This window comes from Streptococcus suis (assembly GCF_002960625.1).
Classification (GTDB): Bacteria; Bacillota; Bacilli; order Lactobacillales; family Streptococcaceae; genus Streptococcus; species Streptococcus suis_T.
On sequence record NZ_POJH01000016.1, the window covers coordinates 1 to 57,671 of the forward strand.

55 protein-coding genes and 1 other RNA gene are annotated in these 57,671 nt (G+C 42.5%); 10 read left to right on the top strand and 46 right to left on the bottom strand.

Annotation, left to right across the window (positions count from 1 at the left end; all coding sequences use genetic code 11):
- Positions 1-233: 233 nt before the first annotated feature.
- From hpf to C1G49_RS01770, 3 genes are all read right to left on the bottom strand, one after another.
- Positions 234-776 carry a ribosome hibernation-promoting factor, HPF/YfiA family gene (gene hpf / locus C1G49_RS01760; protein WP_105124376.1) on the bottom strand — a complete coding sequence of 181 codons (543 nt, stop codon included), beginning with the start codon at positions 774-776 and terminating at the stop codon, positions 234-236.
- Positions 777-852: 76 nt separating this feature from the next.
- Positions 853-1,518, bottom strand: a complete 666-nt coding sequence (locus C1G49_RS01765) for a ComF family protein (protein WP_105124377.1) — start codon at positions 1,516-1,518, stop codon at positions 853-855.
- The gene (locus C1G49_RS01770) at positions 1,511-2,803 is read right to left on the bottom strand and encodes a DEAD/DEAH box helicase (RefSeq protein ID WP_105124378.1); all 1,293 of its coding nucleotides are present in this window, start codon (positions 2,801-2,803) and stop codon (positions 1,511-1,513) included. The genes C1G49_RS01765 and C1G49_RS01770 overlap by 8 nt, the downstream gene beginning before the upstream one ends.
- A 56-nt stretch (positions 2,804-2,859) precedes the next feature.
- Here C1G49_RS01770 and C1G49_RS01775 point away from each other — a divergent pair, with 56 nt between their 5' ends.
- Together C1G49_RS01775 and cysK are read left to right on the top strand one after the other, a co-directional pair.
- Positions 2,860-3,492: a YigZ family protein gene (locus tag C1G49_RS01775; protein ID WP_161942067.1), complete on the top strand. Its 633-nt coding sequence runs from the start codon at positions 2,860-2,862 to the stop codon at positions 3,490-3,492.
- 89 nt (positions 3,493-3,581) lie between these two features.
- Complete coding sequence (gene cysK, locus C1G49_RS01780; protein WP_105124380.1) at positions 3,582-4,514, top strand: cysteine synthase A; 933 nt, start codon at positions 3,582-3,584, stop codon at positions 4,512-4,514.
- A gap of 181 nt (positions 4,515-4,695) precedes the next feature.
- On the opposite strand, the gene C1G49_RS01785 is transcribed toward cysK, so the two are convergent.
- The 13 genes from C1G49_RS01785 to C1G49_RS01845 all read right to left on the bottom strand — a co-directional run bounded on the left by C1G49_RS01785 (position 4,696) and on the right by C1G49_RS01845 (position 19,403).
- A complete protein-coding gene (locus C1G49_RS01785; protein WP_105117730.1) occupies positions 4,696-5,067 on the bottom strand; it encodes a S1 RNA-binding domain-containing protein in 372 nt (123 codons plus the stop codon).
- 1 nt (position 5,068) lies between these two features.
- Entirely contained in the window at positions 5,069-6,469 is a 1,401-nt protein-coding gene (locus C1G49_RS01790) for a bifunctional Cof-type HAD-IIB family hydrolase/peptidylprolyl isomerase (RefSeq protein WP_105124381.1), read from the bottom strand.
- A gap of 45 nt (positions 6,470-6,514) precedes the next feature.
- On the bottom strand, positions 6,515-7,156 hold the full coding sequence (locus tag C1G49_RS01795; protein ID WP_105124382.1) for a response regulator transcription factor: 642 nt from the start codon (positions 7,154-7,156) through the stop codon (positions 6,515-6,517).
- On the bottom strand, positions 7,128-8,144 hold the full coding sequence (locus C1G49_RS01800; protein WP_105124383.1) for a sensor histidine kinase: 1,017 nt from the start codon (positions 8,142-8,144) through the stop codon (positions 7,128-7,130). The genes C1G49_RS01795 and C1G49_RS01800 overlap by 29 nt, the downstream gene beginning before the upstream one ends.
- Positions 8,141-8,836 (bottom strand): cell wall-active antibiotics response protein LiaF, encoded by a 696-nt coding sequence (liaF, locus tag C1G49_RS01805; protein WP_105117727.1) that lies wholly within the window; start codon positions 8,834-8,836, stop codon positions 8,141-8,143. Before liaF ends, C1G49_RS01800 begins: the two co-directional genes overlap by 4 nt.
- A 232-nt stretch (positions 8,837-9,068) precedes the next feature.
- A complete protein-coding gene (gene pknB, locus C1G49_RS01810) occupies positions 9,069-11,087 on the bottom strand; it encodes a Stk1 family PASTA domain-containing Ser/Thr kinase (RefSeq protein WP_105124384.1) in 2,019 nt (672 codons plus the stop codon).
- Positions 11,087-11,824 (bottom strand): Stp1/IreP family PP2C-type Ser/Thr phosphatase, encoded by a 738-nt coding sequence (locus tag C1G49_RS01815; RefSeq protein ID WP_105124385.1) that lies wholly within the window; start codon positions 11,822-11,824, stop codon positions 11,087-11,089. Before C1G49_RS01815 ends, pknB begins: the two co-directional genes overlap by 1 nt.
- 38 nt (positions 11,825-11,862) lie before the next feature.
- Positions 11,863-13,176 carry a 16S rRNA (cytosine(967)-C(5))-methyltransferase RsmB gene (gene rsmB / locus C1G49_RS01820; RefSeq protein ID WP_105124386.1) on the bottom strand — a complete coding sequence of 438 codons (1,314 nt, stop codon included), beginning with the start codon at positions 13,174-13,176 and terminating at the stop codon, positions 11,863-11,865.
- On the bottom strand, positions 13,163-14,101 hold the full coding sequence (gene fmt, locus C1G49_RS01825) for a methionyl-tRNA formyltransferase (RefSeq protein WP_105124452.1): 939 nt from the start codon (positions 14,099-14,101) through the stop codon (positions 13,163-13,165). Before fmt ends, rsmB begins: the two co-directional genes overlap by 14 nt.
- Before the next feature lie 141 nt (positions 14,102-14,242).
- Positions 14,243-16,633: a primosomal protein N' gene (locus tag C1G49_RS01830; protein WP_105124387.1), complete on the bottom strand. Its 2,391-nt coding sequence runs from the start codon at positions 16,631-16,633 to the stop codon at positions 14,243-14,245.
- Positions 16,634-16,702: 69 nt separating this feature from the next.
- The gene (gene rpoZ, locus C1G49_RS01835; protein WP_004195201.1) at positions 16,703-17,017 is read right to left on the bottom strand and encodes a DNA-directed RNA polymerase subunit omega; all 315 of its coding nucleotides are present in this window, start codon (positions 17,015-17,017) and stop codon (positions 16,703-16,705) included.
- 32 nt (positions 17,018-17,049) lie between these two features.
- The gene (gene gmk / locus C1G49_RS01840; RefSeq protein WP_043025413.1) at positions 17,050-17,670 is read right to left on the bottom strand and encodes a guanylate kinase; all 621 of its coding nucleotides are present in this window, start codon (positions 17,668-17,670) and stop codon (positions 17,050-17,052) included.
- 119 nt (positions 17,671-17,789) lie between these two features.
- A complete protein-coding gene (locus C1G49_RS01845) occupies positions 17,790-19,403 on the bottom strand; it encodes a ribonuclease Y (protein ID WP_105124388.1) in 1,614 nt (537 codons plus the stop codon).
- 128 nt (positions 19,404-19,531) lie between these two features.
- Here C1G49_RS01845 and C1G49_RS01850 point away from each other — a divergent pair, with 128 nt between their 5' ends.
- Positions 19,532-20,014, top strand: a complete 483-nt coding sequence (locus C1G49_RS01850; protein ID WP_105124389.1) for an S-ribosylhomocysteine lyase — start codon at positions 19,532-19,534, stop codon at positions 20,012-20,014.
- Between the two features lie 45 nt (positions 20,015-20,059).
- Here the strand turns inward: C1G49_RS01850 and C1G49_RS01855 are convergent, their stop codons facing one another.
- The 5 genes from C1G49_RS01855 to C1G49_RS01875 all read right to left on the bottom strand — a co-directional run bounded on the left by C1G49_RS01855 (position 20,060) and on the right by C1G49_RS01875 (position 24,049).
- The gene (locus C1G49_RS01855; RefSeq protein ID WP_238595833.1) at positions 20,060-21,499 is read right to left on the bottom strand and encodes a cell division site-positioning protein MapZ family protein; all 1,440 of its coding nucleotides are present in this window, start codon (positions 21,497-21,499) and stop codon (positions 20,060-20,062) included.
- Between the two features lie 12 nt (positions 21,500-21,511).
- Positions 21,512-22,675, bottom strand: a complete 1,164-nt coding sequence (locus C1G49_RS01860; protein ID WP_105124391.1) for a THUMP domain-containing class I SAM-dependent RNA methyltransferase — start codon at positions 22,673-22,675, stop codon at positions 21,512-21,514.
- Between the two features lie 53 nt (positions 22,676-22,728).
- An RNA gene (gene rnpB, locus C1G49_RS01865) (RNase P RNA component class B) lies at positions 22,729-23,092 on the bottom strand.
- Positions 23,093-23,112: 20 nt separating this feature from the next.
- Positions 23,113-23,439: a cell division regulator GpsB gene (gpsB, locus tag C1G49_RS01870; protein WP_105118551.1), complete on the bottom strand. Its 327-nt coding sequence runs from the start codon at positions 23,437-23,439 to the stop codon at positions 23,113-23,115.
- A 70-nt stretch (positions 23,440-23,509) separates the two neighbouring features.
- Entirely contained in the window at positions 23,510-24,049 is a 540-nt protein-coding gene (locus tag C1G49_RS01875; RefSeq protein ID WP_105124392.1) for a DUF1273 domain-containing protein, read from the bottom strand.
- 65 nt (positions 24,050-24,114) lie between these two features.
- Between C1G49_RS01875 and recU the strand changes: the two genes are divergently transcribed.
- From recU to rsmG, 3 genes are all read left to right on the top strand, one after another.
- A complete protein-coding gene (gene recU / locus C1G49_RS01880) occupies positions 24,115-24,732 on the top strand; it encodes a Holliday junction resolvase RecU (protein WP_105124393.1) in 618 nt (205 codons plus the stop codon).
- Positions 24,713-26,965, top strand: coding sequence for a penicillin-binding protein PBP1A (gene pbp1a / locus C1G49_RS01885; RefSeq protein WP_161942069.1), 2,253 nt, complete (start codon positions 24,713-24,715; stop codon positions 26,963-26,965). Before recU ends, pbp1a begins: the two co-directional genes overlap by 20 nt.
- A gap of 99 nt (positions 26,966-27,064) precedes the next feature.
- Positions 27,065-27,778, top strand: a complete 714-nt coding sequence (rsmG, locus tag C1G49_RS01890; protein ID WP_105124395.1) for a 16S rRNA (guanine(527)-N(7))-methyltransferase RsmG — start codon at positions 27,065-27,067, stop codon at positions 27,776-27,778.
- A 177-nt stretch (positions 27,779-27,955) separates the two neighbouring features.
- Here rsmG and C1G49_RS01895 read toward each other — a convergent pair whose 3' ends face one another.
- The 6 genes from C1G49_RS01895 to C1G49_RS01920 all read right to left on the bottom strand — a co-directional run bounded on the left by C1G49_RS01895 (position 27,956) and on the right by C1G49_RS01920 (position 34,292).
- A complete protein-coding gene (locus C1G49_RS01895; RefSeq protein ID WP_105124396.1) occupies positions 27,956-28,789 on the bottom strand; it encodes an energy-coupling factor transporter transmembrane component T family protein in 834 nt (277 codons plus the stop codon).
- Positions 28,786-30,459, bottom strand: coding sequence for an ABC transporter ATP-binding protein (locus tag C1G49_RS01900; RefSeq protein ID WP_105124397.1), 1,674 nt, complete (start codon positions 30,457-30,459; stop codon positions 28,786-28,788). Before C1G49_RS01900 ends, C1G49_RS01895 begins: the two co-directional genes overlap by 4 nt.
- 239 nt (positions 30,460-30,698) lie before the next feature.
- On the bottom strand, positions 30,699-31,682 hold the full coding sequence (locus C1G49_RS01905) for a rhodanese-related sulfurtransferase (RefSeq protein WP_105124398.1): 984 nt from the start codon (positions 31,680-31,682) through the stop codon (positions 30,699-30,701).
- Positions 31,683-31,794: 112 nt separating this feature from the next.
- On the bottom strand, positions 31,795-32,721 hold the full coding sequence (locus C1G49_RS01910; RefSeq protein WP_105124399.1) for a hypothetical protein: 927 nt from the start codon (positions 32,719-32,721) through the stop codon (positions 31,795-31,797).
- A gap of 156 nt (positions 32,722-32,877) precedes the next feature.
- Complete coding sequence (locus C1G49_RS01915) at positions 32,878-33,423, bottom strand: ECF-type riboflavin transporter substrate-binding protein (RefSeq protein WP_105124400.1); 546 nt, start codon at positions 33,421-33,423, stop codon at positions 32,878-32,880.
- Between the two features lie 20 nt (positions 33,424-33,443).
- Positions 33,444-34,292, bottom strand: coding sequence for an SAM hydrolase/SAM-dependent halogenase family protein (locus C1G49_RS01920; protein WP_105124401.1), 849 nt, complete (start codon positions 34,290-34,292; stop codon positions 33,444-33,446).
- Between the two features lie 323 nt (positions 34,293-34,615).
- Between C1G49_RS01920 and C1G49_RS01925 the strand changes: the two genes are divergently transcribed.
- From C1G49_RS01925 to C1G49_RS01935, 3 genes are read left to right on the top strand one after another with little or no spacing between them, the layout of a single operon-like run.
- Positions 34,616-34,831, top strand: coding sequence for a helix-turn-helix domain-containing protein (locus tag C1G49_RS01925; RefSeq protein ID WP_105124402.1), 216 nt, complete (start codon positions 34,616-34,618; stop codon positions 34,829-34,831).
- A 1-nt stretch (position 34,832) separates the two neighbouring features.
- A complete protein-coding gene (locus tag C1G49_RS01930; RefSeq protein ID WP_105124403.1) occupies positions 34,833-35,339 on the top strand; it encodes a DUF2975 domain-containing protein in 507 nt (168 codons plus the stop codon).
- A gap of 11 nt (positions 35,340-35,350) precedes the next feature.
- Positions 35,351-35,821: a hypothetical protein gene (locus C1G49_RS01935; protein ID WP_105118564.1), complete on the top strand. Its 471-nt coding sequence runs from the start codon at positions 35,351-35,353 to the stop codon at positions 35,819-35,821.
- A gap of 689 nt (positions 35,822-36,510) precedes the next feature.
- On the opposite strand, the gene C1G49_RS01940 is transcribed toward C1G49_RS01935, so the two are convergent.
- From C1G49_RS01940 to C1G49_RS01950, 3 genes are all read right to left on the bottom strand, one after another.
- Positions 36,511-37,227 (bottom strand): YebC/PmpR family DNA-binding transcriptional regulator, encoded by a 717-nt coding sequence (locus C1G49_RS01940; protein WP_105124404.1) that lies wholly within the window; start codon positions 37,225-37,227, stop codon positions 36,511-36,513.
- Positions 37,228-37,334: 107 nt separating this feature from the next.
- Complete coding sequence (locus C1G49_RS01945; protein ID WP_105124405.1) at positions 37,335-39,503, bottom strand: PTS transporter subunit IIBC; 2,169 nt, start codon at positions 39,501-39,503, stop codon at positions 37,335-37,337.
- 35 nt (positions 39,504-39,538) lie between these two features.
- The gene (locus C1G49_RS01950) at positions 39,539-40,330 is read right to left on the bottom strand and encodes an endonuclease/exonuclease/phosphatase family protein (protein WP_105124406.1); all 792 of its coding nucleotides are present in this window, start codon (positions 40,328-40,330) and stop codon (positions 39,539-39,541) included.
- A gap of 196 nt (positions 40,331-40,526) precedes the next feature.
- Between C1G49_RS01950 and C1G49_RS01955 the strand changes: the two genes are divergently transcribed.
- Positions 40,527-41,234: a GntR family transcriptional regulator gene (locus tag C1G49_RS01955; RefSeq protein ID WP_105124407.1), complete on the top strand. Its 708-nt coding sequence runs from the start codon at positions 40,527-40,529 to the stop codon at positions 41,232-41,234.
- Between the two features lie 56 nt (positions 41,235-41,290).
- Here the strand turns inward: C1G49_RS01955 and glgP are convergent, their stop codons facing one another.
- From glgP to C1G49_RS02040, 16 genes are all read right to left on the bottom strand, one after another.
- On the bottom strand, positions 41,291-43,555 hold the full coding sequence (gene glgP, locus C1G49_RS01960; protein ID WP_105124408.1) for a glycogen/starch/alpha-glucan family phosphorylase: 2,265 nt from the start codon (positions 43,553-43,555) through the stop codon (positions 41,291-41,293).
- The gene (malQ, locus tag C1G49_RS01965; protein WP_105124409.1) at positions 43,548-45,056 is read right to left on the bottom strand and encodes a 4-alpha-glucanotransferase; all 1,509 of its coding nucleotides are present in this window, start codon (positions 45,054-45,056) and stop codon (positions 43,548-43,550) included. Before malQ ends, glgP begins: the two co-directional genes overlap by 8 nt.
- A gap of 204 nt (positions 45,057-45,260) precedes the next feature.
- The gene (locus tag C1G49_RS01970) at positions 45,261-47,360 is read right to left on the bottom strand and encodes an AAA family ATPase (protein ID WP_105124410.1); all 2,100 of its coding nucleotides are present in this window, start codon (positions 47,358-47,360) and stop codon (positions 45,261-45,263) included.
- Between the two features lie 517 nt (positions 47,361-47,877).
- Positions 47,878-48,288 (bottom strand): peptide deformylase, encoded by a 411-nt coding sequence (locus C1G49_RS01975; RefSeq protein ID WP_024394801.1) that lies wholly within the window; start codon positions 48,286-48,288, stop codon positions 47,878-47,880.
- A gap of 72 nt (positions 48,289-48,360) precedes the next feature.
- A complete protein-coding gene (locus C1G49_RS01980) occupies positions 48,361-49,089 on the bottom strand; it encodes a MerR family transcriptional regulator (protein WP_105124411.1) in 729 nt (242 codons plus the stop codon).
- 78 nt (positions 49,090-49,167) lie between these two features.
- The gene (locus C1G49_RS01985) at positions 49,168-50,256 is read right to left on the bottom strand and encodes a nucleotidyltransferase (RefSeq protein WP_105124412.1); all 1,089 of its coding nucleotides are present in this window, start codon (positions 50,254-50,256) and stop codon (positions 49,168-49,170) included.
- Positions 50,257-50,299: 43 nt separating this feature from the next.
- Entirely contained in the window at positions 50,300-52,240 is a 1,941-nt protein-coding gene (locus C1G49_RS11265; RefSeq protein ID WP_238595834.1) for a hypothetical protein, read from the bottom strand.
- A gap of 12 nt (positions 52,241-52,252) precedes the next feature.
- Positions 52,253-52,999: a class I SAM-dependent DNA methyltransferase gene (locus tag C1G49_RS02000; RefSeq protein WP_105124413.1), complete on the bottom strand. Its 747-nt coding sequence runs from the start codon at positions 52,997-52,999 to the stop codon at positions 52,253-52,255.
- 49 nt (positions 53,000-53,048) lie between these two features.
- The gene (gene rsfS / locus C1G49_RS02005; protein WP_024401552.1) at positions 53,049-53,408 is read right to left on the bottom strand and encodes a ribosome silencing factor; all 360 of its coding nucleotides are present in this window, start codon (positions 53,406-53,408) and stop codon (positions 53,049-53,051) included.
- Between the two features lies 1 nt (position 53,409).
- Positions 53,410-53,919, bottom strand: a complete 510-nt coding sequence (locus tag C1G49_RS02010; RefSeq protein ID WP_105124414.1) for a cysteine hydrolase family protein — start codon at positions 53,917-53,919, stop codon at positions 53,410-53,412.
- Positions 53,916-54,371, bottom strand: coding sequence for a GNAT family N-acetyltransferase (locus C1G49_RS02015; protein ID WP_105124415.1), 456 nt, complete (start codon positions 54,369-54,371; stop codon positions 53,916-53,918). Before C1G49_RS02015 ends, C1G49_RS02010 begins: the two co-directional genes overlap by 4 nt.
- Before the next feature lie 2 nt (positions 54,372-54,373).
- Positions 54,374-54,961, bottom strand: coding sequence for a bis(5'-nucleosyl)-tetraphosphatase (symmetrical) YqeK (gene yqeK, locus C1G49_RS02020; protein ID WP_105124416.1), 588 nt, complete (start codon positions 54,959-54,961; stop codon positions 54,374-54,376).
- Positions 54,958-55,590, bottom strand: coding sequence for a nicotinate-nucleotide adenylyltransferase (locus tag C1G49_RS02025; protein ID WP_105124417.1), 633 nt, complete (start codon positions 55,588-55,590; stop codon positions 54,958-54,960). Before C1G49_RS02025 ends, yqeK begins: the two co-directional genes overlap by 4 nt.
- 12 nt (positions 55,591-55,602) lie before the next feature.
- Positions 55,603-55,914: a ribosome assembly RNA-binding protein YhbY gene (yhbY, locus tag C1G49_RS02030; protein WP_004195298.1), complete on the bottom strand. Its 312-nt coding sequence runs from the start codon at positions 55,912-55,914 to the stop codon at positions 55,603-55,605.
- Between the two features lie 55 nt (positions 55,915-55,969).
- Positions 55,970-57,076, bottom strand: a complete 1,107-nt coding sequence (gene yqeH, locus C1G49_RS02035) for a ribosome biogenesis GTPase YqeH (RefSeq protein ID WP_105124418.1) — start codon at positions 57,074-57,076, stop codon at positions 55,970-55,972.
- Positions 57,077-57,604, bottom strand: a complete 528-nt coding sequence (locus C1G49_RS02040) for a YqeG family HAD IIIA-type phosphatase (protein ID WP_105118579.1) — start codon at positions 57,602-57,604, stop codon at positions 57,077-57,079. It lies immediately after the preceding gene.
- Between the last annotated feature and the right edge of the window lie 67 nt (positions 57,605-57,671).

A 57,671-nucleotide genomic window follows, 5' to 3' on the forward strand; every position in this document is an offset into this window, starting at 1 on the left:
TGAAACTTTTTTTCATTTCTTTTTTGTGTTGTGCCACTTCAGATTTGACAACTCAATTATTCTATCATCTTCATTTGACCTTGTCAACTACTTTTTGAAACTTTTTTTCAAACGGTTAACAGGTTCTCTAAAAGACAACTCAGTTATTCTATCATCTTCATTTCCTGTTGTCAACTCTTTTTGTAGATTTTTTGGTAACGAAAAACAGCTACAGGTGTAGCTGTTCAGTATGCTTATTGGCGAACTTCTAAAAGTCCCAGATCTCCGTCCTCACGTTTATATAGGACATTGGTTGTTCCGTCGTTGGCATCAGTATAGATAAAGAAGTCATGTCCTAGCAATTCTAATTGAAGGATAGCTTCTTCCATATCCATTGGTTTCAAGTCAACTTGTTTGGTACGAACAACTTTTACTTCTTCTTCAACTTGTTCTACAAGTTCATCAGTAAAGACTTGGCCTGTGGCAACTTTTTGACGGTGTTTTCTTTCAATCTTAGTTTTATTACGGCGAATTTGACGTTCAATCTTATCCACTACAAGGTCGATAGAGCCATACATTTCTTGTGAAATATCTTCTGCACGCAGAGTAACAGTTCCTACTGGAATCGTCACTTCCACTTTGGCACGTTTATCACGGTAAACTTTTAGATTGACCTTCGCATTCAACTCTTGGTCCTCATTGAAGTATTTCTCAATCTTTGCCACTTTCTCTTCTACATAAGTACGAAGTGCTTCTGTAACTTCAAGGTTTTCTCCACGAATACTGAATTTAATCATATTAGTACCTCTTTCTTGGCTTTCGCCTTTCTTCACTATTATTATATCACATTATAAGAATATTGCAACCGTTTTCTTACCTTGCAAGTGAAAATGTTTTGATTTCTTTCTGACTTGTTTTCATGAAAAGCCTTGTGGCAAGCTGGATTGTAGCCCCTGTTGTGTAAATATCATCAACTAATAAAATTTTTTCTGGCAGATTTTTTTCTTCTAATAAGAAAAATGTTTGTTCTGTTTCTAACCTCTCTTCTCGACTTTTCGAAGATTGTTTTTGGCTATCTCGTTTGCCCAGTAATTCTCGATAAGGAATCTTAGCAGCTTCTAATAAACCAGTCACCTGGTTAAAACCTCGTTCTTCCAATCGTTCTTGACTGAGTGGAATGGGAACGATGGTGTAATCGGAAAAATCTGCTAGTGCTTTTTTGAGTTCTGATGCAAAGATTTTTCTGAGAATATAGTCGCCTTGAAATTTGTATCGGCTAAAGTATGCTGCCATGGCTTCATTGTACTGAAAAATGGCCGTGTGGGAAACTGATTTTCCTTGGCTTAGCCAGTAGCGACAATCCTTGCAGCTGCCTTCTTCTCCGCTTTTAAAACAATGCGGACAGTGGTGCTCTGCTATTTTTTCAAAAGTAACAAGACAAGCATGACAAACTCCTGACTGGGGCTTACCAAAGAAAATAAGTTCAGAGAAGGTTTGTCTGGTTTTCAAGTTTTGATCACATAGTAAGCAATTAGACATAGCCGGCCTCCTTGTTCATTTGTTTGATCTCAGCAATGGCCTTTTCAATGGAACGGGTAGACCCCTCGTGGAAAAACTGGAGTAGGCCAGTCGGACGATCCATACTCCTGCCGACTCGACCTGCAATCTGCACAAGACTGGATGAGGTGTAGAGGTAATGATTAGCTTGGACAACGATGACATCAACACCAGGGAAGGTTACCCCACGTTCTAGAATGGTGGTAGAAATTAGGATTGTAACGTCTTTATTGCGAAAGCCTTCTACTATTTCAAGACGATTTTCAGTTTGACTGGATACAAAGCCAATTGTTTCATCTGGAAATGTTTTTTCCATTATCTTAGCAAAATCTTGACCTTTGGAAATTTCTGGTACAAAAATGAGCAAGGGAAAGCCTGATTTTCTCTGTTCTTGGATCGCCTTCGTAAGTTTGGGGACCAGTTTATTTTGCTTTAGGTTGGCATCAAACTTGGAAAACCAAACCTTTTGCGGCACAACAAGTGGATTTCCATGAAAACGTCTGGGTAGGCTGAGGCGTTTTAGTTTGCCTGTTTTGACTTTTTTATCCAATTCATCTGTTGATGTTGCTGTCAAAAATACTTGAACACCGTCTTCCTTGGCCGCATTATCTGCCGCTCGATAAAGCATGGGGTTGTCTGCGTAGGGGAAGGCGTCTACTTCATCAATCAAAACCAAATCAAAGGCCTGATAAAATTTTAACAACTGATGTGTCGTTGCAACAACGAGAGGCGTTCGGAAATAGGGTTCGGACTCTCCGTGTAAGAGACTAATGGGGACTGAAAAGTCATTTTGCAGTCGCTTATAGAGTTCGATGCAGACATCAATTCGTGGACTGGCCAGACAGACTGCCCCACCTTTGTCAATCACAGAAGCAACTGTATGATAAATCATCTCTGTTTTTCCTGCTCCTGTTACAGCATGAACCAAGGTCGCCTGTCTTTGCTCAACATTTGCTAGCAAACCGTCAGAAATCCCTTGTTGCCAGTCCGTTAATTTGCCTCTCCATGTTAAGCAAGAATTTACAGGGAAGTCTTTCTGTGGAAAATGATAGAGTTCTTCATCTGACCGTACTCTGCCTAGAAGCAAACAGGATCGACAGTAGTAGGCATCGTTTGGCAATTTGTTTTCTTCTTCGAAAGTTGTACCACAGCGAAAGCAGGCATTCTTGTCTGTGACACTGGATAGCTTCTCTGCTTTTTCTCGCTCTGCTGGGGTCAATTGATATTTGGTAAATAGTCTTCCATAATAATGTTCTAATTCTTTCATCACTTATTTATTCGGAATTTCTTGTCAGTTTTGAAAAAAATTAGTACAATTTGCTTATGAAAGAATTTAAGACGATTAAAGAAGACGGTATTGTTGAAGAAGAAATTAAGAAATCTCGTTTTATCTGTTTTATGAAGCGAGTAACTAGTGAGGAAGAGGCTCGCGACTTTATCAACAAGATCAAAAAAGAACATTACAAGGCCACCCATAACTGCTCTGCCTTTGTCCTTGGAAAAAATATGGAAATCAAGCGTTCCTCAGATGACGGGGAACCTTCAGGAACTGCTGGCGTCCCCATGCTAACTGTTTTAGAAAATCACGAGCTGACCAATGTCGCAACGGTGGTTACTCGCTATTTTGGTGGTATCAAGTTAGGTGCTGGCGGTCTAATCCGTGCCTACGCTGGTGCAGTTGCTAGTGCTGTCAAAGAAGTTGGGGTTGTGGAAGTCAAGGAACAGGAAGGAATTTCCATCACCATGTCCTATGCTCAGTACCAAGAATTTGCCAATTGGCGTGCGGAGCGAGGTCTGGAAGAGTTTGATACCCAATTCACGACCGAGGTGTCAACCATGATTTTTGTGGATAAGGAACATTTGGAAGAAACTTTGGCTAGCCTGACGGAGTTTTACCATGGAAAAGTTCAGGCGGAAAAGACCGATAGCCGTATCGTTGAGGTGCCTGTCCATTAAAAAAAGACTATCACTTAGATAGTTTTTTTATATTATACTTTTTAGCTATTCTACTATATACTAGTGGTAACATGATTTGGAGGTGCCTTATGGCTATTTATCAAAATATTACGCAATTAGTTGGAAAAACTCCGATTATCAAGCTTAACAATATTGTTCCTGAGGGAGCAGCGGATGTCTATGTTAAGTTAGAAGCCTTTAACCCAGGTTCTTCTGTCAAAGACCGTATCGCCTTGGCTATGATCGAAGATGCTGAAAAGGCTGGTACTATCAAGCCTGGCGACACTATCGTTGAGCCGACAAGTGGAAATACTGGTATCGGACTTGCTTGGGTCGGTGCAGCTAAGGGCTACAAGGTGATTATCGTTATGCCTGAAACCATGAGTATTGAGCGTCGTAAGATCATTCAGGCTTATGGTGCTGAGCTTGTCTTGACACCTGGTAGTGAAGGTATGAAGGGTGCCATTGCCAAGGCAAAAGAAATTGCCGAAGAGAAAAATGGCTGGGTGCCATTCCAGTTTGCCAATCCATCCAACCCAAAAGTTCATGAAGATACAACAGGACAGGAAATTTTGGAAGACTTTGGTGCAACTGGTCTGGATGCCTTTGTATCAGGTGTCGGTACAGGTGGTACCGTATCAGGTGTTTCACATGTATTGAAAGCGGCTAACCCAAACATTGCCATCTATGCCGTAGAAGCTGACGAGTCCGCTGTGCTGTCTGGTGAAGCTCCTGGACCTCACAAAATCCAAGGAATTTCAGCTGGTTTCATCCCTGATACACTCGATACGGCAGCCTACGACGGTATTATCCGTGTCAAATCTGATGATGCTTTGGCTACTGGCCGTGCAATTGGTGGACAGGAAGGTTTCCTAGTTGGGATTTCATCTGGTGCAGCTATCCACGCAGCTATCGAAATTGCGAAAGAATTGGGTGCTGGTAAAAAAGTATTGGCTATCTTGGCAGATAACGGGGAACGTTACTTGTCTACTGCCCTCTACGAATTTGATATAGTCGTTTAGTTTGCTTTTAGTACAAGGCAACGAGCTGCAGGTTGCTTATACAGTCTAATGGCTGTATAAGGTTGGAAATAGCACTTGCGGAGCAAGTCACCCCTACAGAGTACGGCAAAGCGAGTTAACGAAGTAATCAAAGATAAACTAAATGGCTATAACTAGAAAAAAGAAGGTTGGGAGTTCTTCCCTAAACCTTCTTTTCTTTTTGTTCTTTGAGGTATTCTTTAGCTTCCTGGATCCATCTCGGAAGACTTTTAGCCAACGGACTAAAGCCGATTTTATTTCGTTCATTGGTAAATCTGTGGTGTCGAGGAATTTTTTGCTGTTCTTCTTCAAGCGTTCGGATAGATAGGCTGGCTTTTTCTGTGTATTCATCAAAATCAACCACCTGTACCAAGACCTCTTGACCAATCTTGACATGGTCGTAGATGTTATCCACAAAACCTGTCTTGATTTCGGAAATATGGATCAAACCTGTCGTGCCATTTTCTAAATCTACAAAGGCTCCGTAGGGTTGAATTCCCGATACCGTTCCTTTGATCTTATCACCAATCCTCATCTTAATCCTCAATTTCGATGGTTTCAATCACCACATCTTCAAGTGGGCGGTCTGCTGAATCTGTATCAACCTCAGCTATTGCATCAAGTACTGCAAATGATGCCTCATCTACCAAATGACCGAATACGGTATGACGTTGGTCTAAATGTGGAGTCCCCCCATTTTCAACATAGGCAGCTGCAATTTCTTTTGGCCAGCCTCCACGCTCTAATTCTTTGGCATTGTAGGGGAAGTTTTGATTTTGAACGATAAAGAACTGGCTTCCATTGGTGTTCGGTCCTGCATTGGCCATAGACAAGGCGCCACGAAGATTGAAGGCTTCCATTGAAAACTCATCTTCAAATGAAGCGCCATAAATGGACTCACCACCCATACCTGTACCAGTTGGGTCACCACCTTGAATCATGAAATCCTTGATAATACGGTGGAAAATAATGCCGTCATAATAACCATCCTTAGACAGAGCGATAAAGTTAGCGACTGTCTTCGGAGCAATTTCTGGGAAGAGTTTTAGGGTTAACTCACCATGATTGGTCTTAATACGAGCTACCGGTCCTTCAAATTTCTCCAGATCTAGTTGCGGGAAGTATTTTTCTTTTTCTACCAAACCTAATTTCTCCAAGGCATCAAAAATGCCATCTTCTTCTACTTTTTTTGTAATATAATCTGCACGCTTTTGCAGTTCTGGATGGGAATGCCCCATAGCAATGCTAATACCTGCATAGTCAAATAATTCAATGTCATTTAGTCCATCACCAAAAACAAGGACATTTTCAGGTTTCAAACCAAGTTTTTCAACTACTTTAGCCACACCAGCAGCCTTGGAGGAGTCTTTTAGGACAATATCCGATGAGATAGCATCCCAACGAACCGTACGTAAGTCTGCCTGCAAGTCTTCTGGTAATTCAACTTCCTGTCCATCCTTCTCAAAGGTCAACATCTGATAAATGGCATTGTCCTTATAAAATTCTGGGTCTGTTTCCAGGCCTTCGTAAATTAAATCAATCACCTGACTAATTCGTTCTGTACGAGCAGACAAGGTGCCTTTTTGGCTACCCAGTAAACCATATTCAATACCAACTTCCTTGGTCCAGGCAATCACTTTTTCTACTAGGTCCTGAGGAAGCGGTTGGTGATGAACAAGCTTTCCTTTGGCATCTTCAACATAGGAACCGTTAATCATAGCAAAGAAATCTGGCTGGAGGGCCTTAATTTCTGGCACCAAACCATAGGGTGTCCGACCAGATGCTATTCCGGTTAAAATCCCCTTTTCTTTCAAGGATTTAAAAACTTGTTGAATAGAATCAGGAATATAACCCGTATTTTTGACACGCAAGGTATCATCAATATCGAAAAAGACAATCTTTACTTTCTTTGCTTTGTATTTTAATTTTGCATCCACTATATCGACACCCTTTCTAGAAACGAACTTGTTCCCATTATACCATTATTCTTCCTCTTGTGCTACCAGGCCATGTTGAAAAGCGTAGACAACCGCTTGGGTCCTATCGCTGACAGCCAGTTTAGATAGGATATTTGAAACGTGGGTTTTAACTGTTTTTAAGGAAATAAAGGACTCATCCGCAATTCGTTGGTTGTCATATCCCTTGGCTAATAGGGTTAATATTTCACGTTCACGGGCTGTCAAATCATCATGCAAGTCTGGGTGGCGTTTATGGTGTTCTACTTTTTTCTCCACTTCGGTTTCAATGGCAAATTCCCCACGCGCCACCTTGCGAATGGCTGTTAAAATCTCATCAGCACTAGAGGTTTTTAACATATATCCTTTAGCACCTGCTTCTAGAACTGGATAAATTTTCTCATTGTCAAGGTAGGAAGTCAAAATGACAATCTGTGCTTGAGGCCATTCCTTAAGAAGAGCTAAGGTAGCTTCTACACCTGTCATCTTTGGCATAACCAAGTCCATGACCACCACATCTGGCTTGACTTCCAGGGCTTTTCTCAGACCCTCTTCACCATCGCTAGCTTCTGCTACAACTTCCACATCTGCCTGTAAATTTAAATAACTTTTTAAACCTAGACGAACCATTTCATGATCGTCAACTAGCATCACTCGAATCGTATTCATCTTCTTTTCCTTTCAATAATGGGATACGGATATCAATGGCAACACCCTTATTCAAGGCTGAACGGATCTGAATGCTTCCTGCCATATCTTCCACCCGTTCCCGAATATTTTGCAAACCATAACTAAGGTCGCCGCCCTCCTCTTGCTGAAAACCAACTCCGTCATCCGTCATTTTTAGCTGTAACTCAGTTTCTTTTTGGATAAGATAAACATCCAGATGCTTGGCCTTGGCATGACGCAGGGTATTGCTGATAATTTCCTGAGCAATTCGAAAGAGGTGTTCCTCGATCAGCTTTGGTAGCTCGTCTACTTCATGTTGAAAATGGACGATGATATTACTCTTGTCACTGACCTCTCGTAAAATGAGTTCGAAGCCTTCTACCAAGGTCTTGCTCTCTAGCTCACTTGGTCGGAGATGAAGTAGTAAAATCCGCAAATCCCTCTGGGCAGACTCAATCATATCCTTGACCAAAACCAACTGCTCCTGCAAGGTTTCCTGGGGCAGATTAGGTAAACTAGAGGACAGACCAGACAAAATCATACTGGTCGCAAACAATTCTTGGCTGACCGTATCATGCAAATCTCTGGCAATCCGTTTTCGTTCGCCCTCAACAATTTCCTCTCGCTTAACTAAATCTTGATTATCTACCAACTGGACTTGACGGGTCAACGTCCTCACCTTGTCCGACAATTGAAGTAAGAGTTGATCATTTTCACTATCTGTTCGGATACTTTTATTTTTCAAAATAGCCTGTAACTTTGCTCGCATAACCTGAGTCGAAGCCAGACTAACCGTTTGAACCATGACCGCTAAAAAGAGAGTCAGTACGATAACTAAAAGAATAAGAGTAAAAACAAGTTGTTCTGTAGACGTCCATAGATTAACATCTAAGAGCGAATGGTTGAGGAGGGGGAGGGTAGAAGAAATGACCACAAATACAATCAGACTGGCAAACCAAGCCAGGAGGAAATAGGTACGTTTTCTCATACGCGAACTACCTCCACATCTCCGAAAATATTATTTGTCACAACCTTAACGCGTTTATGAGATTCTTGATAGTCGGGGCTATTGATAGCGATACTCTCATTTCGTAAATCCCAAGTCGAATGTTCAAGGAAGGTTACTTTTCCATAAACAGTGGTGGCTGTCAAAGAAACCTCCACATCGATTGGAACGATAATTTTTGTCCTGCCAAAAGTTTTTCGAATGACGACAATATTATCTCGCCCCACCAAGACTGTCTTATCCAAATCGACTACATCATTGCCAAACAAACGGACAATATTGATATCCTCAAAACCAAAACGGTCTTGTGAATGGTCATGATTGCCAAACCACCTATTTTTTTCTTTTTGCACTTGCAGAGCATAGTCGCTAAATACAATCTGAGTGTACTGATTGCGTTTCTCATAACGTGAGAAGAAATTGACAAACATATAAACAACCAGGAGCATAACCCCTATGATGAAATAGGGATTTAAGACAAACACCAGAAATAACAATGACAGCGAGCTGACTAATAAGACACTATTTAAACGCCGTCCTAGAAAATACCAGGCCAGTAAGAGTAAGGCTGAGAAGAGCAACAAGGTCCGACTGGCCTCATTGGCAACGACATCAAAAGCTGCCATAGTAAAAAGCATACTTTCTATCAGCAGGAAAAATTGAACTTTTCTCATAATCGCATCCTTTCTTTACTATTGTAACAAATTTTAGATAAAAGAACTCCGACCAGGGTAGGAAATACTACAAGTTTATCCTACGTTAGCAAAAAGGACCTGAGCCCTTCTTGCTAGAAGAAGAACCCAAGTCCAAGTGGTTTATTAAATGCAAGAATTCAGTCTAACAAAGCCCCTCTGCGCCTTTGAACAAGGCAAAAAACATAATTACAAAGGGATGTGCCCCTATAAACTACTGTCCACTATCTGATGTAGAAGCAGAGGATGAACTAGAAGAAGATATACTACTGATTGTCGAGCTAGTCGAAGAACTCTCTGAGCTAGTAGCAGCTGAGGCTACCGATACATAAAGAGTAACGGTCCCCTCGATAGTACTACCTGCTGCTGGATATTGACCAATAACAATATCACTTGTAGTTGAATAGTAACTCCTATCCTCTTGTTTTTCGATATTGGCAACCTTGACACCCAAGGTTTGCAGTTGGCTGCTGGCCTGTGAATAGGTGAGGTGACCAGAAGTTAAATCAGGCATGATCAATTCCTTGCCTTTGGATACCTCCAAATTGATGACTGATCCTCTTTCAAGTTCAGTATCAGCTACTGGATCTGTACTAATGACTTGACCAGCCTCGACAGATGAACTATAGACCTGTGTAACAGTTCCGATGTAGAAACCTGCATCTTGAAGCATTTGGGCGGCTGATTCCTGGCTTCTTCCAATCACATTTGGTACCACAACTCCTTTAGAAACGTAGAGTGTGATGCTACTACCTTTTTCAGCTGATGCATTGACTTCTGGATCTGTCTTAATGACTAGGCCTCTATCAACTGTTAGGCTATACTCCTCTTTAACAGACACCTGTAATCCGAGCGCTTCCAATTCTTGTTGAGCAGTAGCCTGGTCTTTACCACTGACATCTGGAATAGCGACCATAGCAGCAGTTGCAATAATCAGGTCAATCTTGCTTCCCTGGCGCTTGGAAGAATTAGCGCCTGGAGAAGTCCGAATAACCAAACCTTCAGCCACTTCATTGGTTGCTTCTTTTGTAACATTGCCTACTTCCAATCCAGCAATTTCAATCATCTCTTGTGCCTTCTCAACAGTTTGTCCTGCTACATTCGGCACCGTAACCGTTTTTGGTGAGTTGAAGAACATCAAACCAACTGCCATGAGGGTCAAAAGGAATACACCAAATAAGACTTTGAAACGGGTTCGAACCCCTTGTCTAGCCTTGGCTACTGGTTTAGCAACTGCTTTTTGTTTCGAGTTGTCCTGCTTACCTGTCGGCTGTTTATCAGCCTTAGTTTTGACAGCCTCTGCACTAGCTGCTGGTTTGATATCAACATTTGCCTGCGATAACTTAGGCAAGGTTTTTGTATCAACCTTGTTCTCTTCTAAAACAATTTTTGGTTCATTCCTACGATCCAAGGACAAGGATGAGGCTAGGTCTGTGTACATTTCTGCAACAGACTTATAGCGCTCACCTAATTTTTTAGCTGTCGCTTTTAAGACTACATTTTCCAAGGCCTGAGGGACATTTGCATTCTCTTCCCTAACGGATGGCAGTGGTTTTTGAAAATGCTGGAGAGCAATGGTCACAGCACTATCGCCGTCATAGGGAATGCGTCCTGTTAGCATTTCAAACAAAATAATCCCCATTGCATAGATGTCACTTTGAATAGTTGCTTTAGAACCACGCGCCTGCTCCGGTGAAAGATAGTGGACAGAGCCCAGCATGGAGTTGGTTTGGGTCAAACTGGTTTCCGCAAAGGCTACCGCAATACCAAAGTCCGTTACCTTAGCGACACCACTTGATGTCAAGATAACATTCTGAGGTTTCAGGTCCCTATGGACAATACCACGAGTATGGGCCATTCGCATAGCTAGGAGAATTTGTCCCATGATACGAACTGCTACATCGTTTGAAAGAGGAGCATTCTCCTTGATATAGCGTTTCAAGTCAAGGCCGTTGATGTATTCCATGGCTAGATACTGTTGACCATCTTCCTCACCAATGTCCGAAATACGAACAATATTTGGGTGATCCAGGTCCGCCATCGCACGCGCTTCCCGTTGGAACCGTTGGATGGCAATCTGGTCGGTTTGATAGTTGGTGCGAAGGACCTTAACAGCCACTTCTTCCCCATCCAATATCAAATCCCTAGCCAGATAGACATCCGCCATCCCGCCTCGACCAATTTGCCGGACAATCCGATAGCGTCCAGCAAAGATCTTACCGATTTGAATCATTACCTAGCCTCCTCCGTAATATGAAGCAAGCCTACTGTAATATTATCCAAACCTCCTGCATTATTAGCGAAACGCACCAAGGTTTCTGCCTTACTTTCCAGTGATACACCACTCACTATGATGTCACGGATATCTTCCGTAGATACCATATTGGTCAGTCCATCACTGTTAATCAGAACGTAATCACCAACTTCCAGAGTTTTCAAGGCAATATCTGGCTCAATTGGTTCCGCCTGTCCAATAGACTGGGTCACAATATTTTTCTGCGGATGACGAAGAGCTTCTTCTTCTGTCAATTGACCTGCACGAACCAAGGCACCTACCAATGAATGATCATTGGTTAAGCGAGTATATTCCCCATTTCTGACCAAACCGATACGAGAGTCACCAACGTGGGCATAAATCATCTGATTGTCAATCACCACAACTGCTTCTAGCGTCGTTCCCATTCCACGGTATTCTTCCGTTTGCCCAAGTTCATGGATTTTTTGATTTTCTGCATCGATAATAGCTATCAACCATTCACGGACATCATTCAAGGTTACCAATTGTGTATCGACCCAAGCAGCGCCCAAATCAGTTGCAGCCATCTCACTGGCAATATGACCTGCACGGTGTCCGCCCATGCCATCTGCCAAGACCACCAAGTCGATACCTGCACGGTTCTTATAACAGTTGATATAATCTTGGTTGTTCGAACGTTTTTGTCCAACGTCAGTAAGTAATGCAATTTCCATAATTTTCTCTCGTTGCTATGCAACTTCCTCCTCTTATTCTAGGATTTTCTTCTAAATTGACCAATGAAAAATCCATCCGTCTGGTATTGTTCAGGGGTAATCAACAGGCAGCCATCCACCATAATATCTGCTCGCGGATGTTCTAACAGAACCTGCTCAAAATTGGGATGGGCTTGTAAAAACTCGTCAATAACCTCTTGATTTTCCTTAGCAATAATCGTACAGGTGCTATAGGTAATTATACCACCGATTTTCAGGCTTTGGCAAACGCTGTCCAAAATCTGCAATTGGATTGTTTTTAAATTCTCAAAATCCATAGCCGCCTTGTTGTAACGAATATCAGGCTTCCGTCGAATGAGCCCAATACCTGAACAAGGGGCATCCACTAGGATTTTATCAAAGGTATCTGGACCAAATTCCTCATGAACACAACTGGCATCCAAACGTTTGGTTTCAATCTTATCTACTAGCCCTAATCGTTTGGCATTTTCTTCAATCAAGGCCAGTTTATGCTCATACAAATCAAGGGCCAAGATTTTACCACTTGTCAGGTAGCTAGCCATGTGGCAAGTTTTGCCACCAGGGGCTGCACAGGCATCCAAGATTGTTTCATCTCCTTGAATCTTCAAAGTCGGCGCCACCAATTGACTGGTTTCATCTTGAATGGCAATCAGCCCTTGTTTAAAGTAAGCCGTAGCCGCAAAATGTCCATGGGGCTTAACCAAACCGACAGGGGATAACGGAGAATGATGAGCATCTAGTTCCTCTGCCAGTCTATCTATTTGCTGACTATCTGTCACACGGACGCTGGCCTTATTCCGAATATGCAGACTTTGGAAAATTTTCTCTGCACGCTCATCACCATATTCTGCAATCAAGGTTTGGACCAGCCAAACAGGTACAGAGTACTGGATAGATAATCGCTTATTCTTTCGTTTGATATCAGCAGGATTTGGCAAAGTCGATTGGCTTATTTTTCGCAGTATGGCGTTGACAAACTTGTCCGCTCCACGACCTCTTTTGGCAAGAGTAACCGCTTCGTTGACCACTGCATGAGTTGGGAGTTTATCCAAATAAAGTAGCTGATACAGACTCAACATCAAGAGATAATAAACCCAGGAGTCCAATTTTTCCCTATCTTCGATAAAATGGGCCAAGTACCACTCCAGCGTGATTTTCCGAGAAACCGTTCCATAGACCAGCTCCGTCGCCAATCCCTTGTCCTGTACTGATAAAGTCGAAGCTTCCAAGGCCTTATTGAGTGCAATATTGGAATAAGCTCCTTGTTCAAAGATATCTTCCAATACAGACAAGGCTAGACTTCTGGCTGTTTCGTTTTTATTGACCACCAAATTGATCTCCTACTGCAATCTCTCGACCTGCACCATTCAAGAAGTCTGCAATGGTCATTTTAGGCTTGCCAGCCGGCTGGACCGTTCTCAGTGAAAGGGCTCCCTGTCCTGTCGCAATGACCAATTCTTTCTTGCTTCGAGCAATGACTTGACCAACTGGACCTGAACCTTCTACTTCAACAGCTTCTTGAATTTTAAACCGTTCCCCCTGCCAATAGGTGTGGGCTACAGGCCATGGGTACATACCGCGAATCTGATTGAAGAGTTGACGTGCTGTCTTATTCCAATCAAGTACTTCTTCTTCTGGTTGAATATTGGGCGAGAAGGTCACTTGCTCTGGATTCTGAGCGACTGGTTTCAAATCCCCAGCAATGTAGGCTGGCAAGGTTTGCAATAGCAAATCCCGTCCAACAACAGCCAACTTTTTAAACAAGGTTCCAACATTATCCGTTTCTTCAATGGCAATGCTATCCCTGGAAATCATGTCACCTGCATCCATTTCCTTGACCATTTCCATGATGGTCACACCCGCTCGCTCATCCCCATTGATGAGGGCATAGTGAATAGGGGCTCCACCCCGGTATTTAGGAAGAAGAGAGGCATGGACATTGACCGCAAAGTCAACTGAGTTCAATAATTTGGTTGGTAGGAATTGCCCAAAAGCTGCCGTCACAATTCCGTCTGCATCCAAGTCCATCAGGTCAGCCATTTCTTGACTTCCTGATAACTTTTCCGGTTGATAGACTGGTAAATGGTGCTCCAAAGCCACTTCTTTCACAGGTGTCATTTGAATGACTTTTTTACGACCGACAGCTCGGTCAGGCTGGGTAACAACAGCAAGAATTTCATACTGGTCATTCGCCAAAAGACCTTTTAAGACTGTCGCAGAAAACGCTGGCGTTCCCATAAAAATCAACTTGGTCATCTTCGTATTCTCATCTCCTTTTCCTTTAATCATTGCTACTAATTCCATTATCCTTTAATTATACCATTTTTGCTTATTTTTTCCTTAATTCAAGGTTTATTTGAAGCATATAATCAAAAAAATGCAAGGCCTATCCAGACCTTACATCATATTCTGCGGTTCATTATCAATAATCAAACGCAAATCTTGGTTTTCTCTCTCCTGCGTCCAATCTAAAATCTGATTGAGCACCTCTTCCAAACTGTCTTCGTAACGGTATTTTAAGATAATTTGGTAGTGGTAGAGATTATGGGTTCTAGCAATGGGCTTGGGAGTTGGTCCCAAAATTTGAATAGCCTCCGTTAAGTGTTGACGGAGAAAGGCTACTGTTTCATAGGATTTTTTCACGACAAATTCTTCCGACTTGTGTGAAAAGGTTAAGCCAACCGTAAAATAGTAAGGCGGATAGCCAAGATTTTTCCGAATGCCCATCTCATAACGATAGAAACCTTCATAGTCCTGCTCTTTGGCAAAGGCAATAGCATAGTGGTTGGGGTTGTAGGTCTGAATTAAGACCTCCCCCTCCTTATCAGCTCGACCAGCCCGACCAGCCACCTGAGTTAGCAACTGGAAGGTTCGCTCAGAAGAACGAAAATCAGGCAAATTGAGGGCCGTATCCGCATTGAGCACGCCAACTAGGGTCACATTTGGAAAATCCAAGCCCTTGGCAATCATCTGGGTTCCTAGAAGAATATCCGCTTCCCCCCGACCAAACCGTTCGAGCAAGTCCTCGTGAGCCCCTTTTTTCTTTGTGGTATCTACGTCCATCCGCAAAATTCTAGCCTCTGGCAAGAGCTCCTGTAACTCATCGTAGGCCTTTTGCGTACCAGTTCCATAATAGCGAATGGAACGACTTTGACAGTTTGGACAAGTCTGGGGAATTCCTTTTTGAAAACCACAGTAGTGGCAATTCATGGTTTTTGTATCCATGTGAAGCGTTAGGGAAATATCACAGTTTGGACACTGGTCCACAGTCCCACAATCCCGACACATGACAAAAGAAGAATAGCCACGCCGATTCAACATGAGAACGACCTGCTCCTTACGAGCCAACTTTTCTCTAATCTTCTCAATCAAAACAGGGGTGAAATTGCTAGCCTCCTGCTGACCGATGTATTCTCGGAAATCCACAACTTCCACTTCTGGAATACGAGCCAAGGGATTAGCACGTTGGTTGAGCGTTAACCTACCATAAACACCTCGACTAGCCCGAGCCCGTGTTTCAAGGCTAGGCGTAGCAGAACCCAAAACCAGATTCGCTCGATTATAGTCTGCCCGCAACTTTGCCACATCACGCGCATGATAGCGTGGATTGCTGTCCTGCTTGTAGGTCGCTTCATGCTCCTCATCAATGATGATAACACCCAAATTGGTCAGAGGGGCAAAAATGGCCGAGCGAGCCCCGACAACTACTTGGGCATTGCCTGCCTCAATCTTCCGCCACTCATCATACTTCTCTCCATCAGACAGTCCAGAGTGGAGAATGGCAACCTTCTGACCAAAACGAGAGATGAATCGATTGGTCATCTGAGGGGTCAAGGAAATTTCAGGTACCAGCATAATAGCCGTTTTCTCCATTTTCAACACCTGGTCAATGACCTGGAGATAGACCTCCGTCTTCCCAGAACCTGTCACTCCTTGAAGAAGAAAGGTCTGACTGTCCTGACCGATAGAGGCCACAATCTCCCGAACCGCAATCGCCTGCTCTGGATTCAAATCCAAGGCCTGCGTTTTTTCCACCTTATCAAAAACTCCCTGAGTCCGCGACACTTCCTCTTCCCAAACTTCTATATAGCCCTTTTCTTGGAAATAGCGGAGCGTCTCAGCTGAATAGTCTGCTTTTAAGCTTGAAAGGAGCTGGTCTTCAGGATGAGTCAAAAGAAATTCTCTTAATTGCTGCCGTTTTTTAGCCCGATTGCTGATGTCTGCATCTTGCAATTTATCTAGACAAACTCGGTACCATTTTTCTGTCTTGATTTGCTTTTTATCCTTGGCCACATAGTCAACCAAAATTTTTCCAGACTGGGCCAGACGCATGATTTTTCCTTGCTCTTTCACGTCTAAGTCAGAAAAACGAATCTGGTCCTTATCACCGAACAGACTGACCTGCTCTGCCATTTCCAAACCAAGCCCTGGACGGAGCAATTTGTCATAGGTCGAATTGAGCAAGCTGGGCAACATAGCCTTCAAGAGAGTAATTTTGTAGGAGAAAACCGACTTCCTCATCTGGTCAGCCAACCAAAATTGCTCTTGATTGAGAACAGGCCTATAGTCCAAAACTTCCGCAATCTCTTTCAACTCCTGCAAATCAAGCCTATCATCTTCATCAATCAAGTTAACTACAATCCCTTGAATGAGGCGATTGCCCTTGCCAAAGGGAACATGGACACGTACGCCAACCATGAGTCCCTCTTCCAAGTCAGCTGGAACTCGATAAGAATAAGCTTGATCCGTCTGCATCAAAGGAACGTCTACAATGACCTCTGCTAACATAGAACCTCCTCTCTTTCAATAATTATAAGTGAAAAGAAACCCGGATGGCAAAACCAACCGAGTTTTCTATTAGATCTTTTCGCCTTCTTCTTTTTCTTTTGCGATTTGTTCTTTGATTTTCTTCTCTTCCTCTTCTGCCAAACGCTTCGCTTCTTCCGCACGACGACGAACTGCCTCACGTTTTGCTTCTGGATCTGGGTGAATAACCACATTGCCTGATTCAATTTCTTCCAAGGCACGAAGGGTTGACTTTACGGAAGTAAATTCTTGAGTTGGTTTTGCGCCAGCTTCTAATTCATGGGCACGTTTTGCCTCAAGAATGACCAAGGAATACTTAGATGGTACCTTGTCCAACAAGGTATCGATAGATGGTTTCAACATCATAGTTCTATTCTCTACTTTCTGTTAAGGTTCTGTTACTTGTTCACATCACGAATCATTTCATCATAACGACCGATTACGCGATCGACACGGAAATGCTCTGCTTCGATAATTCGCTTGACACGTTCTGCTGCCAAAGGAACTTCATCATTGACAACCGCATAGTCATACTCGCGCATGAGGGCAATCTCTTCCTTGGCACGTTCGATACGTTGCGCAATGACTTCCTCACTATCTGTCCCACGACCAACCAAGCGGTCTTGCAATTCTTCTAAATCTGGTGGCGTCAAGAAGATGAAAACTCCATCTGGAACTTTTTTCTTGACTTGAAGAGCTCCCTGTACTTCAATTTCCAAGAAAACATCGATGCCCTTATCAAGTGTTTGATTGACATAGGTCAAAGGAGTTCCATAGTAGTTGCCAACATACTCAGCATATTCCAACATCTGACCCTGACGAATCAAATCTTCAAACTCCTCACGGCTACGGAAGAAATAATCTACCCCATCAACCTCTCCAGGTCTTTGTGGACGTGTCGTCATGGACACAGAATATTCAAATTTATTATCCGAACTCTCGAAAATTTCCTTTCGAACAGTTCCCTTCCCAACTCCCGACGGGCCGGAAAATACGATGAGTAAGCCTCGCTCTTTCATGATATCTCCTTTAAAATCTTTCATTCTAGTGTAACAAAATTCCCTAGGAATTTCAACTGATTTTAAATGAGCAGGATATTTTTTCAAACAGAAAGGGAGCTGATCGGGCTCCCTCTGCACTATTTAGCAATATCTGTCGCTCTTGTTTCTCGAATGACAGTGATCTTGATATTTCCTGGGTAATCCAAGTTATTCTCAATTTTTTCACGAACATCGTGGGCCAAGATAGTAATTTGATCATCTGAAATTTTATTTGGATGAACAATAATCCGTACTTCACGGCCTGCTTGAATAGCATAAGATTGTTTAATTCCATCGAAGCTATTGGCAATCTCTTCCAAGTCTTGTAGGCGCTTGATATAGGCCTCCATAGACTCACGGCGAGAACCTGGGCGAGCTGCACTCAAGGCATCCGCTGCTGCTACAATAACTGCGATAGTACTTGTAGCCTCGACATCACCATGGTGACTGGCGATAGTGTTGACCACAATCGGGTGTTCCTTGTACTTCTTAGCCAATTCAGTACCAATTTCAACGTGGCTACCATCTACCTCACGGTCAATGGCCTTACCAACATCATGGAGGAAACCTGCACGGCGAGCCAGGTTGACATTTTCACCCAACTCAGCAGCAAGGACACCTGCCAATTTAGCCACCTCAATCGAGTGACGGAGGACATTTTGACCATAAGATGTACGGAAGTGCAAACGTCCCATAATCTTAATCAAATCTGGGTGAAGGTTAGGTGCACCAACTTCATAGGCAGCTGCCTCACCATACTCACGGATGCGATTGTCCATTTCCACACGGTGCTTTTCAACCAATTCCTCAATACGAGCCGGATGAATCCGACCATCTTGAAGTAAGGTTTCCATGGTCATACGAGCAATCTCGCGACGAATAGGGTCAAAACCAGATAGGACAACGACTTCCGGCGTATCATCAATGATAACATCGATACCAGTCAAGCTTTCAAAGGTACGAATATTACGACCTTCACGTCCGATAATCCGACCTTTCATGGCATCATCTGGTAGGTGAACAGAGGTAATAGTCTGCTCAGCTACATATTCACCTGAAATCCGTTGCATAGCCTGGGCCAACAAATCCTTGGCCATCTTATCCGAACGTTCTTTGACCTCACGCTCTGCATCTCGAATTTGAGTTGCAATCTCATGTGTCAACTTATCGCGTGTATCTGTCAGGATAATATCTTTCGCTTCTTCCTGACTGAGTGCCGCTACACGTTCTAATTCTAGAGCCTTTTGCTCTTCCAACTTAGCAACTTCTTGCTCACGCTCATCAATGTGTTTAGATTTATCAGTTAGACTTTGTTCTTTTTGCTCCAAAGTCTTTTCTTTAGTCGTCAAATTGTCATCTTTTCGATCCAAATTGCTGGCACGTTCGGTTAAACGTACTTCAATCTGTTTCAATTCCTGACGCTCTGACTTAAATTCTTCTGCGATTTCTTCTCGGTACTTACGAGCCTCCTCCTTAGCTTCCAAGAGTAATTCTTTCTTCAAGGTCTGACGGTCACGTTCAGCTGTTTTTAAAATAGCTTCCGCTTCTTCTTCCGCACGACCACGAACATTACTAGCTTCTTGTTCTGCATTTAAAAGGGTTAATTCTGCAGTTTCTTTTGCAGATTTCATCTTCAAAGAAATGGCAAAGTAGCCAATTACTAAACCAATGAGAGCAGAAACAAGAGCCACTACAAGTGTAATGAGTTCCATATTTCTACCTCTTTTTTAAATTCGATTTTCACAAAATCTGTATCTATTTTATCATATTTGAACCGATTTCACAATTCCAAATTGACAAATATGTTATAATAAATTCATCAAATAGTTTGGAGGAAGACATGAAAAAAGATGTTACCGTTGAAAGTTTTGAATTGGACCACACCATTGTTAAGGCACCCTATGTCCGTTTGATTTCAGAGGAAGTGGGGCCAAAAGGCGATATCATCACAAATTTTGACATTCGTTTAATTCAACCCAACGAAAATGCCATGGATACTGCTGGTTTGCATACTATCGAGCATCTTTTGGCCAAGCTCATTCGTCAACGCATTGACGGTTTGATTGACTGCTCTCCTTTTGGTTGCCGTACAGGTTTCCACATGATTATGTGGGGCAAGCAAGACCCTGCAGAAATCGCTCAAGTCATCAAGGCTAGCTTGCAAGAAATTGCTGATGGCATTACTTGGGAAGACGTCCCAGGGACAACCATTGAATCCTGTGGCAACTACAAGGACCACAGCCTGCATTCGGCTAAAGAGTGGGCAAAATTGATTGTTTCACAAGGTATTTCATGCGACGCCTTTGAAAGAAAGACAATTTAAGATCTAGGGTATAAAAAAAGCGGGTCAACCGCTTTTTTGTTTTGCTTAATAATCCAAGGCATCTGAATGACCTGAGCCATTACCAACAAAGTAACCTGTCTTACAGTTAATCGAGAAGAGATAGCTACCATCCGGTGTAAACATATTGTAATAACCATTTCCGTTAATGATGTTCACTTTTTCCAAGATATATTGGTTGCCTGTGATATAACCACGCTGTTGAGAAATAGCTACAATATTTTCTAGTATACCAGGGTTGAATGTCCAAGCTTCGTTATTAACATCGTCAATCATGGCTTGATTGTAAGGAACACGGCTGCGATCACGCTGTAGAACTACCCCTTCTGGTACAGGGATTCCGTAAATAGTTGCTGCTCCACTAATAGAACCAGCAAGGCCATCACTGACTACCGCACTCTCGGTTGAGGCCGGAGCAGTGGTTTCTGCTGTTGTCGAATCAGCCTGAGAGTTTTCAGCTGGAGCAGCAACTGCTTCGGTAGAGCTAGCAGCAACTTCCTGTTGAGAACGCCCAAAATTGACCACAGAAGCCAACAAGCTATCCACTGAGCTAATCCCCGTGTTAGTGGCAGAAAGACTGGCTTCCGCTTTAACAGTGGCAGTGGTATCAATTTCACCATTTACGATAACTTCTTTATCAAATTGCCCATTGATTGCCTGAATAGCCGCAATGGCTTTTTCAAGGTTATCGTACTGTTCCTTGGCTTTTTTATAACTATCCGAATTTTTGTCCATCTTGTCCAATAGGGTCTTCAGCTCCGCCAATTTACCAAACTCAGAATTCTTCAACTTTGTCAAACTACTATCTGTAAAGAAGCTAGTATAGAGTTGTTCAAAGGCTAGACTGTTAGCATCTGCCGAGCTACTTGCAGTGGTCGATGTCTGACTGCTGCTTGAACTACTAGCTGTTTCTGTGGTCGATTTATTTACTGAGTTCAACCACATGAAAGCCGTTGCTAAGATAGTAACAAAGAGAGCTGCTAAAGCTGACCAAAAATAGATTTTTTTCTTTCTCTCCTTCTCTGCTTCCTCTGCCTGTCCCCAATCATCATCCACTTCTTGTTCTTGGGAAACAGTCGCTATACTGTCAGCCACTGCGGCACCTGCAACAATTGTTTCTTCCAAAGGAGCAGTCGGCACTTCTACTTGCTCAGTCACAGCCTTGCCAACTGCAAGGAGTTCATCGCTCAATGCCGTCGAAAGACTAGCAGCCTGAATGGTATCTTCTTTCTCATCATCTGACGCTTCTACCAGTGGCAAATGATTGACCTTGGTTTCAAATTTCTGCGACTCAATCTCTGTCCGATGTTGCTTGATATAACGATCTAAAAGGCTATCATCCTCCGTCACACCTGCTTCAATTTCCTTATGTTTCTTTACGGCTTCTGCAATGGTTAAATCCTTAGCTACTTCAAAATCCAAAACTTTCTCATTTTCCAAGGGTAGCTTATTCTTATTTTCTTCCACGATATCCTCCTATTATTTCTCTTCTACCATTTGACGCTTGACACGTTGACCAAAAAATTGATACAAATCTACTTTTAAGGTACCATTATATAATTTTCTCTTTTTATCAGCCTGCCTACCAAAACGCTTCTCGAATTGCTCATCACTGGTCAAAATAAACTTAGACCAGGTTTCTAAGGGCTCAAAGGTTTGCCCCATCTCTCGATACAACGTGATGATTGCGTCGTCATCCAACAAACGTTCTCCATAAGGTGGGTTTGAAATGATAACACCATTGATTTTATCCGTCCGCAGATCCTGAACTCGCATCTGTTTGAAAACAATGTCCTGATCTACTCCAGCCGCAAAAGCATTTTTCTTGGCAATTTCAACCATACGAGCATCGATGTCTGAACCCGCAATATCCAAGACCAAATCTGATTTAATAGCAGCCTGAGCCTCTTTTCGTACATCTGCCACTAACTGGTCATCAACCCATGGCCATTCTTCAAAAGCAAAGCTACGTTTCAAGCCAGGAGCCATATTTTTGGCCAGCATGACCGCCTCAATACAAAAGGTTCCTGAACCACAGGTTGGATCAATCAAGGGTTTATCAGGATACCAGTTGGACAGTTGCAAAATCGCCGCTGCCATGTTCTCCTTGATCGGTGCTCCACCTTTTTCCACCCGATAGCCACGCTTGAACAAACTAGAACCAGTCGTATCAATCATGATTGTTGCCACATCCTTCAAGATAGACACTTCAATCTTGAACTCTGCCCCAACTTCTTGGAGCGGCACTCCCTCTGGACGAGAGAAGTGTTTTTGTAATTTCTTAACAACTGCTTTTTTCGAAATAGCCTGTACACTCGGCTCATTGTGTAACTTGGATTTAACACACTTGGCCTTAGAAATTGGAAACTTGCATCCCAAAGGCAGATAATTCTCCCAATCCAAACCAAAGACCCCTTGGAAGAGCTCTTCAAAGGTTCTTGCTGGAAATTGACCAACAATAATTTTTATCCTGTCCGCCGAACGTAGCCAGAGATTGGTTTCGATAATCGCCTTCACATCACCCTCGAATCGTACACGACCATTTTCCACCTGGCACTCATAGCCGAGATTGCGAATTTCACGACCAACAACTGCCTCTAAGCCAGCTGCAGCGGTCGCAATCAATTCAAACTGTTTTTTCATTTTTTTCCTTCTAAAATAAAAGCTAGCAAAGCTAGCTACCTATTTATGCAATTTTCTGTAAGCCATGTTTTGTTCCAGTGGTACTAGGTTCTACCACCTTCGATAATCATCTGTCTACTGTTTTCACAGTCAGGATTTCAGTTCAATTCCATCCATCCCATGCCCCGACCAAAGTTTGGGTTGCTAGCTTGAGGGGTTTACCGCGTTCCATTTTTTACGTTTCCATAAAAACTTCGTCACTGTGGCACTTTCAGGTCTACTTTGGCATATCTGATGACGTAGCCATTTTAACCGCCGTAACGTTACCAACGTCCCTAGGCTTATTGATTCGCCTAGCACAAACACTACCGGCATCGCAGCCAGTGCTAGCATGGACTTTCCTCATGGTAGAAATCTACCACGCGATTATCCAAAAATTGCACGCAATTCCTATATTATTAGTCTTGAACAATTTGTTTGCCGAAGACTTCTTTTTCCAGACGATTTAAGCGACGAAGAATATCAAAGTTTGTAGCCGAAGATGGACGTTCCGTAGGAAGCACATCTTTTACTTCCTCAACAGCAGCAACTTTAGGAGTGTTTGCTACCTGGGCTTTCAAGCGAGCAATCTCGCCTTTCAACTCCTTGATAATAGCTTCGTAGGCATCATAATCCTTCATGATTTCATCTAAAAAGTCATTGACTTCGTCTTGATCGTAGCCACGGAAACCGACTTTAAAATCTTGTTCAAAAATATCTTTAGTTGTAAATTTAATACTTGCCATTTCTCTCTCCCATATCTAAAACATCACTAGTCCTATTATATTAAAAAAAATAGGGAAAAATCAAGTCAAATCACTCAGAATTTGAAAAATTTTCTGCCACCTCATTCAGTTGTTCAAAGGTAAGCGTTTTTCTATCATACTCCTCTTTTTTTAAGACTTGATGATATAAATATTTCAAGTTGGTTTCATTTTCAGGATCGTAAAACAGATAGATTCCGTCAGTATTATCCACTAAAAATTTATTGTAATCTTTAAACTGACCAGAATTCTCATAACGAGGGTAGGCATACTTAATGAAATCAACCTGCTTAAAGCGCTGCAATTTCAGCTGATTGGCTTCATTCCAATGTTCTCCATGGTTTTCAAACATGAAAATAGATGCTATTTGAAACTCATAACCTTCTGAACGCAGTTCCTCTAAAACTTCTAAGGTCCAATATTCAAATCCCAATTGACCTGTCAGGACAAACCAGGTCACTCCATCCTCCAAAAATCGAACAAGATCCTGCTTGATAGCCAACTTTATAATAGCTAACCGTGGATCCTTGTCCGTAAAAATACCTACATCTGTATGCTTGTAACCTGTTATCAAAAGGCTCTTAGTATCCATTCCTTGTACTCTTTTCACTTATTGTGGTATAATATGCTGATATTATTTTATCAAGAAGGAGTTCTATGGTCAATTATCCTCATAAGATAGCTAAAAAAATCAATAGAACCAATTCTGTTTCATCTCAAAAAATTAGCTTCGCAAATCGAGGGATGTCCTTTGAATCTGCTATCAACGATAGCAATCTGTACTACCTAGCTCACGAGATTGCGGTTATCCACAAGAAACCGACTCCTGTGCAGATTGTAAAGGTTGATTATCCGAAGAGAAGCCGTGCGAAAATTGTAGAGGCCTATTTTCGACAGGCATCTACAACGGATTACTCAGGGGTTTTCAGGAAACATTATATTGATTTCGAAGCCAAGGAAACGCGACAAAAAGCATCTATGCCTATGAAGAATTTTCATGAGCATCAGATTGAACACATGAAACAGGTTGTAAAGCAGGGTGGCGTATGCTTTGTTCTTCTTCACTTTTCAACACTAAAAGAAACCTATCTCTTACCGGCTGTCCACTTGATTGAGTTTTATCAAACAGATAAGGGGAGTAAATCTATGCCTCTCTCTTTCATTAGGCAATTTGGCTTTGAGGTTCAAATGGGACGTTTTCCTAGCGTACCTTATCTTGAAGTGGTTGAAAAAAATTTATTAGGTGGTGACTCTTTTGAAAACTACAAGTATTAAAAAAACTCTCCTAGTAGTTGCAAATATCTTATTAGCTGGCTTTATTATTACCTTTCTAGCTGGTTCTCTCTTGGTAGGCTACTGGATCGCAACAGCACCCAAGCTAACCGAAGAAAGCTTGACAGCCACAGTATCCAGTAAGATTTATGACAAAAATGGCAGTCTGATTGCTGACCTAGGAGCAGAAAAACGATCCAGCGCAAAAATCGAAGAAATTCCGACTGATTTGGTCAATGCCATCGTTGCGATTGAAGATCAGCGCTTCTTCAACCATAGGGGTGTGGACGTTATCCGTATCGCTGGTTCTTTGGTTAACAACCTGACGGGCGGACGCTTACAAGGTGGTTCGACACTTGATCAGCAGTTCATCAAACTGACCTACTTCTCAACTTCTTCCGAAGACCAAAACATCAAACGGAAAATTCAAGAAGCCTGGTTAGCAACCCAACTGGAAAAAGACAAGACTAAGCAAGAAATCATGACCTACTATGTCAATAAAGTCTTTATGGCCAATGGAAACTACGGGATGAAAACAGCTGCACATTCCTACTATGGTAAAGAATTGAAAGATCTTACTTTAGCCCAGCTCGCCTTACTGGCAGGTATGCCTCAAGCTCCTAACCAATACGATCCTTATACCAACCCTGAAGATGCTAAAACACGCAGAGATTTAGTCCTAGCTGAAATGTTGGAAGAAAAGTACATCGACAATGCCCAGTACGAGCAAGCTGTGCTGACTCCAGTCACTGATGGTTTACAGGCTCTATCCAATGAAGCAGCTTATCCTGCTTATATGGATAACTATCTCAAGCAGGTTATCGAAGAAGTTGAGGCTAAAACAGGCTACAACTTGTTAACTACGGGTATGGATGTCTATACAAACGTAGATCCTGCTGCTCAACAGCAGTTGTGGGACATTTACAATACCGATATGTATGTCAGCTACCCGGATGATTTGATGCAGGTAGCCTCTACGGTCGTGGATGTATCAAACGGTAAGGTCGTTGCACAGTTGGGCGGACGGCACCAATCAAGTAATGTTTCCTTCGGTACCAACCAGGCTGTTGAAACCAACCGTGACTTTGGTTCGACCATGAAACCCATCACCGACTATGCTCCTGCTTATGAACATGGCATCTACACTTCAACGGCTGACATTATGGTCGATGGACCTTACAATTTCCCTGGCACAACTATCCCGATCAATAACTGGGACAAGCAATTCTACGGATCCATTTCAATCAAGACAGCTGTTCAGTATTCACGTAATGTGACAGCAGTCAAGGCTCTTGAAGCAACTGGACTAGAAAACTCTCTGGCATTCTTGAACAGTATCGGCATTAATTATCCAGAAATGCACTACTCAAATGCGATTTCTAGTAACACTTCCGATACAGGTCGTCAATATGGTGCAAGTTCTGAAAAAATGGCTGCAGCCTATGCTGCCTTCGCCAATGGCGGAACTTATTACGCTCCACAATATGTCAATAAGATTGTCTTTAGCGATGGAACAGTTTCGGAGTATGCTCCTCAAGGGAACCGTGTTATGACGGAAGAAACAGCCTATATGATGACAGATTTGATGAAATCTGTATTGAGTTATGGTTACGGACTAAACGCTACTGTCAGCGGTATTCCGATGGCTGGTAAAACCGGTACCTCAAACTATACCGACAGCGAAACAGAATCCATTCTTGCTTCTGTTCCTGAAGCTAACTATAGCTACAGTGTCGTTCCAGATGAGAACTTCGTCGGCTACTCTAGCCAGTATGCCATGGCCGTTTGGACCGGTTACACCAACCGTATGACCCCGGTCTTAGATAATGGGATGCGAGTTGCTACAGACGTTTATCACCATATGATGGCCTATATGCATTCTGACTATACTGCTACTGAATGGGAAGTGCCGAGTGGTTTGGTTCGCTATGGTTCAAATTACTATTTGAGAGGTAGCCGTTCCCTAAGCAATGCTTACAATAGTTACAATAACAGTTACAATAATAACAATAATAATAGTTATAATAATACAAATAGTAGCTCAACAACGCCAAGTTCTAGCTACACTGAAACAACAAGTGAACAGAGTGTTCAAAGCACCACTACGGAAACAGCGAGCACTGTAAACACTACCGAAACTACTGCAGTTGAAGCTAGCGCTAGCGGCGCTGAAACCACAACAGCTTCAACACCAGCTGCTACTACAACATCCTCTGAGCAAACGAATGGACAATAAACAGAAAGAGGTTAGGCCCCAAGTCTTACCTCTTTCTCTATCCCCGATAACTCTAGCCCAACTCTCCACAATTTCAACAATTTATGGTAAGATAAAACTATGAAACCTGAAGTATTTTATAAGACCTTGGCGGATCAAGGCTTCCAACTAACCGATACACAAAAACAACAGTTCCATCGTTATTTTCAACTCTTGGTAGAATGGAATGAGAAGATCAATTTGACAGCTATAACTGAAGAAGAGGACGTCTATCTCAAACATTTTTATGACTCTATCGCTCCCATTCTTCAAGACCATATCCAAAACGAACCCCTTCGCTTATTAGACATAGGAGCCGGAGCAGGTTTTCCAAGTCTTCCCATGAAAATCATCTATCCTCAATTAGATGTAACTATCATTGACTCTCTCAACAAGCGGATCAATTTCTTGCATTTATTGGCAGAGGAACTGGGTTTGGAGAATGTGCATTTCTATCATGGGCGGGCTGAAGATTTTGCCCAAGACAAGCAATTTCGTGCTCAATTTGACCTTGTTACTGCGCGGGCAGTTGCACGTATGCAAATCTTATCAGAGCTAACCATTCCGTATTTAAAACTCAATGGCAAACTCATTGCCCTCAAGGCATCCAGTGCCGAGGACGAATTAGCTCAAGCTAAGAACGCCCTGACCCTCCTTTTTGGTAAGGTCATTGAAAACGTTGACTATCAATTGCCAAACGGCGATCCACGCACACTGACCATTGTGGAAAAGAAAAAGGAAACTCCCAATAAGTTTCCACGGAAGGCTGGTATGCCAAATAAACGACCACTGTAAAAGAGGCTGAGCAAAAAGCCCAACCTCGCTTCTCAGGGTTTGTGTCAACATCTCAGCGCAGTGGTTGATTGGCAGATTTGTTCGTATTTTACACTCCAAATCTGACCTAATCAACTGTGCGGGGGCGGGAAGACGAACTCTTTTTTTACCAGTCGAGTTCTTTCCCGCTCCCTTTCTCTATCTCCACGGGTTGTAAAAACGTCCACCATTCACAAATAAAAGTCCGATTGTAATAAGAACAAGCACTAAAATAAGGGCTAGAACCAGATAATCAATACTTTGCAAGGCTTGGTAGCTATACCAGGTTCTTTTTTTATTTTTCCCGAAACGACGCAATTCCATAGCTGTCGAAATGGTATCAATCCGCTCCAAGGAACCAAAAATCAAGGGGATAACCAGAGCTAGATTGCCCTTAATACGGTCCATTAACTTGCCTTTCTTAGATAACTCCAAACTACGCGCTTCCTGGGACATCCGAATAGTATAAAACTCCTCCTGAATATCTGGGATATAACGCATGGTCAAACTAACCGCATAGGCTACCTTATAAGATACCCCAATCTGATTTAAGCTTGAAGCAAACTGGCTCGGATGGGTTGTCATCAAAAAGACAAGAGCCAGAGGCACTGTGCAAAAATATTTCAAGAGTAAGTTAAACAGATAAAAAAGCTGCTGACTAGTCAAGGAATAGGAACCAAAACCAGAAAGGATAACCGTTTCAGCCCCATAGAGCTCTACTCCGTACCTTGGTGCAAACAGATGAACCATCAAGGCATTTAAGAGGGCAAAAACAATTGTAAACAGCAGAACAAGGGACACATCCTTATAGCGAATACCGGATAGTTTGAATAAGGCCAGCGAAAATAGTGCAATAAAGGCAATCAAACGGGTATCGTAAGTCACCATGGCAAGAATAGTCACAATCAGGAAAAACAAGAGCTTGGTAACAGCAGACAAATCGTAAATAATGCCACTTCCTTTATGGTAACCAATTAAATGTTGTTGGCTCATTGCCCCCTCCTTTCTTCCTGCATATAGAACATGGTCAATTCCAACGGGTTTACTGCCAAGCGTTCTGCCAAGTGGAATATAGATGTTTCCTTCAAATTGGCTTCTTCAATGACCTGGCTATTTGACAAGATTTCTGCTGGACTAGCATCTTCGATAATCTGACCATCCACCACAACAATAGCCCTATCTGAATAATCCAACATCAACTGCATATCGTGGGTAATCATCACAATGGTGTGTCCTTGAGCATTAAGTTGATCCAAGAAATCCATCATCTCCTGGTAATGACGTTGGTCCTGACCAGCTGTTGGTTCATCCAACAGAATAATCTCAGGATTAAGCACCAAGATAGTGGCAATGGTCACCCTCTTCTTCTGACCGTAGGACAAGGCTGAAATCGGCCATTTGCGGTACTGATACAAGCCACAAACCTCTAAAATCTTGAAGACCCTAGCCTCAATTTCTTCTTCCGCCACTCCCCTCATTCGTAAACCAAGGGCTACCTCATCAAAAATCATGGTCTGACTGATCATCTGATTAGGGTTCTGAAGAACGTAACCAATCCGCTCCGCTCTCTCCTTGACAGAATCATCCTTAATGGATTTACCTTGCCACAAAATCTCACCATCAGGTTGAATAAAGGCACACAAGGCCTTGGCCAAAGTTGATTTCCCAGCCCCATTTTTTCCGACGATGGCCAAACGCTCACCCTTATAGATATTTAAATCTATGCCTGAGAGAATGGTTTTATCAGAGTAAGCGAATTGCAAATTGCGGGCTTCCAGCAAGACTTCCTTTTCCACTTCTCCCACATTCACATGAGGAAGTTTACCAACTTCTAATGAACCTAGTTCAAGTTCCCAGACTGAAGAGAGGTTATCAGATCTTTCAATTGGATAGCCTAAGCCTCGTAAGGTAGAAATATAGAGGGGCTCTCGAATACCATTTTCTCTTAATAGACTTGTCTGCAAGAGCTGATCTGGATGACCATTGAAGAGAATACGTCCATCGTTTATCAACACAATTCTGTCTACCTGTCGATAAAGGACATCTTCCAAGCGGTGTTCAATGATGATGGTCGTCGTTCCTTCTTGCTCATGCAAACGATCAATCAAGTCAATGGTATCTTGACCAGATTTGGGATCCAGGTTGGCCAGAGGTTCATCGAATAACAAAATAGGACTTTCATCAATCAAGACCCCTGCTAGGCTGACCCGTTGCTTCTGACCTCCCGAAAGATCCTGGGGACGAAGGTTCAACAGTTCTTTTAAGTCCAAGCGTACAGCCCAGTCATGAACTCGTTCCTTCATGGTCGCCAAGGTTTCCATGTCATTTTCCAAGGCAAAGGCCAAATCTTCTGCTACAGAAAGCCCTATAAACTGCCCATCCGTATCCTGCAAAACAGTGCTGACCAGAAGAGATTTTTGGTAAATGGACTGGTCAAAGGCAGAGACCCCCATCAGTTCAAAATCCCCAGTATGGGTTCCCTTATGGATGGCAGGGATAATCCCGTTCAAGACCTGACCGAGAGTGGACTTACCTGAACCAGATGGCCCAATAATCAGCACCTTCTCTCCTTCATAGATAGTCAAATCAATACCATGTAAGGTCACATCCGTCTGCGCATTGTATTTAAAGGAAAAATTCTTAAATTCGATGACTTTTTTCATATTCCTATTATATCAGAATCCAGCATGAAAAAAAGGAAGAATTCTCCCTTTCTCCCAATCCATGAGCTATGACGAACGATTAAAGGGGACGCTTCTTCGTGAACTACTTATTTCTATTCATTCGGCTTAGCTTGGAAAATACTGGTTAACTCTTTCGTTCCTAGCACTCACCAAGTAACAGACAGCACAAGACAGGAAAAGAAAAATTGCACTGATTTCTCAATGCAATCTTGATGTTATTAAGCATTTGCTGGAGCCAGAGTTTCCCCAATCGCTTCCAAACGCTCTGCCCATTCTTGGCGGGTCAAGCCGTTTTCAGAGATATAACGGTTGCGCTCATGGGCACGGCATTCCGCTGAACAGCCACGGACATACTTGTGTTCATTTTCTTCTGAGGTCAAGATACGGCGGTTACAGAATGGGTTGCCACAGTTGACATAGCGTTCACATGGTGTACCATCGAACCAGTCCTTACCAACAACTACTGGGTCTACATGATTGACATCAACCGCGATACGCTCGTCAAAGACGTACATCTTACCATCCCACAATTCGCCACGAACCTCTGGGTCTTTACCATAGGTTGCAATACCACCGTGAAGCTGACCTACATCCTTGTAACCTTCACGAACCATCCAGCCGGAGAATTTCTCACAGCGGACACCACCAGTACAGTAAACCACCACGCGCTTGTCCATGAATTTCTCTTTGTTATCACGCACCCATTGTGGCAACTCACGGAAGTTGCGGATGTCTGGGCGAATGGCACCGCGGAAGTGACCAAGGTCGTACTCATAGTCATTACGGGTATCCAAAACAACTGTATCTTCGTCCAAGAGAGCTTCTTTGAACTCTTTTGGTGACAAGTAAGCACCTGTTGTCACAAGTGGGTCGATGTCACTGTCGAAGTCGTTGTCTTCCAAACCAAGGTGAACAATTTCTTTTTTGTAACGAACAAACATTTTCTTGAAAGCTTGCTCATTTTCTTCATCAATCTTAAACCACAAATCGCTGAAAAGTGGATTAGCATGAACATAGTCCATGTATTTTTGAGTTGTTTCGTAGTCACCAGAAACAGTACCGTTGATGCCTTCATCAGCAATCAAGATACGGCCTTTTAATCCGATAGACTTACAGAAAGCCAAGTGCTCAGCAGCATACTCTTTGGCATTTTCAATTGGAACATACTTATAGTATAACAATACGCGAATGTCTTTTGACATGATTTCTCCTTCTCAATCTTTGCAATAGATGATAAAATTTTGACATTTCTAATCAAAATCAAGGTATATTATATCGCTTACACAATCAAAAAACAAAAATCTGAACTGAAAATCACTCTTCCAATTCAGATTTGAGTTGTTTCAATTTTTCCAAGGCATCATCACCGAGGAGTTGGCCCACCTGGCGCTTGTGGCGCTTGGCAATATTCTTCTTCCACTTGTCCTTTATGGGATCGGTCTGCTTAGTCCTTTTTTTCGGCAGCTCCACTGTCTCCTTCTCTTGCCACTCCACATCTTTAATCATCTCTTCCCAGTAGGTGACAATAGCAGAGCAGAGATAGGCTTGTAGGAAGCTCAGCCATTTTCCAACAAAAGTCGACGGTGGTCGATCCTCAACCAAGCGATAGGTCCTTTGGAGCTCAATGAGCTGGGACTGATATTTTTCCCACTGAAGCATGGATTTACTCGGTTTTTTACGATAGAGTTGGCTGTGACGAATAACCTCTATATAGGGAGCTACAAACCGGCTAATCCGTATCTTGAGAGAGGAACGGGAAAGGTAGGTTGCAGTCAATAAACCTGATGCTAGGAGGCGTTCCACCTCCCTAGCCTGATTATCAGGGAAACGGTAGTGGACCAGACAGCTAGCCTCTTCTTCCTCAATGAGTAAGCGAACCTGTAACCTACCCTTATGCCAACTAGCGAAAATATCCTGCTTAGCATCCCAAGCTTTCTGAAAAAATTGTAGCAAGTAGTAGCCTTGTTTGGTCAAGACATACCAACTTCCCTCTTGATAGAGGTAGTTTCGAATAGCCCCCTTCATGTAAAATTCCCCATGAAAATCATAGAAGGTGGGTTGTTTGTAGCTTGAGGTAGATGGATGATTACTGATGCGAAAGACCTTGTAATAAATCGTATTCCACAAAACACATATATAGAGAGAATCTGTCGTTCCAGACTGATAAATGGTTAAAATCTCCTCGCCTGGATTGAGAATAGAATGAATAAGGGGAGCTAGATTTTCTTCTGTCCAAGCCATACATCACTCCTCCCTTCATCTGACAATTTCTATTCTTTTATATTATTATATCATATCATCAATATCTTTCTCAAAAAAATCAACCTAGAAATTTTCTAGGTTGATAGTAACATTCGGTTTTTATTCTATTTTTGATAGTCCTGTTCGAGAAAGTTCTTAATCTTTTGACAAACTACCTGTTTTCGTTTGCGAACGAGCATAAACTCCAAGAAGAATAGTACCAGCAATGGCTATTGTAATACTATTGACAATTCCAGCTACCAAGCCCTGAGTGAATACCTTATTTGCTGCTTCACTATAGATAACAATATCCAATACTGGAGCGATAATTCCCCAGGCAATAACATTAGCAACTACTTGGAAGATATTGAAAACTACAATATCTTTTCCTTCAAAAATCCCTTCCTTAACACGAAGACGATTTTTTGCAAAGCCAATAACCAATCCTACTACTCCTGAGGCTAAAATCCATGACCACCAAGGTCCGTATGTCAACGAATCTTTAAGCGTATGGCCAATAAAACCTACTAAAAAGCCAACTACTGGACCAAATACAACTGACAAAAGTGCCTGAACAGCGTATTGGAGCTGAATTGAAGTATTTGGAACAAAAGTAGGAATGTTGATTAGCAAGCCAATGACAACAAAGAGGGCAGCACCGATACCGGTAGCTACGACAGTTTTGATAGAATTATTTTTCATAAAATTCTCCTTCATTTTCTTTAATTACTAATGCGTTTGATTTCGATATGCCAGTTTTGACCGACACCGACATTATAGGCCTTGGCAAAGGATCCTTGGTTAATGGCCAAGCCCACTCGATAGAGTGAATTGATATAGAGCAGGGGTTGACCGATGCGGACATCCGCAAAAGACTTGCCATAGGTCACTTGGTTTTGGTAGACCAACATGTCGTTGTTGTAGATGGTCACTTCAAAACGGTCCTCAAATTGCGGCTTCAAGGTATAAAATTCCTCACGCGTGATTGAGGTCCATAGTGAACCAAAGCGAACATCCAAGATGTCGATAGCTCCTTTGACAAAGTCTTGTCCAACTTCTGTCGGAACGGTTGGAATTTCAACAATATCTGCCACCTGCAACTCTGGTCCAACTTCTTCAAAACTGATATGACCTGAGGCTAATTTTGCACCTGTGTATGCATAAACATCACGACCGTGGAAAGTATAGGAATGCTCCGTGTTAGCTCTACGATTGGCTACTTCTGAAATTTCACGAACAGCCTTGATACCGACATGTTTTTTGATGAAGGAAAGGGTTCCGTTGTCTGGGGTTACGATAAAATGGTTCTGCTCCGTCAAGGCCACGACACTTTTACGCTTAGAGCCTACTCCTGGATCAACGACCGAAACAAAAGTTGTACCTTCTGGCCAATATTCAACTGTCTGAAAAAGACGGTAAGAGCCTTCGAAAATATTGTAAGGTGTAATATCGTGGGTCAGGTTGTGAACAACTAGGTCACGCGACTCCTGAAGAGCCACACCAATCATAGCTGACACGGCACCATCTACTAGACCAAAGTCAGATTGTAAAACAAGTAAATTATTTGACATAGCTCCTCCTAAAAATGATACTGTTCTATCATAACAGAAAAGCTACAAGCTTTCAAATAGCTATTTTCTAGGGACGGTTATAGTTATCTATTATAACTAGATAATACTACAAACTTTCTCAGTCACACAAAAAATAAATTTTTTAAAAAAACGCTTGCATTTCAAAAATTATTGTTTTATAATAATTTTACAGATAATATTATCATAAAACAATAATAATCAGAGGTTTGCTATGAAAAAAAGTTTACTCAATACAGCAAGCATGTTAGTTAATGGAACAAAAAAGCACCAACTAACAACCGAGAACAGCGAGTTTATCTGATATGGAAATAATTCGCGTAAACTTAGACAAGGTCCTCAAAGACCGGCAAATGACTTCCAAGGACCTAGCAGAGCAAGTCGGTATTACCGAGGCCAATCTATCTATTCTCAAAACAGGAAAGGCCAAAGGCATTCGTTTTAATACCCTGATGAGCATCTGCCGAATCCTAAACTGCCAACCAGGAGATATTTTGGAATATGTGAATGAGGGAGAATAGCATGAACAAAAAGATATTTTTCAACATCGTCATACAGTTGCTAACGTTTATTCGTTATGGATTGATTGCCTTAACAGGACTGATAGTTTTGGCACTTCTTATTCTACTTATAGGTGGGAAACCTATTCAAAATAGTCTACAACTAACTGTCCCCCTGCTTATCATTGTTACTATTCTAATCATAAGTATCATATTGGTAGCCTGCTTCATCTACATGGCTACCATACTCAAAAAAATGATTATCAACTTTCAGAAAGGAACTATCTTCTCAACTGAAAATGTAGTCTATACAAAAATAATTTTAGGAACTCTGATCGTATGGACGAGCATACAATTTGCAAGTGCTTTATTCTTATCTTACCTAGGCTTAAAGAATATAAGTGATTTATATGATTTTTCACTCAGTGATTACTTCATAAATGGTGTGCTGATTATTATTGCATTACTAGCAAAAATGATATTGGAAAAAGGTGTACTTTTACAAGCTGAAAATGATGAAATTATATAAAGGAGCCCATGATGAAAAAGTATATTTCTCTCATTGCACTCTGCATGATGATACCTTGCTTAAGTGCTTGTCACTCTGTCACTTCAGAAGTTAATAAAGAAATGCAAAACGAGCTAACAGCAGCTTCCATTGAAACAGAAAAAGCTCTAAAAACAGATGAACGTCTGGCTAAGATTGAGAACTTTCAGCAAATTGTCGAAATCACGACATCCAAAGGAGAATTCTCTCTTGAATCTCCTTTCTCTGGCAAAATCTATTTAATGGCAACAAAAGAAAATCTCGAGAAACTCTCAAAAGAAGAGTTTACTCTGAATGAAAAGAGCTTCTCAACTATCGATGCTGGTAGTAGCAATGATTTTAATATTCGCTATAAAAAACAAACTTACCTCACTGTTCAAACCCTATCCGTTCAAGATATGGAACAATTCGAGTACACCAAATCATCTTCCACTTCCGCTATTCTTGTCTTCTATCCAAACTAGCAAAAATTCCTCGATTCAAGCTACAACCGTTCACTGAACAAGCCTCGATTTTATATTTTTTGCTCGGGTTAAAACAGTCACTTCCCTGACGGTTTTAATCCACTCCCTGGACTTTTGAGCATAAAGAAAACTGCCTGCCGGCAGTTCCAATCTCCAACCTTTTAACAAAAATGACTGTCCCCCGGACTATGAAATGACAAAGAAAACCGCTTGTCAGCGGTTCGCATCTCCAACCTTCTAATAAAAATAACTTCCCCTGGACATTCTAATAGCTACAAAGAAAACCGCCTACCAGCGGTTCTCATCTCCAACTTTCTAGTCATTTTATATGTCCCACAGACCATGAAATGATAAAGAAAGGATTGCCTGCCAGCAATCCTAATTTCCAACCTTTTAAGCCAATAATTGTCCTTATGGACAGCTGAAAATAAAGAAAACCAGCTTGGTTCTTATTTCAAACCTTCTAGGACGTCCCACGTACAATGAGAACCGTCTGCCGACGATTTCAATCTCCAACCTTTTAATAAAAATGACTGTCCCCCGGGCTTTTGGGTATAAAGAAAACTGCCTACCGGCAGTTCCAATTTCCAACCTTCTAGGACGTCCCACGTATAATGAGAATCGTCTGCCGACGATTTCAATCTCCAACCTTTTAATATAAAAAAAGTGCTAGTAGCACTTTTTTTATATTAAAAGCCATCTACATTCGTGTAGATTTTTTGGACGTCTTCGTCGTCTTCGAGGGCATCGTAGAGTTTTTCAAATGTTGCAAGGTCATCGCCGTCAAGTGATACTTCTGATTGTGGGATCATTTCAAGTTCAGTAACGTTAAACTCTTCAATACCTGATTCCTTAAGTGCCACGATTGCCTTGTGCAAATCAGTTGGTGCTGTATAAACAGTGATTGTTCCTTCTTCTGCTTCTACATCATCGACTTCGACATCTGCTTCAAGGAGCAATTCGAAGATGGCATCTGCATCATCACCAGCAAAGACCACTACGCCTTTTTTATCAAACATGAATGATACGGAACCAGACGCACCCATGTTACCACCATTTTTACCAAAGGCAGAGCGAACATTGGCTGCGGTACGGTTTACGTTTGATGTCAAGGTATCAACGATAATCATAGAACCGTTTGGTCCAAAGCCTTCGTAACGACCTTCCACGAAGGTTTCGTCTGTATTTCCTTTTGCTTTGTCAATGGCCTTGTCAATGATGTGTTTTGGAACCTGCGCTTGCTTAGCACGGTCGATAACAAATTTCAGCGCTGAGTTTGTTTCTGGATCTGGGTCACCCTTTTTCGCTGCTACATAGATTTCAACACCAAATTTGGCGTAAACTTTTGAGTTAGCACCGTCTTTTGCGGTTTTCTTGGCTACAATATTGGCCCATTTACGTCCCATGGGGAACCTCCTACATTTTATAAAATCGCTTTATTATACCATAAATGGCAAGGATTGAGAAGATTTTTAAAACAAAAGACAAGCTCACATGAACTTGTCTTTTTATCTTACAACTCAACTGTCGCAACTTGGCTATCTTGACTGACTTGTCCAAGATTTTCAAGGCTGACAGATTTGATTTCTGCTGTGTTTGTGAAGGCAACGACGATGGTTGTTTCACGTCCTGCTGAGCGAATGGCTTCAAGATCTGCAACAAGGAGCAAGTCCCCTGCTTCAACACGTTGACCATCTGTTACCTTAGTTGAGAATGGAGCACCGTTTAGTGCAACTGTGTCTAAACCAACGTGAACTAAAACTTCTACACCCTTGTCAGACAAAATTCCGACAGCGTGTTTTGTTGGGAAGACACTAGTTACAATACCTGAAACTGGTGCGTAGACATTGCCGGAGCTAGGCTCAACTGCATAACCGTCACCCATCATTTTTTGTGAGAAGACTGGATCTTTCACTTCTGTGATGGCAACGGCTTGCCCTTCAGCAACAGAGTAAACTGCCTCGGTCACACCCTTGAATTGTGCTTCCTCCACTACTGTTTCACTTGCAACAATTTCTGTACGCGGAATGGCTACGCCAGATTCTAGCAAATCTTGAATGTCTGATTTGAGAACATCTGCTTTTGGTCCATAAACTGCTTGAACACCTGAGTCTTTGATAATCAAGCCCATAGCACCAGCCTGTTTCCAAGCATTTTCATCTCCAACCTGTGCCACATCTTTGACACTTACACGAAGACGAGTCATACAAGCATCCACATCTGCGATATTATCACGACCACCAAGCAAGTTGATGATTTGTACCACTTGTGAATTAGCATCTGCAGTATCTACGTTTGAGTTTGAAACCACATCTGTTGTTTCTGTATCATAGTTACCATTACGACCAGAAGTTGCTAGGTTGAATTTTTGAATCATGAAGTTAGCAATGAAGTACATTGCAACTGCAAAGAGGGCTGTTACCCAGATAAAATTGACAACGTCCATACCAATACCGGCTTTAATCGCCATCGGTGTACGTGTAAGGAATTCGATATTACCAAATGAGTGCATACGCAAATTGACAATATCTGCCATCGCAAAAGCCGCACCTTGTACAAATGCATAGACTACATAGAGTGGCATTGCCGCAAACATGAACATAAACTCAATTGGTTCTGTTACACCTGTCAAAAAGACAGCTGCAGCAGATGAAAGGAACATACCACGATATTTTTTCTTCTTATCCTCATCAACATTGCGGTACATAGCAAGGGTCAAGCCCATGAGAATACCAGAGGAACCAATCATTTGACCTACTTTAAAGCGAGCAGGAGTTACATTAGCAAGCAAGTCATTGTACTGAGCCATATCGCCAGCGTCTTTGAGGTTGATCAAGTCAGTAATCCAAGCCAACCAAAGCGGATCTTGACCAAATACCTGTGTACCTGCTTGAGCACCTGTCAAGATGTCATAGGTCCCACCAAGTGATGTATAGTTCATTGGAATGGTCAACATGTGGTGAAGACCAAATGGAAGAAGCAAACGTTCCAAGGTACCATAAACGAATGGAGCTACAATAGGAGCTGTGTCTTGTGATGTTGCAATCCATTTACCAAAACTGTTAATACCAGTTTGTACAAGAGGCCAGAAGATTGCCAAACCAAGCGCTACAAGAACTGAGCGATAGATAACCACAAATGGTACGAAGCGTTTGCCGTTAAAGAAGGTCAATACATCTGGCAACTTGCGATAGTTGTAGTATTTGTTGTAAGCAGTCGCACCAACAAAACCAGCAATAATCCCTACAAAGACACCCATGTTCAAAGCAGGCTGACCAAGGATATTGACAAAGTATCCAGATACTGGAATTTCTGTCCCAAAGACTGTGCTAACAGTCGCAGTCGCATCTGCCAACATATCAGTAGTTACACCGAAGAAGTGACCGGTAATCAAGTTAATGAGGATAAAGGCAAGACCTGCTGAGAAAGCACCGCCAGCTTTTTCCTTAGCCCAGCTACCACCGATTGCCAAGGCAAAGAGCAAGTGAAGGTTTCCGATAATCCCCCAACCGATTTGGGCAATGATATTCCCAATACGAATGAGCAATTCTGATTCAGGACTGATTAGTGGAATCGAGTTTCCGATAGAAACCATCAGACCTGCCGCCGGCATAACGGCGATCACTACCATCAAACATTTACCGAATTTTTGCCAAAATTCGAAACTAAGAAATTTTTTCATATGTTTCTCCTAAATTTTTCTTGGTCAGTTGACCATTAAATACTAATGTTAACTTCCACACCAAAGTGGTCTGAAATAATGGGAAGATTATCTCCATTGAAAATCACACGACTGGATTGAACCTGTCTTTTCTGATTTAAGAACACATAGTCCAGACGTTTTTCCTGACTATGACCTGCCCACCCATCAATGGCTTTTTCAACGGTGATTCCCCTATCCTTTTTCTCAGCCAAATCATAACTATCATATAAACCTAAGTCCTTGATTGCTTGATAGGCTTGTGGATTTGACAGGGCATCCGTATTGAAATCTCCCATTAGAATTTTCAAACGTCCCGAACTTGTCCGTTCCACAATCGAGCGAATATTCTCCAACTGATTTTCTTCTTTACTGTCAGGAAGATTGATATGACAAGAATAAATGTCAATCCATTCCTTCTCGTGCAAGACTGTCAAACCGATGATTTTTCTAGATAAGATTGATGTCAGGTCTTGGTTCTGACTACAGTAGAAGGCATCTACTTCATAGACAGGTAGTTTAGTCAAGAAGGCAATTCCTTCATCATATCTATCGTAACCAATATGGGAATTGGACCAGAAATAAGAATAGTCTGTCACTCCAAGCTCTTTCAGCTTTTCAAGCAAAACCAAACCATAATTGTCTTGGCGTAAGTCCTTGGTCACCAAGGGACTTGTCATTAGCTGATTGACTTCCTGAAGAGCGATCACATCATATTGCTTTTGGGCAATGGTCTGAGCTAAAATATCCAATTTTTCATGCTGGTCATCTTCTAGCCAGGCATGAACATTGACTGTTAGTAATTTCATATCTCTCCTTTCTATTTACTTCGTAAAACCTTTTCAACTTGTAGCCTTATTATAACGTAAACGTTTTCACTTGTCAACACTTTTACGGAATAATTTAAAATGTTTTACGTAAAAGTTTATCTGGACTTAGAATACTGACCTTTGGCATTTTTTATGATATACTAGCGATAAATAGCAAGCTAGGAAGTTACCCCAAATGAGTAAATACAAGAAAGTCTATGCTGACATCAAGGAAAAAATTGAACAAAATATCTGGAGGGCCAATCAAGAGATGCCTACAGAGAATGAGCTGATGGAGATTTATTCCTATTCCAAGGACACCATCCGCAAGGCACTATCTCTGTTGGAAATGGACGGCTATATCCAAAAACGTCAGGGACGAAACTCGATTATTTTGGACCATAACCTCGTTAGAAAACCATTTGTGTCCGAATTGAAAACTGTTAGCGAACTCAACCGCTCTGCCCACCATCAAGTCCAGACCGAATTGACCAACCTCTATATTGTCCAAGGTCAGCCAGAGGTCATGAAGGAATTGGAAGTGGATGAAAAAACGGATCTCTACCGTGTCAGTCGCGTTCGGACTATCGACGGTGAGCGATTAGAGTATGAGATTTCCTACTTTGACCGCAGGATTGTTCCCTATCTCAGCAAGGAAGTGGCTGAAAGCTCGATTTATAAGTATTTGGAAGAAGAATTAGGTCTAGAGATTTCCCATTCTCGGCGAGAAATTTCCTTCCGCTTTGCGACGGAGGAAGAAAAATCCTTGCTTGATCTAGCTGACTACGACATGGTGGTTTCCGTCACTAGCACCACCTATCTGGCAGACGGCCGTCCTTTCCAGTACGGAACCATCACCTACCGACCAGATAAGGTTACCTTTGTTTCAATGGCCAAACGATAAAAAATGAAGAATACCAAAAAGAATGTTCCCAATCGGAAACATTCTTTTGTTTTGGATTAGTTACTGTGCCAGATGTCTTCGTTATACTGCTCGATTGTACGGTCAGATGAGAAGAATCCTGCTTTGGCGATGTTGTGAACAACTTTCTTGTTCCATGAATCTTGATCGTCGTAGTCTGCAAAGACTTGCTCCTTGACTTCAATGTATTCAGCCAAGTCGATCAAGGTCATGAACCAGTCTTTCGAAATCAATTCATGGTGAAGACGACCAAGGCGTTCTTCATTACCAAGAGCACGGATTTCGTCGCTGACGATGAAGTCAACCGCACGTTTGATATTAGCATCACCATTGTAGTAGTCCGCAGATACGTAGCCAGCCTTGTCGTACAAGTCGATAATGGTATCTGAATCCTTACCAAATGTATAGATATTGTCCATACCAGCCAACTCAGCAATCTCAACGTTGGCACCGTCCATGGTACCAAGTGTCAAGGCACCGTTGAGCATGAATTTCATGTTACCAGTACCTGATGCTTCTTTAGAAGCCAATGAGATTTGCTCAGAAATATCTGTCGCAGGGATGAGTTTTTCAGCAACGGTTACATTGTAGTTTTCTACCAAGTGAACGTTGAGATACTTGCTGACTTCTGGGTCATTGTTGATCAACTCAGACAAGCAGAGAATCAAGTGAATGATGTCTTGGGCAATCACGTAAGCTGGAGCTGCCTTACCACCGAAGATAACGGTGATTTTACGTTTTGGCAGGTTGCCGTTCTTGATTTCAAGATACTTGTGGATGACATACAAGGCATTCATTTGTTGGCGTTTGTACTCGTGGAAACGTTTGATCTGTGTATCGATGATAGAGTTTTCATCCAATTCGATACCCTTGTTATCTTTGAGGTAACGTTTAAGGGCCAATTTGTTGTTGTGCTTGATTTCAGCCAACTTAGCATGCACTTCTTTGTCATCAGCAAAGGCCAACAATTTCTCAAGCTTAGTCGCATCTGTCAAATACTCATCACCAATCAATTCCTTGATGTAATCAGCAAGGTCTTGGTTAGCAAATTCCAACCAACGACGGAAGGTGATACCGTTTGTCTTGTTGTTGAATTTTTCTGGGTAAAGCTCGTAGAAGCCTTTCAACTCAGAGTTTTTCAAGATTTCAGTATGGAGAGCCGCAACCCCGTTGACAGAGTTTGAGAAGTGGATATCCATGTGAGCCATGTGCACACGACCAGACTCGTCAATGATGTGAAGGGCTACATCCGCCACTTCCTTAGCTACCAAGGCATCCAATTCCTTGATGATGTCTACCAAGTGAGGCACCACTTCTTCCAAGAATGACAATGGCCATTTTTCAAGGGCTTCTGCCAAGATGGTGTGGTTGGTGTAACCTGTCATGTTCTTAACGATTGCCACTGCTTCTGCAAATTCTAAGCCGTGTTTTTCAGTCAAAAGACGGATCAATTCTGGAATGACAAGTGAAGGGTGGGTATCGTTGATTTGTACATAAGCATAATCTGCCAAGTCACGCACGTTTGAGCCACGCTCAATCGCTTCGTCAATCAAAAGCTGGGCAGCGTTAGATACCATGAAGTATTGTTGGTAAATACGGAGCAATTCACCATTCTTGTCTGAATCATCTGGGTACAAGAAGAGGGTCAAGTTTTCTTGAATAGCCGTCTTGTCAAATGAAATGCCATTTTCAATCAAGCCGTAGTTGACAGATTGGATATCAAACAAGTTGAGGTAGTTCTTAGTATCTTTCTTGTAACCAAGGATGTCCAAACGGTCCAATTTAGAAGTCAAGGTGAAGTTTTTGAATGGAACATCGTAGCTGATTGTCGTTGGAATCAACCAAGAATCATTTTCAATCCAGAAGTTTGGCTCTGCATCTTGTTGGTTGTCCTTGAAGACTTGTTTAAACAGACCACAGTGGTAGTTAAGACCAACACCTTCACCGTTAATGCCAAGCGTTGACATAGAATCCACAAAGCAAGATGCCAAGCGGCCAAGACCACCGTTACCAAGTGATGGTTCTGGTTCAACATCTTCAACCTGTGCCAAGGACTTGCCAGCTGCTGCCAATTCTGCCTGAATGTCCTTGTAAACACCCAAGTTGATCAGGTTGTTTGACAAGAGTTTACCGATAAGGAACTCAGCTGAGATATAGTAAACCTTACGTTTACCTGTGTTTTTTGGCATATCTGCCGCTGATAATTTGACATAGTTGAGCAACTGAAGATAGATTTCTTCGTTGGTCATGTCGGCTAATTTCTTATTGGCTTTGCTTTCTGCAAATGTAGTAAAGTTATTCATGATTTTTATTTCCTCGTTGATATAGTGTAGTCATTTTGACTAAGAAGTCTATGCGGTCCTGGGTTAAATCTTCGGCTTTCATCCGCCATTCCCAGTTGCCTCCAACAGTTGAAGGCATGTTCATACGGCTGTCTTCACCCAAGTCCAGAACATCTTGCATGGTCGCAATAGCTGTATCGCTGACCGTTGCAAACAGTGTTCTAAGCATGGCTTGAGTAACTGGCTCAATCGGTTTTCTGTTGGTATAGGCATCTACAAATTCCTGTTGTTCAGGCTCTAGATTGTTATACCAGCCATTAACCACCTCATTGTCGTGAGTACCGGTATAGGCAATCGAGTTTGGCACACAACGGTGTGGGATGTCAATGCTCTGCCCTGTCACATCGAAGAAGCCAAATTCTAGGATTTTCATACCTGGGTAGCCGCAGTCTGCCAACAACTTGCGTGCCTTGGCATCGATATTTCCAAGGTCCTCTGCAATAATGGGCAAATCACCAAGGGTTTCTTTGACCGCCTTGAAAAGATTGTAGCCTGGACCTGGCTCCCATGTGCCCACCTTGGCAACTTTAGCATCTCCAGCTACCTGCCAATAGTCTGAGAAGCCTTTGAAGTGGTCAATTCTCAAGACATCGTAAATCTTGAAGCTCTCGTGAATACGGTAAATCCACCAGTTGTAGCCAGTCTTTTCATGTTGCTCCCAATCATAAAGTGGGTTACCCCAGAGCTGACCGTCCGCAGAGAAGTTATCCGCTGGTACGCCTGCCACATAAAGTGGCTTGCGTTCGCTATCAAGCTTGAAGAGCTGTGGCTTGGTCCAAACTTCCACACTATCTGCCGATACGTAAATGGGCATATCTCCAATAATCTTGATGTGGTTCTTGTTGGCGTAGTCCTTCAACTGCTTCCACTGGCTAAAGAAGAAATACTGCGTTACTTTAAAGTAATCAATTTGGTCTGCCAATTCCAAGCGATATTTTTCAAGGGCTTCTTCATTTCGAGCAACCACTTTCTTGTCATCCCATTCTTGTAGGGCCTTGTTGCCGAAGTGTTCTTTAATGGCCATGAATTCCGCATAGTCGTTTAGCCAGGAAGAATTAGCTTTTTCAAATTCTTGAAAGACTACTTTACGCTTGTCATCACTCAAGAAATTTTTAACAGCTCTTTCCAAGATTGGTCGACGCGCTTCATAAATCAAGGCATAATCCACTTTTTCTGGATTGTCCCCAAAATTCACATCTTGGTAATCAAAATTTGCTAGTAAATCCTCTTCTGCCAATAAATCAAAATCAATTAGGTGGGTATTTCCAGCGATGGCTGAAAATGATTGGTAGGGAGAATCCCCATAACTGGTCGTTGTGAGAGGAAGAAGCTGCCAGTAGGTCTGCTTGGTTTCAACCAAGAAATCAACAAAATCATAGGCAGGCTTTCCAAAAGTACCGATACCAAACTTACCTGGAAGTGAGGTAATATGCATTAAAATTCCACTGGTACGATTCGCCATAAAAACGTTTTCCTTTCTTTCAAGTACAATGATAGTTTAACGCAAACGTTTGCACTTGTCAAGGAATTATGCAAGATTTTTGAAAAACTTTTCCGTAAAACTGCTCGAAAGCTGTCAATATGGGATTTATAGGGTGCTTGTAAGCGAGAATAAAAAAGAAAATCCGAGAATTTCTTCTCAGATTTTCTATATTATCTTATTTTTTTATGAAAAGGTTTGCTCGCTGATTTGAATCTCATTTTCCACTACATCAGCCAACAAGTTTGTCACATCTAGGTGATCCAGATAGTAATCCGTTACCTTGTCTCGAATTTGATTTTCAATCACACGGCGCAATGGACGAGCTCCCATGGCCTTGTCATAACCTTCTTCCATCAAGAACTCTTTGGCGGTCTCGGTCACTTCAAGGGTAATCCCTTTTTTAGCTAGGGTTTGATTAACCTGTGCTAACATCAAGTCAACAATTGCTTTTAGATTTTCCTTGTCCAGATGTTTAAATTCTATAACTGCGTTGAAACGGTTGAGGAATTCCGGACGGAAGAATGGAGCAATGCGGTCCATGATATCTAGCTCTTCCTCACCTTCTGCCATTCCATAACCAAATCCAGCATTAGAAGTCGCGATAATAATGGTATTCTTAAAGTTAACTTGGTTGCCCTGGCCATCAGTCAAATGCCCATCATCCAGCACTTGCAAAAGGAGGGTAAGCACTTGTGAATCTGCTTTTTCAATCTCATCCAAGAGAACAATGGAGTAAGGATTGCGGCGGACACGTTCGGTAAGAGTATGGGAATTGTCGTCGTAGCCCACATAACCTGCCGTGGTCCCAATCAGCTTGGAAACGGCTGTCCGATCGCTGTATTCAGACATATCCAAACGAATAATGGCATCCTTGTTACCAAACAAGTCTAGTGCTAACTGTTTTGCCAACTCTGTCTTACCCACACCTGTCGGACCGACAAAGAGGAAGGAACCAATCGGACGGTTTCCGTCATCAAAACCTGCTCGGTTACGACGAATGGCACGGGATACAGCTTCCACCGCATCATCTTGACCGATAACCTTGGCTGCCAGACGATTTTTCAATTCCTTGAGTCGTTCAATGTCAGAAGCTCCCATTTGAGAGACTGGAATTCCTGTCATTCGCTCAACCGCCTGAGCCACATCATTAACAGTCGCCACCACTTTCTGTTGCTCCGTATGATTATCAATCTGTTTTTGTAGCTTATCAATACGGACCTTTTCATTCAAGGCTTTTTCATAATCCTCTTTCTCAGCCGCTTCCAACTGCAACTGTTTTGCCTCAGCCATTTCTGCTTCCAAGGTCTGAATATCTGTCACAGGATGTTGGGCAGCCAAGTGAGCAGCAGTCACATCGACCAGGTCAATGGCCTTATCAGGCAAGCTGCGCTGTGGAATATATTGGACGGAATAATCAACCGCAGCTCTCAAAACCTCATCTGGCAACTCAATATTGTGGTGGGCTTCATAAAGCGGCTTAATCCCTTTCAAAATCTGGTAGGTGTCTTCTGCGGACGGAGCATTGACCTTGACTTCATTGAAACGACGAGCCAGAGCAGCATTCTTGTGAATAGTATTGCGGTATTCGTCCTGTGTAGTCGCACCGATAACAGTTAACTCTCCACGGGAAAGAGCTGGTTTGAGAATATCTGCTAATCCCTTGGAACCTGAGTCTCCACCAGTGCTACCAGCTCCCAAAATCTGATGAATCTCATCAAAGAAGAGAATGATATTGCCAGCTTTTTTGACTTCATCCACAAGATTTTGGACATTTTCTTCAAAAGCTCCACGGTACTGAGTCCCAGCTTCCAAGCCTGAAATGTCGATGGAGATGATTTCCTTGTTCTTAATGGCAGCGGGCACATCGCCGTTGACAATGGCTTGAGCCAAGCCTTCTACTACCGCAGTTTTACCGACACCCGCATCACCGACCAGAACAGGATTATTCTTAGTCCGACGTGCCAAAATTTCAGATGTTTCTTGGATTTCCTTATTTCGTCCAATGACTGGATCCAACTTCCCTTCACGCGCATCTTGTGTCAAATTGCGGCCCAGTTTTGCCAGAATTCCGTCTGACTTTATCTGACCTTTAGCCTGAGTTTGAGCCACTTCTTCTGTCTGTGGCAGGCGACCAGTCTGACGGTAAATGGCAAATTCCTCCGGTGTCACTTCACGCCCATTGATAGAATAACGGCGATGCTCTGTACTATAGCCTCCCATGTTGCCCATGAGTTGATTGAAAATGTCGTCCATATTGTTAAAGTTATTGAAATTGTTGTTCATCGTTTTTACCTCGTTTAAGTTTTATTTGCTTTTGACTTTTACTGACCTTTGTTTTAAAAAAATTGATTTAGTCTTTTAGTTTGCTTTTAGTACTAGGCAACGAGCTGAAGGCAGTACTGAAGTACGGCAAAGCGAGTTAACGCAGTAATAAAAGATAAACTAAATGACGCTAATAGGGTATAATCCTGTCTTTCATAGTACCCTCCTCAGAAGTTTGTCTTTTACTGACCATTTAGTCAATTTGTCAGTCAAACTTTTTCGTTTGACTTTAACTGACCGTTTGTTCAAAGAATTCGTAAGGCCCTTTACCTTACGAATCTTATTCTACACCATTGGTCAGCAAAAGTCAATAGTTTTGTTTGACCTTTTTTGACTTTTTATAGTCGAATGAATTAGCTTTCAAACAAGGAACTGAGGCGCAGGCTATACTAAAGTATGGCAAGGCGAAAGTGACAATGTATCAAAGTTAATTCAAATGACTATAAAAAAATCTACCTGACGATAGATTCGGTAACTACTAGATGATAATCCCTTCCAAATGATCTAGTTCATGCTGAACAATCTGGGCTTGGAAGTCTGTCAGCTTTAGGCTCTGCTTTTTCCATGAAGCATCAAAAAACTCCACTTCAATCTCCTGATAGCGTGTCGTCGGACGGCTACCTTCCAGTGATAGGCAGCCTTCCTCTGTCTGATAGGGCTTGGCCTTGCTGATGAGGACGGGATTATACATGACCAGGTTGGTGAAGCCCATGTTGACGATGATAATCCGCTTTTTGACACCAATCATGTTGGCCGCCATGCCCACGCAGGCGTGAGCGTTGGCTGCTAAAGTGTCCTGCAAATCTTGACCGACTTGTACATCTAGCTGAGTCGCAGGCTCAGACTTCTGCTGCAGGAAGAAAATATCTTTCATAATAGGTTGAATCATGGGGTGTCTCCTTATTTTCTAGCTTCATCTAGTATACCAAAAAAAGCCTAGTTCTCACTAGACTTCTTTCGTTTATTCTTTGCAATAAACTGCTATTGCCTGACTGACAAAGGCTGCTGTGCCTGGTCCACCTGCTCGGTCAATGTTGGCTGAAAATCGCTCGTCTTCAACATACATAAGACCTAGATTTTGTAAGATTTCCTTGGTGCAGGTGTAGAAATTTTCCGTGATATAGGCCTGCAAGTTGGCTACCTGAGCCTGCACATCTGAATGAACGGCTCCCAAGCTCTGCATTTTTCCAAAAGCTTCAAAAATAGCCTGCATCTCTTGAGCAAACACCCGGTCCTTACTGGCATCGTATTTCTCTTCAAATTCCGCAAAGGCTGAGGTATTCCCCCACCGCTCCTTGGCCTCCGCCTTGTAGGCTTCTAGTTGACTGCTGTCAAATGCGTGAAAATCCATGACTTCTCCTCCTTTTTCTGTGAGCAATCTGGCGTGATTGATGATGCGATCCAGCCGTTCCCTTTTGAGCTCTAAAAGGGTGATATGGTCCCGCAAGACCTGCTGACGATTGACTTCCGTCACGTCCAGAAGCTGCTGAATATCTTTGAGAGGAAAATCCAACTCACGAAACAATAGAATTTCTTGCAGACGAGCCACATTCTCTTGATTATAGTAGCGATAACCATTTTCAGCCACAAATGCTGGTTTGAGCAAACCAATCTGGTCATAGTGGTGCAAGGTCCTCACCGTCAATCCTGTCAACTGACTGACCTGCTTAACTGTCCAATTTTCGCTCATAGAAATCTCCTCTCTATGCCCAGTATAAGGGATAACGTAAGGTGAGAGTCAAGAATTTTATCAAAAAACTTTTACATCTCACTCCACCCTCACCGGCACGCGCCCGTAAGTCTGCTCTGCTATTGCGTCAGCCCCCAACCGATAGACGCTATCCGCTTGCTGGGTCAGGCTGTCCCAGGGCTCTTTGCCGATCCGCGTCACCAGGTCCACCCGCTCCTTGACTGTCTTGAGATAGGCCTGGCCTCGAGCCGAAAAGCCTAGGACATGGACCGCATCTGGCAAGGGAGCTTCCACCGCATTGACCAGAATATAAGTCAGCACCCGTCGCACCCTCGCCTTGGTGTAGCGCTTGGTCGCAACGGCTTCCACTAACTCCTCCACGGTCGCTGCGCTCCCAATGGCAGAGCGGATACGACTGGCTAGTTCTTCGTTGACCTGAAAGACCTGACTGAGATCTGGGTGGGTCGCAATCTGGTAGCAGAGCAGGGGAAAATAATCCTTCCAGCTTACCTTGGTCGCCTCTTCGAAAAGACTGGCAGACGGCAAGAAATCACGCACCAAGTCCAACTGGTCAGCACCCTTTCGGATAGCCGTCGCCGAGGCGTAGGACGTTTCCACCTCTTCCGAGTGAAAACCAGCCCCCTGCCGCTGAACTGGGCCGAGCTGAATACCTGTTCCCGCCACTGCCTTGGCGTAAGCCAGAGCCAGAATATGGTTGGGCGTATCACCTGTGAAGGTTAGACCTGCAAATTCCTGCCACATAGCCTGGGTCTTCTGTGGATAAGAAAGATGGTCAGGCAAGTTTTTCACAAAATTTTCCATTTCCTCAGACTTATCCACATAGATATCCGCAATTTTCTGATAATCCAGCATTTCTTCCGTACCGAAAACCAGTTTTTCCACACCTAGCCTGTGTAAAATGCTGATTGCTCCCTTGGCAAAGTGGTCAGCTGACTGGACCGACACTAAAAAGGGCATCTCGACAACAAGATCTGCCCCGTGTTCCAAAGCCATCTGAGCCCGTGTCCACTTATCTACAATAGCAGGCTCGCCCCGTTGCATAAAATTGCCAGACATAACCACAATTTTCAAGCCTTCCGCCTGTTCCAGCAGGTACTTATGCCCCGTGTGAAAAGGATTGTATTCTGCAGTAATCCCTGAAATCATGCCCTACCTCCTAGACTTTATTCAACTATCTACAACCTAATACCTAAATTACAGCAAACTCTTTTTCTGCAATCTGTACTGCTTCAAGTATATCCTCTTCTGCTAAAACCGTGCGTTTTGAGATAACTCTTTCAACCTCTCGTTCAATTATTGACTCTCTAGTAAACATCCTATTTTTAACAGATTGCTTTTTCTGGAACATGTCTTTAAGTCGTTCCCCTAATTTCTTATCGAAGATATTATTTTGAATTTCTTTAAATTCTTCTTCTGAAAGCGCCATAGCCATAACAATATCAATAAATTCTTCTTTTAGAATTGCAAACATCTCAATTCTGTCATCTTCTATAAAGTTGTCTAAAACAACCTTAGAACCAACAGCAGCCAATGTTCCACCAGCTACTGCACCTACAAATGACCCAACTGGACCTAAAAATGCTCCAGCAACTGCACCACCTGCAACTCCACCTAGTAAGCCTGTTCCTGCTACTAAGCTATTCTTTAATAACTGTTGGCTAGATATTCTACCTTGCAGTAGATCAAATACGTCCGGACCTACAGTAATTCCGAATGAAATAACTCCTGCTGCTTGTCTAGCAACAGTATTGGCTGCGACATTCTTAACTGTTTGATCAGCGATTTTTTTAGTAAGAATTTTTCCAATTTGTTGAGAAGCTGTGTATATAGCTGCTCCCAACAATATCGTTTTTACTCCAGAATAGATTGCTGATTTTGCAGCTTCTTCAGTATCTTTTCCAGCCCATTTTTCCATTGCAAAAACAAGGACAAAGCTTATTCCTGCAGCTGGAATAGATTGAATAGCTCCATCAATGGCATCATATTTTAATGAAACAATATTTCCGCCCTTGGCAACCAGTTTTGCCTCATTATAAGTAACATTCCCTTTTCTAATAATCAGATAGGCATCATCAGGCTCACTATGACCCGGAACTTTTCCAGCTTTTATTTTTTTCTTCATGAGTTGAATTGATTCATTATACTGGTCCTTAGGAACTTCTAACTGCATCCCCTTATAACGGTATTCTCCTCCATTAGCCTTATCAAATGCTGCATTTATCGTTCCACTAGCTTTTGCATAGTATTTTGTTTGAATTTTTTGATTTCCAACAATTCTATCTGCCCCATTTTTAACATTATCTCTCCCTACTTGCTCTACTTTTTGGAAAGGATACTTTATCTTGTCTATTACATTATTAGCATATTCAGCTGCATGCCCATGTCCTTGAGGAGCTTTTGCGATAGCATTAAATTGAATATCTTTCAAATGAGAACCTAGCATCATATTTAAACCTATAATTGATCCTATTTTAGCTCCATTTTGAAAATTCTCTGTATGAAAATCATTTTTTTGCAAACGATCAATAACTTTTTCTAAATAGTTTTCATGTAAATCTGCCGTATAACCTGTTTTAATAATTGAGTTTAAATTTGCGACTATATTTTTTTGTTGAGCATCATCAAATTGAAAATATAGTCTTTCAATCTTATTAGGATAAAAAAGTAGAATTTTTTTACCCTTACAAGTAATCTTCCATAAACCTTTTAAAGGGAAAAACTTTTTGCTAATTTTATACTTAGCATCAGCATCATTATTGCTATTTTCGATTTGTTCTCTAAAATAAAATCCATCCTGAGTTAACAACAAACCATATTCCAAAAACTCCTCGTCAATTTTGCTCCTAATAGGACTATAGCCAAAAATCTCCAAATTCTCTACGTCATTAACTGTACAAACAAAATCTTTGCTCCCCAATATAAACCATCTAGCCCGACCATAGGGAATCTGCGTACTAGAATATTCAAAAGACTCGGCTAATTTGCATAAATAATCACGAATAATATCTTCATCGTATTCATGTATTTGACGACTCGATTTTAACCATATTTGAAACAAAGCTACATAAATTAATAATAACAATAAAAGAATAACAAATATTGCAACCAAGATAATGATAGCTACATTCATATCCAATACCACCTATTTCTTCTTACACTTGAAAAACCACCGCTGGCTGGTTTCTGTCGGCACTTGATTTTCAAAGTCCGCAAAGACTTCCACAGATGTAAAACCAGCTTGTTTCAAACATTCCACATAGGTTTCAATCGGATAGGTCCGCTCTTCATGAACTTCATCCCGACGGATAAACCGCTCCTCTTGACTGTCCTCATCTTTGACAAAGAAGGTCAATTCGTGAACAATGGAATACTCATGCTCACCCTCATAGGTATCCCAGACAAAGGCAAAATCCTCGTAGTTTTCATGGTAGCTATAGCCTGCAAAGACTTCCTCCATTTGATAGATGGAGTGAACGTCAAAAAGGAAAATACCACCTGGATTGAGAACAGAGTGAACTCCTTCAAAGACCCGCAAAACGGCTTCTTGGTCTGCCATATAGCACAGACTGTCCGAGTAACAGGTCACCGCATCGAAATCTCCAATACCTTCCAGAGCCATCATATCTGCTTGGGCCAGTTCCATCATGACACCAGCAGCTTCTGCTTTTTTCTGGGCTAATTCCAACATTTCATAGGACAGGTCAAGCCCTGTCACTTCATACCCCTTTTGAGCAAAACGCACAGCCTGAATCCCTGTCCCACAGGCTAATTCTAAGATGGTTTTGGTGTCTTGTGGCAAGTTCCGCAAGCTAAAATCTGTCCATTTATCATACAAGCTGTCATCCATGATTTCATCATAAACCGCCGCAAAGGTTTCATAAGTTGCCATATTTTCCCATTTTTCCTTTCATAAAAAGCAGCCAATCGACTGCTTCTATCTATTTCTCGTCTAAAAAGTCTGCGACTTCCAAGAAGCTGCCTTCGTGCCATAATTTTTCAAGGTTGTAGAGGTCACGCATTTCTTCTGAGAAGATATGAACGACTACGCCTCCAAGGTCCAATAGGACCCAGCCACCGTTACTATCGCCTTCTACACGGCTACCCTTGATTCCAACTTCCGCTACCTTTTCACGGATGTTTTCCGCAATAGCCTCCAACTGGCGACTGTTCATGGAGCTGGCAATCACAAAGTAGTCTGTCAGGCTGGTCACGCCTTGAACATCAATTACAACAAGGTCCTCAGCTCGCTTGTCATCAGCAGCCTGGACTACAACTTTTACTAAATCTAGTTCTTTCATTTTATCCTCTTAAAATATTTTCTAATGTATCTACCTGGGCAAAATTCCATGACCAGATGTTTTGGTAGTGGTCAATCAAGTCTTTGGCATCCATTTTTCCTGTATAACCTGTCGTTGTTCCATCCTGGATCACAGCTGCCTTGTAGCCTAGTTCAAAGGCTACTTTAATCGTCGTATCAATGCAAAAATTGGTCGCCATGCCCATGATGATGAGCTGCTCAATTCCCTTTTTCTGCAAATAAGCATGAAGCCCCGTTTCCTTGAAGGCACTGTTAAAGGTCTTATCGAAAATCTTCTCACTAGCTAAGGGTGCAACAATTGAGTGAATCTCCCAGTCAGCAGTCCCCTTGACCAATTCCTGATCATGATGGCGGACATGGATGACTTCTAGCCCCGCTTGACGGGCTTGTGCAAGGCTATCTTGCCAGAGGGCTAATCGCTCTTCAATGGCATAAGGTTTTTCCTCCACTAGAAGGTTCTGAATGTCAATGACTAACAATGCAGATTTCATAGCTTAACACCAGGCGTTTCCAAACGGAAGACCAATTCCCTTTCTTCTTCAACATCTAAGACAAAATCATTTTTCTCCAAGAGATGAGCCATCTTCTGATTGCCCTTAACGTATGCTGCAATCAAATGATTGCAGACAGGATGTGATTGAGCCATTGCTATTACGACCTCCAAAGCAGCCTGGCCATAGCCTTTCCCCTGAAATTCTTGACCAATCATAAACCGCCAGAGCATATACTGCTGGATGTCCTCATCAATATCAATCAAGGCAAAACCAACCACCTGTTCATCCGCCCAGATGGCATAGGGGAAGACATCCCCGTTTTCTCTGTAAAGCCAAGCGTCAGCGAGTGAACGCACGTTTGGAGCCACGAAGACCTTATCTGCCTCGGCTACTGTCAAGTCCAAGACTGCTTGATAGGAGCTTTCATCCACAGGTTTTAATACAATCATCCCTACTCCTTCAACCAAACAACATAGCCATTATAGGTTTCCAAGGTTTGTGGATAAATGGGAATTCCCTTCTTGGCTAAGTAAGAAATGGTTTGGGCAGTTTCATAGGCTACTGCCTTGTCCAAGGACTCTTTTGCGATACGACGCGCCTCGTCCACCCCAGGAAAATCCCGATTAGGTTCGATGTAGTCCGCCACATAGAGAACCTTGTCCAGCAAGGTCATCTGCCCCGCACCAATGGTGTGTCGTTGAATGGCTTGGAAAATTTCCTCATCTTCCAAACCAAAATCTTCTGCGATTTTATAGGCGCCAACCACACCGTGCCAGATGTTATTATCCCAGTTGAGCAGGTCCTTGTCCAAATCATACTTGGCAATCAAGTCCAAAAAAACTTGGTCTTCCACTTCCTTAGCATAGTCATGCAAGAGTGCTGCTAGACTGGCTTTTTTCGAATCACAGCCGTATCGATCTGCCAAGGCAAGCGCCGCTTCTTCCACACCCAAGACATGTTGGAAGCGCGCTGGCTTCATGGCTACACGGATTTTTTCCAAAAGAGCCTGACGGTCAAAGGTCAAATCTGCTGCAATCATTGGTAAAGTCCTTTTTCTTCAATGTAGTCTAGAACTTCATGAGGCACCATAAAATTCGGCACTCGTCCTTGCTTGATAAAACTACGCACCATGCTGGAGGAAATGTCCATCAAGGGCACATCTACCCAGATAACAGGATAGGACGTCCCTGCTTTGTAACGAGGTCGCTGGACACCAACAAACTGCACCAACTGGACCAATTCATCAATCCTATGCCATTTTGGAAGGTAGTCTACCATATCCGCACCGATGATAAAATAATAATCCGTATCAGGATTTTTTTCCTTCAGCAATTTCATGGTGTCATAGGTATAGCTGACACCTCGGCGTTCCAGTTCAATGGTTTCAATCCCCAAGCCGTCAATACCTGCAATAGCCATCTTGAGCATGGAATAGCGATGGTATTCGTCAATGGTTTCTTTTGTATCCACATGGGGTGGAAGGAATTCTGGCATGAGCAGGACTTGATCCAGCTTCAACTGTTGACGGACCTGGTCTGCCACAATCAAATGAGCATTGTGGACAGGATTGAAATTCCCTCCCAAAATCCCCACTTGTTTGCGATTGGTTTCTTTCTTTTCAACCTCTAATTCAACCTTGGTAAAGGGTGTTAAGAGTTCAATAGCCATAGGCTCTCCTTCTTAGATTTCTTTGACCTGTTTGGAAATTTTACGGTTCTCTTTCTTGCTAGATTGTTTGAATAAAATCAAGATGCGACCGATTTTTTGGACCGTATCCACACCGATTTCTTCTTCCAAGATTTCTGCTACTTCGTGAATGTTTTCATCCGTATTTTGTAGCAAGGTCACCTTGATCAATTCACGCGCGTCCAGCGCCTGACGAACACTGGTTTTAATCTGGTCATTTAGACCATTTTTCCCAATCTGAATGATGGGTTTGAGACTGTGTGCCTGACTGTTCAAAAAGGCACGTTGTTTTGAAGTTAATGACATCTATTTTTCCTATGTTTCTATATTTATTAGCTAACAATGTAACCAGTAAACCCATCTAAATAATGGCCTTGCGGATCACCACATCCACACCCTTAGGTGCCCAGGCAGCAATCTTGGCTTTTTCATTGACACGAATCCAACCAAGTCCTGAGAAGACCACATCCGTCTTCTCATTGATGGTAAATTCATGGCGGACCAATTCAGGAAATTCTTTCAATTCCTTGCTGGTTGGCGGCACTAAAAGTGAGCCCGCATGTTTCTGATAAAACTCGCTAGCTCCCTGCAGTTTGGTGCGGTGGAGTTGGAGCTCATTGTCAAAGAAGGCCGTAAAGCCTTGGCGTTCACCAGCCACAAAGTCAAATCGTCCCAGACCAGCCAAGAACAAGGTTTGTTCTGGATTGAGCTGGTAGGTCTTTGGCTTGATTTCCTTACGAGGGCTGATATACTTGAGATTTTTAGCCGTCAAATAATGGGCCATCTGGTGGCGATGGATAATTCCTGGCGTATCATAGATGTAGGAACCATCATCCAGAGGAATTTCAATCTTATCCAGCGTCGTTCCAGGGAAACGTGAAGTCGTAATGACATCCTTGTCCCCTGTGATTTCTTGAATAATAGCGTTAATCAAGGTTGACTTGCCGACGTTGGTCACGCCGACCACATAAACATCCCGTCCCTTGCGGTGCTGTTCAATCTTTTCAATTAAGTCCTTGATGGCCTGCTTGTTTTGGGCCGAAGTCAAGACCACATCAACTGGTCGCATGCCGATTTCATGTGCCCTCTCGGTCAACCACTGAGTGACCTTGCCTGTCTTGACAGACTTGGGTAAAATATCCTGCTTGTTGCCGACCAAAAGCACATCATTTCCAGAAATAAAGCGTGGCAATCCTGGAATGACAGACCCATTGAAATCAAAAATATCAATGACATTGACCACCAAGGCATCACTTTCTCCTACGCTATGTAGGAGTTTCAGGAAATCGTCATCTGAAATATTGACATCTGAAATTTCATTGTAATGGCGCAAACGGAAACAACGTTGGCAGTAGAGTTGCCCGGTTTCCAAGCCTTTTTCTAGGGCTGATTGAGGTGTAAATCCAGCGGCAGCCTTGTCTAGCGTCTGAATTTGGGCACCACAGCCGATACAAAATAATTCTTCCACTTACATCTCCCTCTTGTAATCTATCGCTCCATATTTAGCGATGATTTTTTTCATGGTCCGCCGCTCACGCCAACGGTTAATCTGCGTATTGATAGAGTCCGTCTGAATCAAGGGTTTGACCAGTACAGACTTGAGACCAGCTCGCTTAGCAGCCCGAATGTCTGTCATCAACTGATCCCCAATCATAACGACCTCATGTGGCTGAACATCAAAGCGTTTTAAGGCGCGGTTAATCCCAAAGGTGAAAGGCTTGAGCGCAAAGGCTTCAAATTCAATCCCAAAAGGTGCAACTGCTCGCTTGACCCGCTCGTATTTGTTGTTGGAAACCACCACAACGGGAATGCCTGCGGCCTGTAAATCCTGTAACCACTGGCGCATCTCTGGCGTACCATCGGGATTGTTCCAAGCAATCAAGGTATTGTCCAAATCGACAAAGACCACCTTGATACCCTGTTTTTTCAAACTGTCAACTGTCACATCATAGGCCTTTTCTAAGGCAAAATCTGGCATATAATTTTCTAACGTCACGGACTTCTCCAAAGAATTTTATCAGATAATTATACCATTTTTCTAGGAAAAAGGCGAATAGATAGCC

Bases quoted from the DNA above. Each gene is read 5' to 3' on its own strand.
- C1G49_RS01940 (WP_105124404.1), bottom strand. From the start codon at position 37,227: ATGGGACGTAAATGGGCCAATATTGTAGCCAAGAAAACCGCAAAAGAC.
- C1G49_RS01945 (WP_105124405.1), bottom strand. From the start codon at position 39,503: ATGAAAAAATTTCTTAGTTTCGAATTTTGGCAAAAATTCGGTAAATGT.
- C1G49_RS01915 (WP_105124400.1), bottom strand. From the start codon at position 33,423: ATGAAAAATAATTCTATCAAAACTGTCGTAGCTACCGGTATCGGTGCT.
- glgP (WP_105124408.1), bottom strand. From the start codon at position 43,555: ATGAATAACTTTACTACATTTGCAGAAAGCAAAGCCAATAAGAAATTA.
- C1G49_RS01910 (WP_105124399.1), bottom strand. From the start codon at position 32,721: ATGGCTTGGACAGAAGAAAATCTAGCTCCCCTTATTCATTCTATTCTC.
- C1G49_RS01845 (WP_105124388.1), bottom strand. From the start codon at position 19,403: ATGGAACTCATTACACTTGTAGTGGCTCTTGTTTCTGCTCTCATTGGT.
- liaF (WP_105117727.1), bottom strand. From the start codon at position 8,836: ATGAGAAAAGTTCAATTTTTCCTGCTGATAGAAAGTATGCTTTTTACT.
- rpoZ (WP_004195201.1), bottom strand. From the start codon at position 17,017: ATGATGTTGAAACCATCTATCGATACCTTGTTGGACAAGGTACCATCT.
- malQ (WP_105124409.1), bottom strand. From the start codon at position 45,056: ATGGCGAATCGTACCAGTGGAATTTTAATGCATATTACCTCACTTCCA.
- C1G49_RS01770 (WP_105124378.1), bottom strand. From the start codon at position 2,803: ATGAAAGAATTAGAACATTATTATGGAAGACTATTTACCAAATATCAA.
- recU (WP_105124393.1), top strand. From the start codon at position 24,115: ATGGTCAATTATCCTCATAAGATAGCTAAAAAAATCAATAGAACCAAT.
- hpf (WP_105124376.1), bottom strand. From the start codon at position 776: ATGATTAAATTCAGTATTCGTGGAGAAAACCTTGAAGTTACAGAAGCA.
- cysK (WP_105124380.1), top strand. From the start codon at position 3,582: ATGGCTATTTATCAAAATATTACGCAATTAGTTGGAAAAACTCCGATT.
- C1G49_RS01775 (WP_161942067.1), top strand. From the start codon at position 2,860: ATGAAAGAATTTAAGACGATTAAAGAAGACGGTATTGTTGAAGAAGAA.
- gpsB (WP_105118551.1), bottom strand. From the start codon at position 23,439: ATGGCAAGTATTAAATTTACAACTAAAGATATTTTTGAACAAGATTTT.
- C1G49_RS02010 (WP_105124414.1), bottom strand. From the start codon at position 53,919: ATGAAATCTGCATTGTTAGTCATTGACATTCAGAACCTTCTAGTGGAG.
- C1G49_RS01785 (WP_105117730.1), bottom strand. From the start codon at position 5,067: ATGAGGATTGGTGATAAGATCAAAGGAACGGTATCGGGAATTCAACCC.
- C1G49_RS01955 (WP_105124407.1), top strand. From the start codon at position 40,527: ATGAGTAAATACAAGAAAGTCTATGCTGACATCAAGGAAAAAATTGAA.
- C1G49_RS01935 (WP_105118564.1), top strand. From the start codon at position 35,351: ATGAAAAAGTATATTTCTCTCATTGCACTCTGCATGATGATACCTTGC.
- C1G49_RS11265 (WP_238595834.1), bottom strand. From the start codon at position 52,240: ATGAATGTAGCTATCATTATCTTGGTTGCAATATTTGTTATTCTTTTA.
- C1G49_RS01950 (WP_105124406.1), bottom strand. From the start codon at position 40,330: ATGAAATTACTAACAGTCAATGTTCATGCCTGGCTAGAAGATGACCAG.
- C1G49_RS01985 (WP_105124412.1), bottom strand. From the start codon at position 50,256: ATGATTTCAGGGATTACTGCAGAATACAATCCTTTTCACACGGGGCAT.
- C1G49_RS02025 (WP_105124417.1), bottom strand. From the start codon at position 55,590: ATGGCTATTGAACTCTTAACACCCTTTACCAAGGTTGAATTAGAGGTT.
- C1G49_RS01875 (WP_105124392.1), bottom strand. From the start codon at position 24,049: ATGGATACTAAGAGCCTTTTGATAACAGGTTACAAGCATACAGATGTA.
- C1G49_RS01920 (WP_105124401.1), bottom strand. From the start codon at position 34,292: ATGTCAAATAATTTACTTGTTTTACAATCTGACTTTGGTCTAGTAGAT.
- C1G49_RS01815 (WP_105124385.1), bottom strand. From the start codon at position 11,824: ATGGAAATTGCATTACTTACTGACGTTGGACAAAAACGTTCGAACAAC.
- C1G49_RS02015 (WP_105124415.1), bottom strand. From the start codon at position 54,371: ATGATTGTATTAAAACCTGTGGATGAAAGCTCCTATCAAGCAGTCTTG.
- fmt (WP_105124452.1), bottom strand. From the start codon at position 14,101: ATGACCAAGTTGATTTTTATGGGAACGCCAGCGTTTTCTGCGACAGTC.
- yqeK (WP_105124416.1), bottom strand. From the start codon at position 54,961: ATGATTGCAGCAGATTTGACCTTTGACCGTCAGGCTCTTTTGGAAAAA.
- C1G49_RS01860 (WP_105124391.1), bottom strand. From the start codon at position 22,675: ATGAAAAAACAGTTTGAATTGATTGCGACCGCTGCAGCTGGCTTAGAG.
- gmk (WP_043025413.1), bottom strand. From the start codon at position 17,670: ATGAAAGAGCGAGGCTTACTCATCGTATTTTCCGGCCCGTCGGGAGTT.
- C1G49_RS01975 (WP_024394801.1), bottom strand. From the start codon at position 48,288: ATGATTCAACCTATTATGAAAGATATTTTCTTCCTGCAGCAGAAGTCT.
- C1G49_RS01765 (WP_105124377.1), bottom strand. From the start codon at position 1,518: ATGTCTAATTGCTTACTATGTGATCAAAACTTGAAAACCAGACAAACC.
- C1G49_RS01830 (WP_105124387.1), bottom strand. From the start codon at position 16,633: ATGTTAGCAGAGGTCATTGTAGACGTTCCTTTGATGCAGACGGATCAA.
- C1G49_RS01925 (WP_105124402.1), top strand. From the start codon at position 34,616: ATGGAAATAATTCGCGTAAACTTAGACAAGGTCCTCAAAGACCGGCAA.
- yhbY (WP_004195298.1), bottom strand. From the start codon at position 55,914: ATGTCATTAACTTCAAAACAACGTGCCTTTTTGAACAGTCAGGCACAC.
- rsmG (WP_105124395.1), top strand. From the start codon at position 27,065: ATGAAACCTGAAGTATTTTATAAGACCTTGGCGGATCAAGGCTTCCAA.
- C1G49_RS01895 (WP_105124396.1), bottom strand. From the start codon at position 28,789: ATGAGCCAACAACATTTAATTGGTTACCATAAAGGAAGTGGCATTATT.
- pknB (WP_105124384.1), bottom strand. From the start codon at position 11,087: ATGATTCAAATCGGTAAGATCTTTGCTGGACGCTATCGGATTGTCCGG.
- C1G49_RS01900 (WP_105124397.1), bottom strand. From the start codon at position 30,459: ATGAAAAAAGTCATCGAATTTAAGAATTTTTCCTTTAAATACAATGCG.
- C1G49_RS01980 (WP_105124411.1), bottom strand. From the start codon at position 49,089: ATGAGCGAAAATTGGACAGTTAAGCAGGTCAGTCAGTTGACAGGATTG.
- C1G49_RS01930 (WP_105124403.1), top strand. From the start codon at position 34,833: ATGAACAAAAAGATATTTTTCAACATCGTCATACAGTTGCTAACGTTT.
- C1G49_RS01905 (WP_105124398.1), bottom strand. From the start codon at position 31,682: ATGTCAAAAGACATTCGCGTATTGTTATACTATAAGTATGTTCCAATT.
- C1G49_RS02000 (WP_105124413.1), bottom strand. From the start codon at position 52,999: ATGGCAACTTATGAAACCTTTGCGGCGGTTTATGATGAAATCATGGAT.
- C1G49_RS01970 (WP_105124410.1), bottom strand. From the start codon at position 47,360: ATGAACAACAATTTCAATAACTTTAACAATATGGACGACATTTTCAAT.
- C1G49_RS01800 (WP_105124383.1), bottom strand. From the start codon at position 8,144: ATGAGAAAACGTACCTATTTCCTCCTGGCTTGGTTTGCCAGTCTGATT.
- C1G49_RS01795 (WP_105124382.1), bottom strand. From the start codon at position 7,156: ATGAATACGATTCGAGTGATGCTAGTTGACGATCATGAAATGGTTCGT.
- C1G49_RS01850 (WP_105124389.1), top strand. From the start codon at position 19,532: ATGAAAAAAGATGTTACCGTTGAAAGTTTTGAATTGGACCACACCATT.
- rsfS (WP_024401552.1), bottom strand. From the start codon at position 53,408: ATGAAAGAACTAGATTTAGTAAAAGTTGTAGTCCAGGCTGCTGATGAC.